The organism is Pseudomonas syringae group sp. J254-4, assembly GCF_032586855.1.
GTDB lineage: Bacteria > Pseudomonadota > Gammaproteobacteria > Pseudomonadales > Pseudomonadaceae > Aquipseudomonas > Aquipseudomonas amygdali.
Genome location: NZ_JAWHOO010000001.1, coordinates 371,819 through 429,489, shown reverse-complemented (window position 1 = coordinate 429,489; position 57,671 = coordinate 371,819). Strand labels below are relative to the sequence as shown.

General features: G+C 58.8%; 38 protein-coding genes (1 of these 38 cut by a window edge). 27 read left to right on the top strand and 11 right to left on the bottom strand.

Features of this window, described 5'->3' with window-relative positions:
* The 3 genes from RYB09_RS02040 to RYB09_RS02030 form a co-directional block, all read left to right on the top strand.
* Positions 1 to 531, top strand: partial view of a hypothetical protein gene (locus tag RYB09_RS02040; protein ID WP_316887284.1) — the end only. 1,524 nt of this gene lie to the left of the window's left edge; 531 of the gene's 2,055 nt are visible here — the last part of the coding sequence; its start codon lies off the left edge, out of view; its stop codon occupies positions 529 to 531.
* 321 nt (positions 532 to 852) lie between these two features.
* Positions 853 to 3,048: an autotransporter outer membrane beta-barrel domain-containing protein gene (locus RYB09_RS02035; protein WP_316887282.1), complete on the top strand. Its 2,196-nt coding sequence runs from the start codon at positions 853 to 855 to the stop codon at positions 3,046 to 3,048.
* Between the two features lie 107 nt (positions 3,049 to 3,155).
* On the top strand, positions 3,156 to 4,694 hold the full coding sequence (locus RYB09_RS02030) for a hypothetical protein (protein WP_122258731.1): 1,539 nt from the start codon (positions 3,156 to 3,158) through the stop codon (positions 4,692 to 4,694).
* Between the two features lie 41 nt (positions 4,695 to 4,735).
* On the opposite strand, the gene RYB09_RS02025 is transcribed toward RYB09_RS02030, so the two are convergent.
* The 5 genes from RYB09_RS02025 to RYB09_RS02005 form a co-directional block, all read right to left on the bottom strand.
* The gene (locus RYB09_RS02025) at positions 4,736 to 5,851 is read right to left on the bottom strand and encodes a fimbrial protein (RefSeq protein ID WP_122258732.1); all 1,116 of its coding nucleotides are present in this window, start codon (positions 5,849 to 5,851) and stop codon (positions 4,736 to 4,738) included.
* A 47-nt stretch (positions 5,852 to 5,898) separates the two neighbouring features.
* Complete coding sequence (locus tag RYB09_RS02020) at positions 5,899 to 8,415, bottom strand: fimbria/pilus outer membrane usher protein (protein WP_122258733.1); 2,517 nt, start codon at positions 8,413 to 8,415, stop codon at positions 5,899 to 5,901.
* Positions 8,416 to 8,451: 36 nt separating this feature from the next.
* The gene (locus RYB09_RS02015; protein ID WP_057403328.1) at positions 8,452 to 9,198 is read right to left on the bottom strand and encodes a molecular chaperone; all 747 of its coding nucleotides are present in this window, start codon (positions 9,196 to 9,198) and stop codon (positions 8,452 to 8,454) included.
* A gap of 107 nt (positions 9,199 to 9,305) precedes the next feature.
* Entirely contained in the window at positions 9,306 to 9,860 is a 555-nt protein-coding gene (locus tag RYB09_RS02010) for a fimbrial protein (protein ID WP_316887279.1), read from the bottom strand.
* 356 nt (positions 9,861 to 10,216) lie between these two features.
* On the bottom strand, positions 10,217 to 15,448 hold the full coding sequence (locus RYB09_RS02005; protein WP_316887277.1) for an RHS repeat-associated core domain-containing protein: 5,232 nt from the start codon (positions 15,446 to 15,448) through the stop codon (positions 10,217 to 10,219).
* A gap of 281 nt (positions 15,449 to 15,729) precedes the next feature.
* Between RYB09_RS02005 and RYB09_RS02000 the strand changes: the two genes are divergently transcribed.
* The 4 genes from RYB09_RS02000 to RYB09_RS01985 all read left to right on the top strand — a co-directional run bounded on the left by RYB09_RS02000 (position 15,730) and on the right by RYB09_RS01985 (position 30,683).
* A complete protein-coding gene (locus RYB09_RS02000; protein WP_316887275.1) occupies positions 15,730 to 20,016 on the top strand; it encodes a hypothetical protein in 4,287 nt (1,428 codons plus the stop codon).
* A gap of 49 nt (positions 20,017 to 20,065) precedes the next feature.
* A complete protein-coding gene (locus RYB09_RS01995) occupies positions 20,066 to 25,258 on the top strand; it encodes an imidazole glycerol phosphate synthase (RefSeq protein WP_316887273.1) in 5,193 nt (1,730 codons plus the stop codon).
* A gap of 51 nt (positions 25,259 to 25,309) precedes the next feature.
* Positions 25,310 to 25,795 (top strand): hypothetical protein, encoded by a 486-nt coding sequence (locus RYB09_RS01990; RefSeq protein WP_316887272.1) that lies wholly within the window; start codon positions 25,310 to 25,312, stop codon positions 25,793 to 25,795.
* A 91-nt stretch (positions 25,796 to 25,886) separates the two neighbouring features.
* Positions 25,887 to 30,683, top strand: a complete 4,797-nt coding sequence (locus RYB09_RS01985) for an RHS repeat-associated core domain-containing protein (protein WP_316887271.1) — start codon at positions 25,887 to 25,889, stop codon at positions 30,681 to 30,683.
* 85 nt (positions 30,684 to 30,768) lie between these two features.
* Here RYB09_RS01985 and RYB09_RS01980 read toward each other — a convergent pair whose 3' ends face one another.
* Entirely contained in the window at positions 30,769 to 31,032 is a 264-nt protein-coding gene (locus RYB09_RS01980) for a helix-turn-helix domain-containing protein (protein WP_122281930.1), read from the bottom strand.
* Between the two features lie 242 nt (positions 31,033 to 31,274).
* Here RYB09_RS01980 and kdpF point away from each other — a divergent pair, with 242 nt between their 5' ends.
* From kdpF to RYB09_RS01920, 12 genes are all read left to right on the top strand, one after another.
* Positions 31,275 to 31,370 carry a K(+)-transporting ATPase subunit F gene (kdpF, locus tag RYB09_RS01975; protein ID WP_003406089.1) on the top strand — a complete coding sequence of 32 codons (96 nt, stop codon included), beginning with the start codon at positions 31,275 to 31,277 and terminating at the stop codon, positions 31,368 to 31,370.
* Positions 31,371 to 31,372: 2 nt separating this feature from the next.
* Positions 31,373 to 33,067, top strand: coding sequence for a potassium-transporting ATPase subunit KdpA (kdpA, locus tag RYB09_RS01970; RefSeq protein ID WP_057403322.1), 1,695 nt, complete (start codon positions 31,373 to 31,375; stop codon positions 33,065 to 33,067).
* Between the two features lie 10 nt (positions 33,068 to 33,077).
* Positions 33,078 to 35,156: a potassium-transporting ATPase subunit KdpB gene (gene kdpB, locus RYB09_RS01965; protein ID WP_230018259.1), complete on the top strand. Its 2,079-nt coding sequence runs from the start codon at positions 33,078 to 33,080 to the stop codon at positions 35,154 to 35,156.
* Positions 35,157 to 35,210: 54 nt separating this feature from the next.
* Entirely contained in the window at positions 35,211 to 35,783 is a 573-nt protein-coding gene (gene kdpC, locus RYB09_RS01960; protein ID WP_122258740.1) for a potassium-transporting ATPase subunit KdpC, read from the top strand.
* Between the two features lie 65 nt (positions 35,784 to 35,848).
* Entirely contained in the window at positions 35,849 to 38,512 is a 2,664-nt protein-coding gene (locus RYB09_RS01955) for a sensor histidine kinase (protein WP_058408854.1), read from the top strand.
* Positions 38,509 to 39,201 carry a response regulator gene (locus tag RYB09_RS01950; protein WP_004664726.1) on the top strand — a complete coding sequence of 231 codons (693 nt, stop codon included), beginning with the start codon at positions 38,509 to 38,511 and terminating at the stop codon, positions 39,199 to 39,201. Before RYB09_RS01955 ends, RYB09_RS01950 begins: the two co-directional genes overlap by 4 nt.
* 96 nt (positions 39,202 to 39,297) lie before the next feature.
* Positions 39,298 to 39,576, top strand: a complete 279-nt coding sequence (locus RYB09_RS01945) for a hypothetical protein (protein WP_002552999.1) — start codon at positions 39,298 to 39,300, stop codon at positions 39,574 to 39,576.
* 382 nt (positions 39,577 to 39,958) lie between these two features.
* Complete coding sequence (locus RYB09_RS01940) at positions 39,959 to 40,876, top strand: AAA family ATPase (RefSeq protein ID WP_002553000.1); 918 nt, start codon at positions 39,959 to 39,961, stop codon at positions 40,874 to 40,876.
* Positions 40,846 to 41,829 carry a DUF58 domain-containing protein gene (locus RYB09_RS01935; protein WP_029240883.1) on the top strand — a complete coding sequence of 328 codons (984 nt, stop codon included), beginning with the start codon at positions 40,846 to 40,848 and terminating at the stop codon, positions 41,827 to 41,829. The genes RYB09_RS01940 and RYB09_RS01935 overlap by 31 nt, the downstream gene beginning before the upstream one ends.
* A complete protein-coding gene (locus RYB09_RS01930) occupies positions 41,826 to 43,835 on the top strand; it encodes a DUF3488 and transglutaminase-like domain-containing protein (RefSeq protein ID WP_316887269.1) in 2,010 nt (669 codons plus the stop codon). Before RYB09_RS01935 ends, RYB09_RS01930 begins: the two co-directional genes overlap by 4 nt.
* Positions 43,836 to 43,859: 24 nt before the next feature.
* Positions 43,860 to 44,621, top strand: coding sequence for a CHAD domain-containing protein (locus RYB09_RS01925; protein ID WP_002553003.1), 762 nt, complete (start codon positions 43,860 to 43,862; stop codon positions 44,619 to 44,621).
* Between the two features lie 121 nt (positions 44,622 to 44,742).
* Positions 44,743 to 45,540 carry an acyl-CoA thioesterase gene (locus RYB09_RS01920; RefSeq protein WP_122258744.1) on the top strand — a complete coding sequence of 266 codons (798 nt, stop codon included), beginning with the start codon at positions 44,743 to 44,745 and terminating at the stop codon, positions 45,538 to 45,540.
* A gap of 13 nt (positions 45,541 to 45,553) precedes the next feature.
* Here RYB09_RS01920 and RYB09_RS01915 read toward each other — a convergent pair whose 3' ends face one another.
* The 3 genes from RYB09_RS01915 to RYB09_RS01905 all read right to left on the bottom strand — a co-directional run bounded on the left by RYB09_RS01915 (position 45,554) and on the right by RYB09_RS01905 (position 48,317).
* Complete coding sequence (locus tag RYB09_RS01915; protein ID WP_058408832.1) at positions 45,554 to 45,796, bottom strand: hypothetical protein; 243 nt, start codon at positions 45,794 to 45,796, stop codon at positions 45,554 to 45,556.
* 124 nt (positions 45,797 to 45,920) lie between these two features.
* A complete protein-coding gene (locus RYB09_RS01910; RefSeq protein WP_058408831.1) occupies positions 45,921 to 47,396 on the bottom strand; it encodes a methyl-accepting chemotaxis protein in 1,476 nt (491 codons plus the stop codon).
* 84 nt (positions 47,397 to 47,480) lie between these two features.
* Entirely contained in the window at positions 47,481 to 48,317 is an 837-nt protein-coding gene (locus RYB09_RS01905) for a TatD family hydrolase (protein WP_316887266.1), read from the bottom strand.
* Between the two features lie 181 nt (positions 48,318 to 48,498).
* Between RYB09_RS01905 and RYB09_RS01900 the strand changes: the two genes are divergently transcribed.
* The 5 genes from RYB09_RS01900 to greB all read left to right on the top strand — a co-directional run bounded on the left by RYB09_RS01900 (position 48,499) and on the right by greB (position 51,967).
* Complete coding sequence (locus tag RYB09_RS01900; RefSeq protein ID WP_058408829.1) at positions 48,499 to 49,920, top strand: transglycosylase SLT domain-containing protein; 1,422 nt, start codon at positions 48,499 to 48,501, stop codon at positions 49,918 to 49,920.
* A 106-nt stretch (positions 49,921 to 50,026) separates the two neighbouring features.
* Positions 50,027 to 50,461: a DoxX family protein gene (locus tag RYB09_RS01895; RefSeq protein ID WP_122258746.1), complete on the top strand. Its 435-nt coding sequence runs from the start codon at positions 50,027 to 50,029 to the stop codon at positions 50,459 to 50,461.
* 242 nt (positions 50,462 to 50,703) lie between these two features.
* Positions 50,704 to 51,012 (top strand): hypothetical protein, encoded by a 309-nt coding sequence (locus tag RYB09_RS01890; protein WP_058400496.1) that lies wholly within the window; start codon positions 50,704 to 50,706, stop codon positions 51,010 to 51,012.
* 104 nt (positions 51,013 to 51,116) lie between these two features.
* Complete coding sequence (locus RYB09_RS01885) at positions 51,117 to 51,446, top strand: hypothetical protein (protein WP_002553011.1); 330 nt, start codon at positions 51,117 to 51,119, stop codon at positions 51,444 to 51,446.
* A gap of 47 nt (positions 51,447 to 51,493) precedes the next feature.
* Positions 51,494 to 51,967, top strand: a complete 474-nt coding sequence (gene greB, locus RYB09_RS01880; RefSeq protein WP_002553012.1) for a transcription elongation factor GreB — start codon at positions 51,494 to 51,496, stop codon at positions 51,965 to 51,967.
* Between the two features lie 37 nt (positions 51,968 to 52,004).
* Here the strand turns inward: greB and RYB09_RS01875 are convergent, their stop codons facing one another.
* Positions 52,005 to 54,521, bottom strand: a complete 2,517-nt coding sequence (locus RYB09_RS01875) for an ABC transporter permease (protein WP_122258747.1) — start codon at positions 54,519 to 54,521, stop codon at positions 52,005 to 52,007.
* Positions 54,521 to 55,204 carry an ABC transporter ATP-binding protein gene (locus RYB09_RS01870; RefSeq protein ID WP_004664748.1) on the bottom strand — a complete coding sequence of 228 codons (684 nt, stop codon included), beginning with the start codon at positions 55,202 to 55,204 and terminating at the stop codon, positions 54,521 to 54,523. Before RYB09_RS01870 ends, RYB09_RS01875 begins: the two co-directional genes overlap by 1 nt.
* A gap of 10 nt (positions 55,205 to 55,214) precedes the next feature.
* Between RYB09_RS01870 and RYB09_RS01865 the strand changes: the two genes are divergently transcribed.
* The 3 genes from RYB09_RS01865 to RYB09_RS01855 all read left to right on the top strand — a co-directional run bounded on the left by RYB09_RS01865 (position 55,215) and on the right by RYB09_RS01855 (position 57,236).
* On the top strand, positions 55,215 to 55,820 hold the full coding sequence (locus RYB09_RS01865; protein ID WP_004664750.1) for an arylesterase: 606 nt from the start codon (positions 55,215 to 55,217) through the stop codon (positions 55,818 to 55,820).
* 56 nt (positions 55,821 to 55,876) lie between these two features.
* Positions 55,877 to 56,158 (top strand): hypothetical protein, encoded by a 282-nt coding sequence (locus RYB09_RS01860; RefSeq protein WP_002553016.1) that lies wholly within the window; start codon positions 55,877 to 55,879, stop codon positions 56,156 to 56,158.
* A 112-nt stretch (positions 56,159 to 56,270) separates the two neighbouring features.
* Complete coding sequence (locus RYB09_RS01855; protein ID WP_002553017.1) at positions 56,271 to 57,236, top strand: L,D-transpeptidase family protein; 966 nt, start codon at positions 56,271 to 56,273, stop codon at positions 57,234 to 57,236.
* The last annotated feature ends 435 nt before the right edge of the window (positions 57,237 to 57,671 follow it).

Genomic DNA, 57,671 nt, shown 5'->3' with positions numbered 1-57,671 from the left:
CATTACAGCATTCGTGCCGCCGACTCAGAGAATACGCAACAATCGCCGGATACGCGGGTCGACGTGAGTGCTGTGGTCATCACTCCCGATGCCCCGGTCTTTGAAGGTACCAGTTCAGGCGGCTGGCTGAATTGCACCTCGCTCTATAAGGATCCTGCCAATCCATCCTCAGGAGAGCCCGGTGTGCGGGTGGCCGTTCCTGATCTTTCGAACTATCTGGCGACAGGCGATACCGTCACTCTGTACTGGAACGCTTTTCCGCCGGATCCAAATGACGATACGCCTATTTCAGGTGCCGAAAAGACCGAAGATATTGTGTTGGGGGACGATTATCCAGTCACGGGCTTTACTTGGCTGGTCACGCCATACGCGACACACCTTCTGCCCACTTATGACCCTGCTGGTCATGGCATAGATGCGCGCGGGAAGATCAAGTATTCGTTCACTCTGAAGGGCTCCACCATTACCTCACTGGAAACCACTGCCAAGGTGGGTATGTACTGGGCAAATGGAGCGTGTCCTATCGTGTAGGGAGCTTTAAAGACGGATCACAGGCAGAAGGTGCCTGCGATCCTCTGCGCGCCGTGTTTTCAGTTATTGCGCCGGTCCAGGTTGCTCCCAAACAGTTTAATGAAGCTGTGCGTATGGGGGCATTTTGCCTACGCTTACCGGTACCTCCCCGTAAATTAACGACTGGCAGAGCCTCAATACCAGAACCTCCCTACATTTACATAGGAAACGTCCTACAGAGCATTCAGTTTGATCCCCGTAACCTTCCGGCCTCTTTCTCGTGGCCGAGTTCGGGCAAGGACCACGGGGTTCAACGCCGTTTCATTCAGGTAATACACCATAATGAATGCTCCATTCGCGCTGCTTCCGCTCTCACGAACACTAAAGATCATGGCGTTTCTCTCCCCCTTCCTGTCCAGCAGTCCTGTCTTTGCGCAAACCTCTGTCAATGGCCCCGCGACCATTGATGCCACGACCCCGCTGGACAGCTATCGGGTGGGCAGCAATGGGGTGCTGACCGCCAATGGCGCGACCACCCTGCAAATATCTACAGTCACCGGCGCGCAGCTGACACTCAATGGCAGTCAGGTCAGCGCGGCTACCGGCACAGCAGTCTCGTTGACCGGGGCAAATGCCTTGATTACCGGAAGCCAGCTGACGGGTGGCGCGGATGGTATGGGGATGGGCAATAACACTGCGCAAATGGTTGGCTCCACGGCAACGGTTATCGGCAGCACGATCACGGCAACCAATCGTGGCGTGAATGCCGGCTCGCTCGCCAATCTGACACTGGAGCACAGCGCAGTAACGGCCACGGGCACCAACGGCAGGGGCGTGGAGATGTTTGACTCCACTGTGAAGGCGTCCGACAGTACCATCACCGGGCAGCAATATGGCATCCGTATGCGTGCCGACCCCGGCGTGCCCTCAAGCAATCTATTGACCCTGGAAGGGACCCGGGTTGAAGGTGTCACGGATTCGGCACTGATTGTCGGAACGCCCACCGGGGCGCCTGCCACTGCCACTATTTTCGTCAAAAATGGCTCCACGCTGACCGGCGGCAACGGCAAGATACTGGAGCTGATCAACGGTTCTACAGCCAATATGACCGTCGACAACAGTCAATTGCTGGGCGACATATCCGCTGACGCAGGCAGTAATGCCGGTCTGGTATTACAAAACAATGCAACCCTGACCGGACGTCTGCAGAACGTCGCCAGTTTTTCGCTCGCCAGCGGGGGGCAGTGGACGATGGTCGAAAACAGCCAGGTGGGTAACGTGTCCATGAATGGCGGGTCGGTCAGGTTTGGTGACGCGGCCTCGTTTTACACCTTGTCACTTGCAAGCCTGTCAGGGAGCGGCACGTTCATGATGGACGTGGATTTCGGCGGCGCGGCCACAGACTTTCTGGATATCACCGGCAATGCAACCGGCAGCCATTCCTTGCTTATCGGCAGCACCGGTACCGATCCTCTCAGTGACACCTCTCTGCACGTAGTACATGCCGCAGCCGGCGATGCCAGTTTTTCCCTGGCAGGCGGCGCCGTGGATCTGGGGGCATGGTCCTATGACCTGATCAAGCATGGCGCAAACGACTGGTATCTGGACACCGCCACCCGAACCATCAGCCCGGGCGCACAGACTGTCATGGCGTTGTTCAATACCGCACCGACTGTCTGGTATGGAGAGTTGAGCACGTTACGTTCGCGCATGGGTGAGTTGCGCATGGACCAGGCCCGTTCCGGTGGCTGGATGCGTACCTACGGCAACAAATTCAATGTCACCGACGCCTCGGGCTTCGGATATCAGCAGGTTCAGAGCGGTGTTGCTCTTGGCGCAGATGGCAAGCTGCCTGTGGGGCCGGGGCAATGGCTGGCGGGTGTCATGATCGGGCAAAGCTCGTCCGACCTTAGTCTGGATCACGGTGCCAGTGGCAAGGTCGACAGCTACTCGCTGGGCGCTTACAGCACCTGGCTGGACAGCGAGAGCGGCTACTACGTCGATGGCGTGATCAAACTCAATCAGTTCAAAAACAAGGCCAGAGTCAATCTCAGCGATGGTTCCCGCACGCGCGGCAACTACGACAATCTGGGGGTTGGCGCGTCACTGGAGCTGGGTCGGCACATCAAACTGAACAACGGTTATTTTCTTGAACCCTACACCCAACTGACGGGCCTGGTCGTTCAGGGCAAGGACTATGCCCTGGATAACGGTATGCATACTGAAGGTGACCGCAGCCGGTCGCTGCTCGGCAAGGTCGGTACGACGGCGGGGCGCAGTTTCGATCTGGGCCAGGGACGTACGCTGCAACCTTACGTGCGGGTTGCCGTGGCCCAGGAATTCGTCAACAGGAACGAGGTCAAGGTCAACGACAACGTCTTCAATAACGACCTCTCTGGTTCCCGTGGCGAATTGGGTGCGGGCGTTTCGGTGTCGCTGTCTGACAACCTGCAGTTGCATGCTGATTTCGATTACAGCAATGGCGATGCCATCGAGCAGCCGTGGGGCGCCAGTGCAGGCTTGCGTTACAGCTGGTAGCGACAGCGAAGCGGGAGGCTGATGCTTGATCGATGGCGCTGATGCGCCAACGGTCCTATCACTTGTGCCAGTATCCGCAGAAAAAAACTGGGTGTTAACTGACGGGCATGGCGGTCGGCAAACGGGTCGGCCACCTCTTTCTCGTGCTGGAGGCCCGGCTAATGTCTGTCATTTCAACGTGGATCGAACGGATCAGAATCCTTTTTCGGCCGGCTTCATGGCGCAAGAGCGTGCTGCTTGCGCCGCCCTTGATCGCCGAACTCCTCCCTGACGTACCCGGCGGTGAGCCCAATCTGCTTCCCAGCAGTGCCTGGCTCGCGCCGTTGCGGGTCGATTTTCCCATGTGGCAAAACTCCGAGCCCACCCCAAGCAACCCTGAGCATCTGCGCGTGTACTGGAATGACGTGCTGCTGGACGAGAAGGTCTGGACCGAACCTGTACAGCCTGTCGATCTGTTCATCATGATCGAGCAGCAACGCCTTGGCGAAGGCCGGCATCAACTCCGTTATAGCGTCGAGACCGCGAACCAGGTGCAGACTGAATCCGAAACACTGGCCTTTGTCATTGATAAAACGGCACCGGTATTCGCAGACGAAGGGGCGCTGATTTTTCCGGAAGAAATCATCAGGGATGGTCTTACCTCGGCCTGGCTGGACTCTCATGGCGACACCGTGCTGGCCGAAGTGCCCGCGTATTTTTTGCCGAACCCCGGGGATCTCGTTATCTGGTACTGGAGCAGTACGCCGACGGGATCGGAGCGCACCGGAACCCTGACGCTTGAAGAGTCCGATATCGGAAGCGCGATTAATATTGCCTTCGACAGGCAACTGGTTCTCGAGAGCGGCGATGGCATTCGTTACGTGTCCTACAGGCTGAAGGATCGCTCGGGGAATAGCGGGCCCCGGGCGCTGGCTGTTTCGCTGCTGGTGTGCGCTCAGCCAGTACAGCGTGTGCTGCCACCCCCGCTGGTTCAGAAGGCCTCAGGCTCGGCATACGCCAGTACCCTCGATCCGGTAGATGCTTATGGGGGCGCAGTGGTATCGATACCCGAGAATGCCGTGATTGCTCCCGGTGACACCGTCCGCGTCCAATGGGCCGAGCCCGGCAGTGTGGGTTCCTTTCTTACGGAGGTAGCAGACTCGAGACTGTTCAACATTCCTTCCACACAGATTGCCCAGCATTTCGGCAAGGCGATCCCGGTGTACTACGAGGTGTTCGAAAATAGCGCCGAACCACCTTATCGTTCGGACCAGCATACTCTGACTCTGCGTATTCCGGGGATGACAGGCTTTCCAGTCGTGCAGTGTGACAAGGTCTCCGGGACGATTCTGAGCCTGCAAGACATTGCCGAGGGAGGCTACGCAAGGTTCACGCTCGACAGTTGGTCATTCATGGGCACTGACCAGTTCGTCACCATTGATGTGCGTGGTGTCAGCGGTGCTGATAATGAGTTGTTGATCGTGAACGTTCTGGATGAATACCCGGTGCCGCGGGTGGACGATAGAATCGACGCCGGTGTTATCAGCAAAACGGATTTGAAGGCATTTAATCTCGGCACTCAGCTGGATGTCCGGGTGCGTGTGAGTTTCGACCAGACGCTCTCCTGGCAGTCTTTCCCTTCGCTCAGACCAACGTTGTACCCCTGAGGAGGTCATGGACCGCCAGGTTGGCAGTCCACGGCGCATTGCTACTTGTAGGTCATCGTGAAGCTGAGGGCCCCTTTGGCCTTGCCCGGCCGGATCGCGCTGCTGGCCTGTGTCTGATAGAAACGGGCGTAAAAGTTCAGCACAACGTTACCGGGTGTGATTACCATCATTGGCACTTCGGTCTGCAGCTCCATGGGCGTGACTCCATCACCTTTGAGAATCTGAATCCCCATGCCCTTGGCGTCCGAGTCGCTGGTCAGGGTGAAAACCCCGCTGCCGACAGGGCCCTCGGGAACCGAGCCTTCGACACCATCGAGCTGGATATGCGCCGTTGCCACGAAGCCTGCGTCCATGTAGGTCTCGCAGTTACTCAACGCAATACTGAAGGGCACTGCCGGTGTGGTGAAGCCGGGACCGGTGAAGTCCGCGCTGTCCCACTCACCCAACTGCACCGGGTCGGCACTGACCGGATCTGCACCAACGCTGCACTGTGCCTGAAGTATCGTGCCGGTTAGCCCGTACTTCATGATCCTGCCAAGCGTTGTCACGCTTCCGGAGAACAGTTCACTGCCATTGAGCACATTGGGTCCGGAGGGGATCGGTCCGGTCTTGACCAGCGTTACATAGTTGTTCAAATGAACGAAAGGCAGGCTCGTGAGCATTTTCTGGTGGTCGTTGAGGCCGATGAACGGAACGGAGGCGCTTCCTCCTACAGGCGTGAAGCAATTGCTGCAGTTCCTGTCATACGGATACCCCAGTCTTATCCGCACTCCGACGCCCGGAATATTGGTTTGCAGTATCTTGCCTGTGAGGTCTTCCCCGTTTATCGGCTCCAGCGTGCCAGGAAATATCGGAACCGTAGCCGTTGCATTGAATTCCAGAAGAGCCGTGCCGTCATTTCTGCAGGCCGCCTCCAGACCTGCCTTGTCTGGCGTGGTGTGAAGCATATCGATGCTGCCGATAAAGGTGCCCACTGCGGCGTCTTTCGGGACGTAGAGCGTGCCGATGTCGCGCCGGTAATCTTTTATTCCCGGTGGGGAAATCCAATAGCAATCGTTGCTCGGTATGTCATCCGGTAGGTCGGAATAAGCCGCAGCACTATAGCTGGTCCCCAACAGGATCAGACTGGGGAGCAGGGCGTTCAATGCAGAGTTCATGGGGGGATTCCTGAAATAACAATGTCGCGGATGGCTCAGACCTGATGTCACTGGGCACACGTCATGTCTTGCATTCGGTAGCCCTTGGCCAGAGGCATGCCGGCGGGGTCTATGTGCAGATGACACTGAGGGTCGCTTTTCTCACCCCAGCGGACATCGAGGGTTTGTGCCTGCATGCCGGTGGACAGCAAAATCTGCCCGCCCTGACCTGCGATGCCCAGAATGTTGCCCTGCGCATCGCTCACCTGGGCACCGAATGGCAACGGTTTGCCACCGTCAGTGGTTGCATTGATGATCAGGCGTGTCACCGTGCGCGCAGCGAAAGTAGTCTTGATCACGGCACCCCTGGCAGGTACTACTTGAGTACTGGCGTTATCGATTTCCACCTCGGGCCCCAGTCGGTCGGTTTGCAAGGTGATCGGGTTATGGCGGTAGGGACGCAGATAGGGCATCAATGCGTAGCCGCGACTATTGGTCCTGACACCGGTAGCGTTCTGTATGCCAACGCCGGGTGTATCGGGTACTTCGATCAGGGCGATGGTGTCGCCCAGATTCGGGCCGAACTCGATGCCATCCGCATGCAGCAACAAGGCACCACTGGCGTTGACTGATGCACTTCGATAATCATTGCCTTGGGTCACACCGGCGCCGAGGCTGGCGAAGGGCGCCTGATAGCCGGCCGCGAGGCCTGCACTTTGCTGCTTGCCGTCATCGTTGCTCAGACTGGCGTGATAGTTGACGCGGTTTTCATAGAGGCTGCCGCTCAGGCTGCCTCGTTGACTGTGGCGATTGGCGCTGCTTTGCAGGTCGAATGTGGCATTGCTCGAATGGCCGGTGTCGAGGGGCATCGAGATGCTCAGGCCGAACTGCCGGTCGTTGCCGCGGCTACTACTGGCTGCGCTCAGTGACTGTGAGGCGTAGAAGTTATAGGTGATCCCGGCACGATGGGTGTTGAAATTGAATTGAAATTGTCGCTGTTCGATATCGCTGCCCCAGTAATCCTGTTGCGACAGCGTCAGACCAACGCTGCTGCGTAAGCCGATTCTCTGATGAACCGAAGCTTCCAGGCGGCTCCGGCGGCTGCCTGTGAACGTAGCGTCGTTGCTGCGCTGACTGACGGCTTCGTCGAAATCCCGATAGCCTTCGGTGGAGTAGCGATAACCTGCGAAGCGCAGATTGGTCTGGGTAGTGAACGCCTTGCCATACTTGATGGCGTAACTCATGCCTTGCACGCTGGACTGACCGGGTTGGTCGATGCTGGCGCGTGACCGGGTCACATCGAACGCCATCGCCCCCAGCGTGCCCATGTCCCGTGACACGCCCAGTGCAGCGGCGTGGTAGAAGTCGCTGGTTATAAGTCCGCCATAAAGTGTCGAGTTCCAGCCTGTTCCAACGGCCAGCGTGCCTTGCCACAGCCACGGATGCTCGGTGGCGTAGGCACCGTTGAAGCGGCCCAGGGCGGCGCTGTATTTCCAGACGCCTTCGCGCAACAGGTTACTCATGGTCGAGTAAGGTTGGGTAAAGCGCCGGACCTGACCATCGGCCTCGGTCAGCACGATCTCCAGTTCGCCGCTGCCCGCCGTGTTCAGGTCATCTATTTCATAGGGGCCGGCACTGACATATGTGGAGTAGATCGGGTATCCGTTGCGCAGCACTTCCAGTTTGGCCCTGCTTTGCGCAACGCCACGAATCACCGGTGCGTAACCCTGCAGGGAATCGGGGAGCATCTCCTGATCGGTTTTGATCAACCCGCCCTTGATCGGCACGCTCCGGAAGACATCGCCGCCGGTGTAGGTTTCACCCAGGGTCAGGTTAGCGTGCGTGCCAGGCAGGTCGCGCTGTGCATAAGCATAGGCTCTGGTCCACTCGCGATGTCCCCGCGCATCCTGACGCACGCTTTGATTGCTGCGCAATCGCCATGATCCCAGGTTGATACCGGTGTTGAGGTACAGGTCTGCGTTGCTGCTGGTGCCTGTCTCCCTGTGGGTCGTCTGTTGCACCGAGGTCTGGTAATTGATGAAGGCGGCGTTGATGCCGTAATCCCAAAGCGCCGGGTCCACTCGCCCGTTGGCATCGCGGCGCATGGCGATCTGCGGTATAGAGATCGACAGTTGCAGTCTGCCGCCGTCCAGTACGACCCTGGCGTCCGGAATCAGTTGCCCCAGCGCGACACAGGCGACTTGCAACAAGGCCGGGTCGGCCAGACTGCCGAGACGTACGCCGATCTGCTCCAGCAACTCCGGTGACAGGCAGGGCAGCAGGCCGTTGCCTTGTGGGTCGGCATCGAAACGGATCTGACGTTGGCCGAAATAGCGCATATTGACGTGGATTTCTACCCAATGCTCGCCTGGCCCGAGGCTCTCGACAGCTGACAACTGGTTCAGCACGCTGGCCGCGGCCGCACTGTCATAGTCCTGGCCCTGACGCAGGAAGCCAGGCTGGAAATTGACGGCGGTTGCCGCTCTGGTCGGCTCCAGCACAACGGTAACGCTGCCGCACACAATCAGCACCTGCATAAAGCGCAGGCGCACTGGTATGAGCCCGGAATCGGGTAATAGGGTCATGTTCAATGTCCTGGGATGAAGCGGGTCTGCGCTGTTTCAGTCAGTCAGCGTGGCCGTAGCTGTCAGCGGCTGGCTGTAGCCGCCGTAATCGTTGATCGCGGCAAACACCACCTGAAGGCCCGGTATCGCTTTCGTTTCGTTGAGCTTGTAATGGCGAGAGCTGAACGGGCCAAGCATGGCGACTTCACTGACCTTTTCAGTCCTGCCATCACCGGAGACGTCGAGGCGAATGAACGACACATGAAAGGGCGTCGGATTCATGGCGGTCAGCTCTGCCTTGCCGGCAATCTGCCGGACCGACCATTGCAGGTCCTTGAGGCGGGCAGTGGGGTTGTCAGTCAGCAGAACCGGGCGATAAAACAGTTTGATACGGGTACGCAGGGCAATATTCAGCACATTGCCTTGCGAAGAGTTGGCCTGAGGTATTTCCTGCACGTTGAAGTAGAACAATGATTCACGATCGGAGGGCAGGTCTTGGGGCAGGCCATTGATCTGTACGTGTTGTTCCTTGCCCGGATTAAGGCGAAAAAGTGGCGGCGAAGGTGCGAATGGAACGACGGTGACAGTGTCGTCTGCCTCCGTATTTACCCAGGTCTGTACCGCGAACGGCCGATCACTTGGATTGGATATGACCACCGACGTACTGCGCTTGTCGCCATCGAATACTATGCGCGTTGCGTTGACGGTCAGTGCTGCCTGGCTGGCAGGTATATAAGCTGCGCACATGAATAATATCGTGCACCCCGCGAGGGCAGGTCTTTTAAAAGACTGTTGGCACATCATGAAAAGTTACCTTGTACGTTCAGATCCGAAACGGACCTGAACGTATTGAAGATGCTTCACGTGAAAAGACTATCGATCCTTACACAGTGAGCGAGTGGGTCGATGTATCAGTTAATCGCGACAACAAACTGGACATCCGCCGAGGCAGCACCGGCTTGAACGGTAGCTGCTGTCGAACGGTAGTAGGCGTTGAACACCATGTCGGTGACACCGCCGTCGAGCAGTGTGTAAGGCGCCGACGTGTCGCCTGGTTTGATCGAGACCCCGGTCTGGTCCTTGATGACAATCGCAACGCCCTTTGCCCCGTCGGCAGTAGAGGTGACGCCGAAGTAGTCGCCGCTGCTGTCCGCGTCACCGATGAAGGTGACTCTGGCCGCATTCAAGCTGCCACCCGACAGGCCGCAGTTGCCGTTGTCATTGACGCGCAGGGCAAAGCTCTTGCCAGACAGTTCGTCACCGATGCCGGTGAAGCGGCTGGCCTCGATAGAGCCCATGTTAACCAGGTTGCCGGTAGAGCCATCGCCCGGATTGACCACTTCGATAGGGCAGGTGGTGGAGGTTATCTTGCCTTCGAAACGGATGGTGCCGGAGTTGGCGGATGCGGCAGTGCCGGTCAGTGTGGTCGCCAGAGCAAGGCCTAGTACGGATAGCATTTTATTCACGATAAAAACCTTATAAGTATTAAAGTCACAAGAATGGAAATGTAACTATTTATGGTGTCTTGATAGACAGTTTGTGTTGTGCGTCATGACGGGACGGGAGTTTACAGTAGGTGCGTTAGTTGCGAAGTCTCTGGCGGGCTTTGGTTAGTGGCGGGAGGTGTAGGATATTTCCTAAATTAGTGTCATACATTTAAAATCTTGAGTTTTTACGTTGTTCCGGATTTTTCATGGGGCTGTGCTTGTCTGTTCGGGCAGAGAATCCGAAGGGCAAATGTAACGGTATGGAAATAGAGGCGTTGACTGAAATGCCGCCGACAGCGATGGGCTTTTTATCGGCGGCGGGAAGTTCGGTTCTCTCACCTGCGAATCATGTATGAAACCAGGTATACGTTCTGTCCTAATTCGCCAAGCCGTTTTGTAAAAGCCGTCCTTTGTGCCAGCCGTGAAGGGCCGCTGGATGATGCTTCATTAGTTACCGATTGCTGGTTGCGCCTGGCGTAAGGGCCTGTCATTGGCCGCGGGTTGGGTCGCGGTGGCACAGGCTTTGACTTTCCGGCCTCTATTGGAATCAACTTATCCTCTGCTAAGTTACCTGCGCCTGAATTCGCTGGATTCGTTGGAGCAGCCCCATCCTCAGACGTGGACTTCGACCTGTTCAAAAACCTGAATAGTCTGCCCGTCGATACCGGCTTAGTTGCATTGTCCCCAACGTGGACCGCAGCATGGACCGCTCTTTTAAGCGTATGTCTCAATATCCCCCCACTGATCTCTACAGCGGCCCCGATATAGGCGAGGTATTGCCCTGCTTGCATGGCTTTGGTGTTTCCCGTCGCCGCACCATAAGTACCGACAGCCGTTGATGCAGCACTGATAAGGGTCCCTGTCGCCAACACTGCGGCCGTAATGTTGGCGCCCGCCCATGAGGTCATCGATAAGCCTAGAAATGCTACAGGGCCCGTGACGGGGGTGGCTATTCCAAACGTGGTAGCTGTCGCGTAGTAACTGAGTAGCGTGAACACTACGCCAGCCGCGAGCGAGACCCAGGTCCATAGGCCCAGGTCCCCCCGCATCTCTGCCGGTATCGCATTCTCATCGGGCCGTCGCAGCCTGCCGCTCTGGGAGCTGGCGTCATGCCCGGTGGGGTCGCGCCAGGCAATGGGGTTGCCCAGGCAATAGGTATAGGGGTTGACCCCGCCTGCACCAAAGGGGCTCAAGGAATCGGGGCTGTGAAAACGCATCATGCCGGGGTTGTAGGCTCTGTAGCCGTTGCCCAGCAGGTACCAGCCCGTGTCTTTTTCGCATACCTCGCCGTTGAACCCAGCGACGCTGAGCAGCGCGTCATCGCTGTGGCGTTCTCCGTAGGCGCTGTAGACAGCTGTTCGCAACGTGTCCTGCTGGAACTCACCAATAACGCTCTGGTTCGCATCCGTCAGCAACAGCAGGGTTTCGGCAGGTTCTCCGATGGTCTGCTGGCCTATGGGTTGCTCGTCAATGTGCAGAAACTGAGTACGTCGGTCCTCCTGCACCGTGCTGCTCAACTGCTGGCCCTGATAAAAACGCAGTATTTCGCTGTCACTGCCATTGCGGGTGGTGGCCAGATGATCATTGCTGTCGTAAGCGTATGTGTTGATCGGCTCACCTGTCGCTTTGTGCACCCGTACAAGGCGGCTTTCACTGTCGTAGTACAACAGGTTGCCATGCTCGTCAGCGGACTGATTGCCGTTGGCGTCATAGCTGAACGTCGGGTCCGGTGTGTCCCGTGGAGGCAGGTAGGTGATGCCGAGTAACTGGCATCGGTCCCTGGAGTCGGGGTCACCCTCTTTGCCATAGCGGAAAATGGCCTTCTCAGTGCTGAAGCCGGCCTCATTGCTGACGTCGTCAAATCTGGTAGCGGTCAGGGTCATGTTGTCCAGCTCGTCGAAGATGAACGTCTGGTTGATGATCGCTTTGCCGGATGCGTGCACTGGCCGGTTACTGCCTGAATAGGTGACGCCGCTCAGACGACCTCGAGCGTCATACTTGAACTCTTCCAGCAGCAGCGGGTTGCCCGCTTCCTGCAAATGACGGCTTTGCATGAGCCCGTCGGGTTGCCATTGCTGTGTCAGCGTACGTACAGGGTGATTGCCGGCATTCTGCGTTCTGAGAACTTCCTGTCCCTGGTCGTCATATTCAATACGGTTTACCAGGCTGGTTCCGGCTACTGTGTCATGGGTCGTCATCTCGCAGGGCTGACCCAGTGTGTCATAACGGGTGGTCACCTCCACGTTGCCCTGAACGGCACTTTCGAGTCGGCCGAAGGTGTCATACCGGTAAATCGTTTCAACGCCTTTGACACTGTTTTTGACGCCGCCTTTGCTCCGGCCTTTGACTACACCTTTAACCGGGTTTTTGACGGCTTTTTGTTCGACATCGGTGCGATACATCGCACGGCCCTGCAAGGATGTCCGATGCAGGGTTTGCCAGGTCCGGCCTTGCAGATCTTCCCAGGTCTCTTTGGTTAGCTGGTTATGCGCGTCATAAGCGTAAGTGCGCTTGCTCTGCTTATTGGTGGCAGAGATCAGGCGGGCACTGACGTTGTCATACTCGAAACGGGAAGCGTCATCCGGTGCAGTACTGGAGACACTGGAGACGATCTGATCGGTGAGTGCCAGGTTGTAGGTGTAGCTAATGTCATCACCCTTGGCCGTTTTGCGGGTTTTGATCTGCCGGTGACCGTCCTCATACTCGTAATGCTCGATACGTTGCCCTGCCTGGGCCAGTGTCAGACGCCCGAGCCCGTCGAACTTCTGTTGGCCTGTCAGGGTTTTGGTAATACCGTCCGGATGAATCACGTTCAGGCTGGTCGGCAGCTCGGTGGTGCTGAACGGTTCATATTCACGATGTGCCTCGCTGCTATCGGGCAAGCGTGTGCTGACCATGCGCGACCAGGCGTCATAACTGAACTGCGTTTTGTGGTCTGACGCGTCGGTCTGTTCCGTGCAGCGTCCCATTCCGTCGTAGAGAAAGGTTTGTGAGCCCAGATCTTTTCCTGCTGCGTTCTGGCTCTTGATCCTGGCTGGCTTGCCGAACATATTCAGCCAGGTCTCGCTACGACCACTGATCAGGGGTTCTGCGTCACCGCTTTGCACCCACGTCTTCTGAACAGGACCGTTATGTTCTTTACTGCCGATGGGGTCGTGGTACTGGTGTGTCTGCATGCCGTGATCCGAGGCAATGACAGATTGCTGGTTCCAGTCGTCGTAGGTGTAGGTGTTTCGCATAGCGAACAGTTGCTGGTTGTCGAACCAGTCGTAATCCGTTTCGTATTGCACATTGTTCCAGGCGTTGTATTGCGCTGTATGGATCATGCACATTGCTTGCGGATCATTGCTGTCGATGTGGTCCCGTTCCTCGAGTATTGCCCGGCCCAGGCCGTCCATGACAGAGCGGGTCTTGACCTTGCGGGCGTCGGTCAGCACTTGTTCTGCCCTCTGTCCCCTGGCGGAACACAGGGTGTACTCGTACTCGCGACTGGCTTCATAGCCAGCACTTGAATTCGGTGCGATCGTTTCTTTGGTCAGCCGGTTGAGCGCGTCATAGACATAGCGGATCTCTACGCCTTCTTCCAGGGTCAGCAGCACCTGGCCGGTCAACAACGACTGCTGTTGCTGCTTGCTTATGCGAGCGTTGTCAAAGCCGATAGTGGTGATCTCTATCAGCTGTACCGGGACCTGCAAGTGTTTGCCCTTGCCCTTGCCCTTGCCCTTGTTGTTGCCTTTGCCCTTGATCTTGATCTTGATCTTGATCCGGTCTTTGCCCTTGCCTTTGATCTTGATCCTGATCTTGCCCTTACCCTTGTTCTTGCGGCTGCTGCTATTGCTGCTGCTATTGCTGCTGTTGCTGTGACTGATGCTGGAGTGGCTGTACTCGTAGACGGTAACGGTGTCCTTTCCATTCAGGGACTCGATATTTCTCCCGGTTCGACCATGCTGGAAAGGCGCGTCCGGCTGGTTGATATGCTCCAGCAGGATCTTTTGCAACTCCACAGAGGTTCCATCGCTTTCAAGCTGCAGCAGTGTTTCGGTTTCCGGCACGATCCAGTCGGGTAACTCGCTGCCGGTCAGTGCAGGCAGCGTGCTGTAGCGATAACGTGTGGACAGGGTAGGCGCCCCGGACTGCGACGATGGCGCGGGTTTGACCACTTTTTCTTTCAGTCGGGAGACAAACCCTTCCGCATCGGCCGGGCAACCGTCGCCACCGCCGGCCGGGTACCAGCTGCTGACTTCTTTGATCCCGTCGGCGCGTGTATGCACCAGCGGATTGCCGTAAAGGTCATAGGTATAGGTGACGGTTTCTGTGCGCGTCCGCTCAGGCTCGTCCAGCCGTTGCCAACGGGTGGTGACTTCGCTGGGTAGCTGACAATTGTTGGGCTGCATGCAGTAACGCTCGCCCGGCCGAATGTTATAGGCGGTCGTGACCGTTTGCTGGTTGTTGTTTTGGGTGGTGACTTCAAGGGTCTGCAAGTGAAAGCGGTTGAAGGTTCGCTCTATGCTGCGCACAGCCTTGTTGTCGACCCACAGGCTTTCGGTACAGACATAGTTGTAGTCCTGCAGGTATTTATAGAGGTTGTCCAGGCCGTTGTCTTCCCAGGCGATGGTCAGCCCTGCACCGAGAAAATTTCGTGAGCGTTGCTGGCCGTCCTTGTAGGTATATCGCACATCGACCTTTGCCTGACCGAGGCCGGGATCGATGACGTGCCTGGTCACTCTGGGTAGGGGCTGGCGACCGGCGCTGTATGGAAACGCATGGCCTTCATCCTGGTAGTAAACATCTTCGCTGCTTCCAGACGGTGTCTCTACATGCTTCACGCACAATTGCTGGTCGTTCTCCAGGCCATATTCAAAGCGCCATGACGCATTATTCTCGGTGGGCAGGGTGATGCGCGATACGCGTTTGTCGCTGCTGGCGAGGGTCATCAAAAAGCGCGCCAGTGGAGCACCGCCAATGCCCGCATACGGATGCAGTTTCAGCTCGACGGATGTGCTGCTGCGTGCAATTTCCAACAGCGTCTGACCCAGGTCGTCAGTGATCGAAGCAAGCCTGTAGGTGCTGCTGTTGAACGGCTTGTGCTTGAGCGTGATGCTGTGCCCGGACGGCGCGATGATTTTCACCGCCCAGGCCATTCTTTTATTGCCGCTGATGTGCAGCTCGAGGATTTCCACCAGACCTGATTTGTGCACCACCCGGTAGGACGTATCGTCCATCTTGTAGAAGTGGAAGGTGTCAATTTTCTTCTCGGTCATCGTCCGTAGGCCGTTGCTGCCGGTGCCGTCGACCAGGAAGGTCTCGCCTGTGCTGAGGGACAGGATCTGAGTGGCAGGGTTGTATTGCGAAACCTGTAGGTTCCAGCCCATGCCATAGCCGCTGTCCAGCGTATTGAGCTGACTGTAGGACAGGTCGAGTCGGAACCCTGGTCCGCGCAGGTCATTGCTTTGCAGTTCGGGCATGCTGATCGATATGTTGTATAGCCCGGTGCGCGGGTCAACGCCGCTTTTCAGACAACTCATGAAATTGAGCGCGTTGGAGTGCACGGAAGTAGAAGCAGCCATGGAGCGGACCTCGCTGATTGATGCGGGACAAGCGCAGCGGTGTCTGACAATTGTGCAGTCCTTGCGCTCTGGTCATTGACGCCCCCCAAGCCTGAACTCCCTGAGGCGTCCGTGTGGCTGGAGGTCTTGCCTAACCCTAACAGTCCGAACCCGGGCAACAACCTAGCAGTAGTACTAGTGGGCAACTGGTGGGCACCGGCGTAAAAAAGTCCTATCCGCATTTGCAGGGGCAACCCTTGCGATACACCCATTCAGGCGGAAACGAGAAAGGAGTCTCACTCATGGCGCTGGATTTTCCCGCCCCCAAGGTGCCCGACCTGCAGCAGCCCGGGAATTACCTCGACCTGGATCAGTTGGGCAGCGACGACCTGCTCACCTGGATCTACTATCCAGGTATCGATGAAGGTGATTGGTTCATGCTCAACTGGCGAGGTTGCAGCGCCCTGGGCGCAGTGGAGGACTATGTCGACGAACTTGTCCAGGTCGTGGGACTGAAGCCTGAAGGCATGCTCGTGAAGATCAATAACCCGTTGCTGACGAAGCTTGACAATGGCTGGGTGTTTTACTCGTACATAGTGTTAGGCAGCATCGAGGAATCCCGGCGACTGTTTTTCTATGTTGGCAAACGTCCACCAACGGCTGCCGGGCTGGGGGTGCCGCAATGCAAGGAGTCTCACGATCTGAAGCTTGATCCCGGCCTGTTGTGGGACCTCAATGAGGTGTCGATCGTGACGCCGCCGTATCTGGCCATGCGCGAGGGCGACAGAGTGACCCTCACACTGGATCGTTATTTCGACGACGGCAGCTCCTTTTACCCTCTGGTCGAGTCCCGGTTATTGACTGGGAACGAGGTGGGCCAGCCTTTGCGGTGGCCGATAACCGCTGGCGAATTTTTGTCAATTCCAGATGGCGTCGCGCTGATGAGCTACCGCATCGAGTATGCCGATTCCACATTGATAACGGATTCAGTCCCCCAGTCACTGGCCATCGTCGAACCGTTAGCGAAGTTATTGCCGCCATTGAGGATCAAGGATTTCAACGGTGGCTCACTGGACCCGGAAGCCTTCCCTGGCGGCATCACCCTGTTGATCGATCCTTTCGGCATGCAGATTGATGACGATGTCGTGGTTTACATCTCCAGCGGCAATCTGCTGGTGCAGACCCTGAGGGCCGACATATCCAATCTCGACAGTGGCGTACTGCAGTTCTCGCTGGCGAAGACCTGGCTTTGTGCCAATAACGGCAAGGAAATCGAGCTGGTGTATCAGTACGCGCGACCAGGCCATGCCGCCAGCTCGTTGCCGCGCAAGGTCATGCTGAGTCTACCGCTCGATCTTCCTGTGCCCGTTATCGACGACGCCAAGATCGAGAGCTCTGAAGAATGGGGAGTAGAGGGCTATATCTATGCCTCATCGCTGCAGAACGGGGTGAAAATTCGCATACCGGACGATGCTTTCATCGGTGACGATTCCACGGTACAGATGCACTGGGATGGCAATACAAGCACGGGCAGCTTTATCGCTGACCCTTCACCAGACGATCCGCGCCTGTTCATCATCCCGTCCACGGCGGTTCCGGCCAATATGGGCAAGTGGGTAGAGGTGTATTACAAGGTCGTTTCGCTGTCGCAGTCAGGCACTTCGCCGGTATGCAAACTGGAAGTCAGAGGCCTTGTCGGCGTTTGGCCGATTATCCAGATCATGCGACCACGCATTACCGATACCCTGCTTTGCCTCGACCGTGTGCCGTCAGAAGGTGCGGGTCTGGACCTCGCATCCTGGGCCTACATGGCACCCGGGCAACGGGTACGAATCAAGGTTACTGGCTTGTCCCAGTCGGGTTCGCCACAAGCGCTCGGGCTACGTACCGGCGCAGCCGAACCGCTCAGTGAGGCGGAATACCAATCCAGGCAGGTGTCGGTGATCATCCCGAAGGACTTTCTGGAGAGTCTGCAGAGAGACTATCTGACCAACACCGTGGCGGTTGAAGTCAGCTTTGATGACGGGGCGACTTACACACTGTTTCCGTCTATTAATTTCATCGTACTGGACGGTCATTCTTTACAGGCCGGCGGGGTGGCGCAGGACGCAACAGCCACTGGCATGATCCCACACATGCAAGGACGCAACCCTATGGCCAATAACACGCTGAACCACCTGACCGAGTGGATGAAAGACCCCGCTAACAATGTAATGTGGGGTTGGGACTCCATCGCTGCAATGGCCCGAGGCGAGGTGAATAACCTGTTGCTTCAGGAGTATGTCGCGCGTTTTTCGTCGGACACCTGTCTAAAGCCTGTCAGCGGAGAGGTGATACTGAGCGACGGGTTTAAAGAATGTATTCACAATTTTATTCTGGATGCGCCCAGGCTGGCCTTCTCGAACGATAACCTTGGTCAGTCTCATGCGACATTGACCTGTTCGATTCTGGGCGGAACCCAATTGACGATGAAGAATAACGTCGATAATTGGGAAGCCTACAGGGTTATCCATATCGATGCGCTGCAAGGTCCGAAGCTGACACTGGATCTCGCGCTGGAAAGGGTCCCAGGCAATATCGAGAGCGATGGCCGGGTGCGGCTCGACCTCAAGGACAGTGACAATTTCATTCTTACCTTCGCGGCTGACAGGGCTGACCGGGCACTCGGCGGAGATTTTTTCAAAGCCCTGTTCAATGATTTGCCGGACGATGAGCGCATATGGACGCTTGGCGTGATCAAGCGTGGCAGCAATGATCTGATGCACCCTCAGTCTTTCAAACTGCGCACCCAGACCAATCCTGCTGCACCTCTCGACCCGCATGCCGCCAACTATGGCGACGGGGCCGTGCTGGTGTTCATTCGCCTGGAGGGCAGTCAGGAAGACGGCGACATCCCGGTAGAGTACCAATACCTGATACCGGATGATGTCGGGAAAGATTACTCAGCAACAGTTTTGTTCAGTGCTGAGCGTACGTTCAAGGCGGCACTGTTCATCGGCGAGGTGACCAAGACCATTGCTTCGGTTATTGCAGGCGTGGATTTCGAACCTGTTCATGATGGCTCCGGCCGACTGGTCAAGGCGACGGCCAAGTCGGGCAGATTGAAGACGTCCGAGTCGAGCAGCCGGGATGTCGAGGTTCAAATCGATGGCGTGTCAGTCATGGCAAATGTTTACAAAGACGAGACCTGGCTTGAGGCGTTGGAGAGCACGCCTTTGTCTGTGGAACTCATTTGCGATGGCACGGTGGCATTGACCTGGAAGCCCAAAGCTACACCCAGCGTTTTGCTTACGTTGCCATGCCAGACGGTACTGGTCATGACCAAGGTCATCACGGTCGATGTACGGTGCATTTATACCTTCGCCGAAGAAAACAACGACCTCGTTCTGACCCCCAGCCTCACGATAAATACCACCAGCGGTGAACCGGCTGTCGGAGATTTGGATCCACCACCATTGAGCGTGTCATTAGCGTTGTTGATAGGGGCAGTAAAGACGAATTTCGAGACCCTGGACACTCATCCGTTCGAGTCCGGGATCAGGGCCGTACTAAAGGGCAAACTGGCTACACGTGTGCCGATCAGTTCGTTCATCCGGGACAGTATCAATCTCAATTTCAACGAAGCCATTGTGCCTGATGTACTGCGTGCGCCCAGAGACATAGCCGCCTTCGGGCGCATCAATAGTTCCGGGGCAGACTTTGTCGTCAGCCCGGCGGAGCATCTGATGGTAGTCGACAGTTCCACCACCTTCACCACTCAACCGCTGGGGTTGAGTGTGACGTGGGGTGTCGAACGTCTGGATGGTCATACGCAGAACTACGGTGCCATCAATGGTGCCGGCCGGTATTACGCGCCAGAAAGCTCGGCAACCGAGTTTCCGTTCACACGTGTTCGGGTGACGGCCACTGACATGAACTCCAACTATCAGAGTTCGGCGCTGGTCACGATCGTGACCAACCCGATCACCCTCAATCCGTTGATTCAGGTGTGTGACGCCGGGCAGATTGTGGAGCTCGAGGCAGGCTCGCTCGGCACAGAAGAAATGCACTGGTCGCTCAAGGATCCGGTTCCCGGCGAAAGCGGTGTCCTGGAGCCCAGCCCACTGGCTGATGGTGATCACCGTTACGTCGCGGCGAAGCAGGTGTCCGGCAAAACCTACCTATTGGATCAGATAGTCGTGACCAGTGGGCAGGCGAGTGTTTCGTCGTGGGTACTGGTAAAGCATCAAACCCCACTGTTAACCGTAAAAGTCGTAAGAACCGTGGAGGTTTCGGAAGTTCTGGAGGTTGCGAAGGTCGGCAAGCCCGTGGACGTTGTGACCATTCGTGCCGATCAGGTTCAACTGCAAGCGTTTGCCGATGGCGTTACGCCGGACGGCGTCCAATGGAGAATAGGCGCCGGGAGCGGGAGCATCAGTGACGGCTTGTACACCCCCGACATATCGTCGACTGACCGGTTTGTGCTTATTTTTGCCGAAGCCGATCATCCACTCTTCTTCGTTGAGGGGCATATCATATTGCCGCTACCGGTGGACGGGTTTGCCACGGAGCTGGAATTGATGAAGGGCAAAGAAGTACCGGCGTCCTGACCCAAGGCACATCGGTCTTATCTATATCAACATCACAGGAGGTGATGTCATGGCTGGTTATTCAGCGGAAAGTCTGTTGGCATGGATGAAAGATAACACGCGTCTCAGAGGCTGGGACGCGATCATTGCTCTGGATGGCGACAAGGTCAACGAGCTCCTCGACCATGTTTACCAACAGAGTCTGGCTCAGGGAATGTCGCGTCCGGTGCCGGACGGAAGTATCACGATTCCCGATACGTTTGATTCCCATTTTTTCTCGGGCTGTGTTCTCGGGGCACCAACCTTGTCGTTCAAGCACAGCGTTCTGGAGAATTCACTGCTGGCCTGGCGCATTCCGGTTATCGCCGGTTTGCATACCGTGGTAGAGAACGCTCAAGGGCAGCACAATGTTCACAGAATCGCAGCCTACGACCCACTGAATGCGCCGGGCCTGGATTTCGATCTGGAAATGAGCAGTCAAAGCGCGGATCTGGTGGTGGACCTTGGTCTGGCTAAAAACCTTTCACTGGATTTTCCGGGCCGTTCTACCGAACGAGAGAAGATCGGCGACTTTTTTAAGGATTGGTTCAGCAACCCGGAAAATCAGGAGCAGCAGTTCAGGCTGGGTATTTTCAACGAGCAGAGCAACGAATTGCTCAATGTACGTAGAATTGATGTGCGATCACAGCTTGAAAGCCCCAATGCTGTATCGGTCCATAAAAAAGGCGCGTTGCTGCTGTTCACGACCATGCAATACGGCGTGACGGGCGGGATTCCGGGTGGCGACTCCGACTTCCGTTACCTGATTCCCAACGATGCTCAGCAGTCGTATTCGGCGACCGCCGTGTTTTCCTCTCACGCACTGCACCGTGCTGCCTTTGGCCATGCGGCGATACGGATGCTGCAAGCGCCTGAATTCAGCTTCGACGTTCCGGACGATAAACCACTGCAGCAGATGGTCGCTCAGGCCGGCACGTTTGCAGTTCCGGCTGGAGAATATCGCAGCGCGGAATTCGTCTTTGAATCAGAACCCTTCAGCGTTCAGGCCTTCAACGCCGAGCATCCCCTGACCATTGACTTCGAGTACGGCCAGACCACGCAGACCTGGGAATTTCCCTGCACGCTGGGTTTTCGCTACAGAGCGCTGGACAGCGATGAATGGCAATCGCACAACGCTACCTTCAACATCAGCCTCAAGCATGAGTTTCATCTGCTGGAAGGTGAGTCAGATGATCAAGCAGTGGAAGGGCATCTTTATACACCTTACCTGTTCGACCATGAGGTCAGCGCCGTTCCAGGAACGCTGGACAACCTGAGTGCCAGGGAGCTGGAGCAGGTCAATGGCTTCGTGGCCTACACCGTCAAACACGCTGTGCTTCAAGGGTTGAGCAAAACTCTGGATGCTACCGGCGCCGAGCGTTTTCTGGGCGGCTGGTTATTGCCTGACGAGCAAGTTTTGCAACCCGTACTCAAGCGTCTGCCTTATGACCTGGCCGTGTTCGGTCGTATCGATCCCGGTGCGTCCACGTTCAGTATCGCCGGGCACCAGGCACTGATCGGTACAGGCGAAGAGCTGCAATTGACCACCCAGCCTGCGCGGGCGGGCATCGTCTGGTCTCTGGAAGATCCTTTGGGTGGCGATGCTGAAGGACTGGGAAAAATCGATATGCAGGGCCGGTATACGGCTCCCGCAACGCTGCCCGCAAGGCAGGGTTTTCAGCGTGTACTGATCAAGGCGATGGACCCGGTGTCGGGGCATGACAGTACCGCGGTGTTGACGGTGCTCACCAGCAGCGTCAGCGTCAGCCCGTTGATTCAGGTGTGTAATTACGGTGAACGGGTAGCGCTTTCAGCACGCAGTTCGCGCGCAACCAGCCTGAAATGGACGGTGGTCAATCCGGTAGCCGGAGAAAGCGGGACGCTTGAGGACGGCGTCGATGCACCGCATGAGAAGTTTTACGTCGCCGGTGCAGGGGGGGCAGGGAATACCTATGTCCTCGACACAATAACGGTCAGCGACGATCAGCACACCCAGTCAATTCAGGTTCTGGTTCTTCGCCACTCGCCGATGCTGTTCATCACGCTTGTCAGCGTCAATGATCAGCGTGCCGAGCTGAAAGTTGTCGTCAATGGTCATGACCTTCAAGTCACCTGGAGTCTTGGTGGGCCGGGTTCTATAGACGCGACGGGTGTGTACAGCTGTGATGCCGAAGCACCCGAACGCTACGTTGTCGTGTTTGCAGAATTTGAAGACGAAGCTTTGGGCAAAATGGCCGGGCACTTGATTCTGCCGTTGCCATTGAGTGGTTCCTCCGGAGTGTTGCAGGCACTGAACGGGACAGCGGGGGGCACGGCGGCTAATGCAATGCCCCGTTCATTGAGCGGTATTGTGCAGCGAGCGGGTGCAGGTACCTTGACCCAAGGCTGGGGAGCCGTCGCGGCGGTCAGTCGCAGCGAGCTCAACCTGCATATAGAGCAACAATACATCGAGCGCTATCAGGATCTGGCCTTCTTGCCATTGTTCACCGGCGACATCGTGGTGGATGAGCGACAAGGCGACACTGTTCGTCTGAAACAGGTCGAGCTGGGCGTGCCGGTCCTGTCGTTTCTGCCTGACTCGCCGGGCTCCAGCAGTGTCCTCGTCACGATGAACATCGTGTCTGGCCGTTACAGCGGCTTGCATCAGCCGGAGGGGAGTGTAACTACCGTGTCCGGCAGCTTCATCATCAGCGAGCCCATGGGCTTCTGGCTGGCGATGACTGTCGACCTCTTCGTGGATGAGGAGGGGCATGTGCTGCTCGATCTGGCTGGCGGGGCTGGTGTTGCCTGTAGTCTGGGGGGCGTCGATGATGCGATCAACCAGCGACTGGCGGATTTCTTTGCTGAGGAGTTCAAGGAAATTGCGCTTCATCGCCGGGTTTTCTCAGTGCTGCAGGCACAGCTCAATCGCTATCATGTTCAGACTCCAGGCAGCTTGCGGCTTGTTACCCGCGCTGCGCCGCGTTCAAGCGATGCGCGTATGGACACTACTACCGGTGATGGCGCGCTTGTGCTGTTCATGGGCGCGCAGGATGGCGACGCTGAAGGCGTGTTTGCGCCGACAGATGATTTCGTTTATCCGATACCTGATGATCGTGGGGCAGATGGTCAGCCAATCTACGGCACGGTGCTGATGCTCTCGCAAGAGACTCAGTCGATGATCGAACGTGAACGTCTGCACGTGGCGGACTGCCTGAAGTTCACCGGTGGACGCGTATTCGAACCAATTGAGCAATACCGTCCACATGACCTGCTGTTGTTTGGCAGCCTTCGTTCGACACAGGCCAGCATTACGCCCCTGTTTTCGACCCTGAAGGCAGGTCAGACTCAGCTATTTGTCCTGCACAACCCGCAAGGCGAAGAAATACCGGCCACCAGCTGGAGTGCGTTAAGCATTAAAAGCCACCTGGCTGCGGGAAGCGGCAGCATCTCTTCCAGCGGTGTTTACACGGCGCCGGTGCTTGAGGCGATTGGCCATGATGCGCTGCGCGTGGTCATCACAGCCACGTATGAAGAGTCAGGCGCTGTCGTCAAGGTCTCGGCTCTGGTGGGAGTGGTATCACGCAGCATGGAGTTGGCGCCATGTGTAACGGTAGTGCCAGGGGGTGCTGTGCTGCAACCGGTCTCGCTGGCGGCTTCGACGCTTGACGGCAGCCCGCTGAGCTGGGCGTTGCTGGGCCCCGAGCTTGGCAGGTTGAGTGAGGTCGGCAAGGGCGCGCTCTTCAGTCCGGATGCCAGGTCCGGAAAAAGAGCATTGGCGGTGCAACAGATAGAGGCGTTGGGTAATGACCGTGGTATCGCTACGGTGCTTATTGCCAACGGGCAGCAAACGCTGCGTATCGAGCCGGCTTTCGTACCCAGAGCACGGCCCGAGGTAGCGGTGCAGTTACAGGATGACAGCGCACTGCTGCCTGGGCTTGAGCGACGCTGGGAAGTGGCGGGTGGGCTAGGCACTGTTGATCAGCAGGGGCTTTTCATGCCGCCCGATGAGGCGCTTGTCGCCAGTAGCGTGGTGAGCTGTGAAGTGCTGAGCAATGGGGTGGTTATGGCGTGCGGCTATAGCGTCATCGAGTTGTCCGAAGTCATCGATGAAGAAAGTTGGCAAGAGATTACGGTGTTTATCGTCACGGTTCCTGGCTCGTCATCGCCTTACGGTAATAAAGGCAATCTGTACCGCAACGGTTATCAACAACTCAGGCTGCAGATCAAGACCCAGATAACGCCGCACAACGACATCGAGTACGAGCTGAGTCCCACTGAAAGGGCCTCTATGCGTCTGGTAGACGATGAAACCGGCCAAAATATCGAGTCAGTACTCTCCCATCTCGAAGGCATGCCCGAGGGGGATGTCCAAACGTGGCGCGTGCGCAGTCAATATAACCGTTTCGAGCTGTCCGGGGCCGGCGTCTTCGCTGCTGAATCGGGCCTGGATGCGCCACGGACAATCACGCAGAACTTCTTCCTGCACAGCCGGGCGAGATCGGGTTTCGTCGGCGTCTTCCACGCGAAATTTCAGGATGACAACGGCGATTGGTGGACCTCTTTGGTTACTGAAGAGATGAACAGCAAGGTTGAAATCACCCCGCTAAACTTGCCCAGGTTCGATGCCCGCAATTACACCTTCATTCCGCGGCGTGCACAGGGGGATGGCGGAGATCCTCCGGTTGATCCGCCGTTGAGTGAGGCTCCGGGCTTTGGGGAGGATGTGCATTTCGATTACCAGTTCGAGACCACTGATTACTGGACGCTGGCTGTCATTAACCCCGATACCCAGCAATGGGTGAGTTTCGAGACGCTGAAGTTTCTGCCCTCCAAGCCTGACGGTGACGTGATCAATACGTCGATCATTCTCTGGGAGAGCGAGCAGGACGAAGAAAAAATGTTCAGCTGGACGGGGTTTGTTTTCGACGACCCTGCGGTTATCGGTGATGTAAGCAAGGTGAACTTTGACGAAGCGCTCCAGGACGTGATGGGGGATGTTCACACGTTGGACATTGACGTCAAGATGTCCTTATTCGAGACCGGCAAACTGGTCATCAGCCTGCACCGCCTCCGGGGCCTTAAATATATCCCGGCAGGTGACCCCGCACGCGACAAATTGATGGGGGAAATAGTCGTCCTGTTGCTCGATAAGCAGGGCAATGCCCATAAACGGCGAATCGGTTTTCTGGCCACCGGCGTCGGCAGGCGCAACCGTCTCATGCATACCCTCTATTCGGCATAGAAGCCCGAATGAGGCATTGATGCCACACACCGACAGGGAGTCATCATTATTATGAATGCGCTAAGTAAAACCTTTGCCTGTGTAGTGCTTGCGGGTTTGACAGGCTGTACGCTCGTTCCGTCCCACAGCCCGGTGCCAAAGCCCCCGGCACAGGCGGTTCGACTGATCATGCTCGCAGCAAACGCTGATGGCGGAGGCAAGAACTGCAACTTTCCCGCCAAGGACGAAACGGTTTATCTCAACAACAAAGATCATGATTGCACGAACGATGAGATGAGTTTTATCAAGCTGGATAATGTGCGCTCAGCCATGAAGATATACCTGGAATCCAGAGATTGTGATGATTCGGGAGGCTGGGTATTTGGGCTCGAGACTTATATCGACCCCCTTACAACACCCTGGATATCCATCGACCAGCTCAGAAGCAAGCCGGTCGGCACCATGATCAGTCGCGGCGTTGTTGTGATCAGGGAGTATAACGGCGGTGAAAACATAAAAGGCAAGTTGTCCTGCGTCCGTGTCGATGTATCGAGTTAGTCGTTAGTACAACTGGACTTGTCAGGCCTGCTTAACCGTCGCCCCGTCGGCGGCGGTTATCTTAATACATAAAGTTCGAGGTTCATGTAACATGACAGCATCGACTTCCGTACACTCCAACGCGTTCAACTTCCTCAGTTATGTACAGAGCGGCGTTGACCCCCGCACCGGGCAATACACGGTGGCGATCACCCTGCCCGATGTCAAAACCAACGGGTTGCGTGGCCCAGGCATGCCACTGGCACTCAACTATAATCCTCTCAACCGTCAGGACAGCGGCTTTGGTCTTGGCTGGAACCTGCAATTGTCGCAGTACGATCCGGGTAAGCAGATCGTATCGCTGAGCAGCGGCGAGACATTCAAGGTCGATGGCACCAGCGACGGCCAGATGCTGATGTCGGAAAAGAAAATCGACAGCTTCCACTTGTACAAGGAGGGCGATAATAACTACCGGGTGATGCACAAGTCCGGTCTGGTGGAGCACCTCGAAATGCGCGGCAGCGGGACCAACAGAGTTGCGCTGCCGGTGCGCGTATTTGCCCCTGAAGGTCACAGTATCACGCTGGATTACGCTTCTTTCGGCGGGCATCAAATGCTCAGCGAAATCAAGGATGACTCGGATCAGATCCTGCTCGGCATCAGCCGCGACGCAACGTCGGTGAAGCTGCGCATGACCACTGGCGATGGCCCGGATGCGACATTCGTGATGGTGCTGGGTGCAACGGATCACCGTGTCAACCGTATAGAATTGCCGACCGACAATGCTGCCTCCTGGCGTTTTGTATACAACACGATCTTTGAACATTTATGCATGACGGCGGTGGAAACACCCGCTGGCGGCCGGGAAGAGATCTTTTATACCGACAGCGGCCATCAGTTTCCTGAGAGGGCGAAACGCGCGCCTCTCCCCAGAGTCACGCGCCATCGCACGACGCCCGGCGCGGGGCAGGCGCAAATGGATGTTTATTACACTTACAAGGACAGCTCAGGGCGCGCGCGCAATTTTCTGGGCGCAGGGCTGGATATCGCCTGGGAAGACAATGGTCTGGACAATCTGTATCTGTACCGCGGGGCGGAGCTGTACGAGTATTCGTCGACCGAAACATTGCGTGTCGAGGTCGCGGGCAAGGCTGATGCCGAGCGCAGCATCGAACGAACCTTCAACCAGTTTCACCTGCTCACTCGAGAAACCACGCGCAAGAACCTTACCGTCATGCAGGTGGACACTCGTTACTACATCGAGCCGGGAGAACCCTTTGAGGCTCAGCTTGCCTACTGTCAGCTGCCCAAAGAGGTCCAGACCACCTGGCGTCTGTCGTCAGACGGCAGTGTGCCGCGCAGTGAGACTGTCAGCAGCACGTATGACAAGCACGGTAATCTGCTGACTCAGACTCAGGCCAACGGTGTGGTCGAGGCCAGTGAATGGTATCTGGCCGACGGCGAGGACGGATGCCCGAAGGACCCTGAAGGCTTCGTCCGCTGGATGAAAAGCAGCAAGGTCACCCCGTCGGTATCCGGCTACGGCAAGGCGCCGATCCTGATCACCCGCTATCGCTACCTTGCGTTGCCAGCAGTGGGTGGCGGCCAGCTACAGAAATGGCTTGCACCGCAAAGCGAGACGTTACTGATGCAGGCCCCTGACGGTGAGCAGGAACAGCAACGCACGACCTACGAATACTTCGATGAGCCGAACAATGCAGTCCTGCACGGTCGGCTCAAATTGCAGCAAGTGATCATGGGTGGGAAGGTGACCAGCACAGCGTACGCCTACAGCATTCCTGTGCGCCTCCCCAGGAACACCACTGAAAGTGCTCCCGAGAACACTCCCGAAAGCTTCCCTGAGAGCAGCCGTTATGCCGCGACAGTGATGCAAACCGTACAGACCGTCACCGGCTTCGATGGCGCGAAGAAGGTCATTACGCTGGAGGATTCTCTGCTCGATGGCGAACCCTTGCTCAGTCGCGACGACAACAACGTGGAAATTCGTTATGTCTACGACAGCCTGCGACGTGTGCTGAGTGAAACCGTGGCGCCAAATGATGAAACCTACAACGCGACCAGAAGTTACGAGTATCAGCTATGTGCCAGGGCGACTGATCAGGCCATGCAGACGCTCATCGACGTCAAAGGGGTAAAAACCTGCAGCTACTTCGATGGCCTCAACCGAGTCGTCTGTGAGGAACGGGATGACGCAGATAATCCTGCGCGCGCCGACAAGCCTCGCCAGACCTACGCGGCTGTTTACGATGCGTGGGGGCTTATGGTCAGTGAGACCGAGTTTGACTGGTTGGGCCAGCAGGATCTGGCGCTCAAGAGCGTCTTCGAATACGACGATTGGGGCAAGCAGCGCTGCGTCACCGGGCCGGATGGCGTCAAGACGTTCGAAGAGACCGACCCTATTGGTACGGCGCAATCGCAGGGCCCGATTCAACGTAGCTGGATCGAAGGCAACGCTGGCGGTAAAAGCGAGTTCACCGAGACCTGGATGAACCTGTTCGAACAGCCGACCCGCAGCGAGCGAAAGGATCAGGCTGAAAACTCGGTCAGTCTGAGCCAGTACCATTACGACGGCCTTGGCCGCCGTGTCGAGGAAATTATCGGGGAAGCGGGCGGCGAGCGGCGCACCACCTCTGTTTACGACGTCTTTGATCGGGTGATCGAGTCCACATTGCCAAGCAGGGCCATCGTGCGTCGCAGCTATGCTGGCTACAGCAGCGAAAACTTGCCCGTCAGTATCGGCATCGAGCACAACGGCGAAAGCATTGTATTGGGAGAGCAGGAGTTCGATGGGCTGGATCGTCTGGTCAGCTCTGTCACCGGGGGGCGTAAACGTACGCTTGTTTACGACCCCGGTCTGCTGCAACCCAAATCGATAACCCTGCCCAGCAAGCGGAAAATCGACTACGAATACAAGCCCCAGGTGGGCGATGAGCCGTGGCGCAGGGTGCAGTCCGAAGCTGTGCCTGAACCTGAAACCACCTGCGAAGTTGATCCGCTGAAAGAGTCCGGGCCTGTCCGGACTGCGGAGCCGGGTGTGGCTGCCGATTACAGTTACGATAAGCAGAATGCTCGTCTGCTTCATTCCTCGGAGCAGGGCGAGATACTGGATCGCGAATATTACAGCACCGGCTCGCTGAAAAGCGAGAAGCGCACCTCGGCAGGCAAGACCTACGACATGTTCTACAGCTACAGCCGATTGGGCCTGCTGCTGTCTTACACCGACGTATTGGGACAGGAGCAGGTCAATCGCTATGACAGCTGCGGTCGTCTTTACGAAACCTCGCTGGGTGAGGTCTATTCAACGTTCGACTACGACACTGTCTTTGGTCGCCTCGCAAAAATCACCACCACCGACAAGACCGACGGCAGCCGCGAGAGAACCGTCGCGATCAGCCTTGAATATGATGATCTGGGTCGGGAAGTAAAGCGTACGTTTGACCTCGATGGAGTCGAGCAACAGATGGTTCAGGTCTACGATGATGTGGATGACATGGTCCAGCGTACCCTGCGCCAGGGCACGGAAACACTCCGTGACGAAACCTACCGTTACGATACGTCCGGTCGCCTGGGTCAATACCAATGCACGGGAACTCAGCGGCCAGTGGACCCCTATGGCAGGACCCTCCGCGCGCAGATTTTCATTTTCGATGGCGCGAACAACCTGACGCTCGTCACGACTCGCTTCAATGACGGCAGCGACGACAGCAACAATGACGATACCAACAATGCCAGGTATTTTTACGAAGCTGACGACCCGGTGCAGTTGAGCCGGGTGACGAACACTAACGATAAATACTACCCGTCTGAAATCAAACTTGAGTACGACCTGGACGGCAACCTCAAAACCGACGAAGCCGGACGCACGCTCAAATACGACCCCCTCGGCCGCCTGATCGAAGTAGGCACGCCCTCGGCCGGCATTCATTACCAGTATGACCCCCAGGACCAACTGACCGGGGAGACCCGTGGCGACGACAGGGACCTGCGCTTCTATAGCGACGCAGGGCTGGCCAATCAACTTGGCAGCCATGCCCAGAGCACCTTCATGCGTGGCGACGACTACCTGCTGGCCGAACAGCAGAGTGATCACACGCTGCTGCTTGCCACCGACGGCAGCGATAGCGTGCTGGGCGAGGTAGGTGGCGACGGGGTCAACCGGAGGAGGTATACGGCCTACGGCCACGCCAGCAGTGAAGACCCCCCACTTGGCAAACTGGGGTTCAACGGCGAACTGGCCGAGGCGGATAGCGGCTGGCAGATGCTGGGGAATGGTTATCGGGCCTACAGCCCGGTGTTGATGCGCTTCAACAGTCCCGATAGTTGGAGTCCGTTTGGCGAGGGTGGGGTGAATGGGTATGCGTATGTCGAGGGGGACCCGGTGAACAGGGTGGATCCGACGGGGCACTTTAGGTTATTTACCCCATTCAAGCTGTTGTACCGAGCCTTAAAGCAGACTCCTACTCTGACCACAAAATCTCCAAGCGTCGAAAAAATTCCTGCGCTACTTACCACTCGTGGGAGTAAAAACGTAACAAAGTTATCGAGAATCAAGCTAACAGACTGGGATAGCTTGAATGAAGTGGTTGATAGTTATCCCAAGCGCATTGCAGATGCCCGTAACAACTTCATGCCGAAGTTGGCGGATTCTCTTGCGCTCAAACAGGTTAACGGTCGAAAATCATTAAACTACATGGTTGAAAATTTCGAAGAGCCCGGAATTACTGCTCATGCGCGCCGTACGATTGCAAAAGAATTATCACTTGCCAGAAAAGAGCTTAAAAAAATTCCCACTGTAGAGAACATAAGGCGTCCAAATCCGGCTCCTGGAAAAGTAGGATTGGACCGGTACCTGCCTGGAAAACCTAAGGATAGATATAGCTTCGACTAAGACTAATAAATATAAGTGCTGATCCGCAATCCAAGTGCACAACGCAGGGGGTTACCTCCTGTGGGGTGCACCGGTTTTAAATACTTCACTCCACCAAAATAACCCCCTGCCTGATCGCCATCACCAGCGCCGCCTTCAATGACGTCACCCCGAACTTGCGGCGGATATTGCTGGTATGAAAGTGCACGGTCGCTTCCGTGCACCCTTGAATACGGGATATCTCCCACGCGGATTTGCCGATCGCCACCCATTCCAGGACTTGTCGTTCCTTGACAGTCAACTGGACAGTGGCGGTTGTGGTGTTGGAGGGCGGCGTGGTGCCGGGTGGTTTTCCGTTGTCGCGAAGCATGGTGAAGTCCTTTTCCTGAAGATCGCCGCACCACGATACCCCCGCCACCCCCAACGCGAACCTGACATAAATGACAGCGCTGGAGGTCCGCGAAGGCCTTGCGCCGTCAAGGCTGTAGCGCTTTTTTACAGCTTCTTTACGCCCCGACCGGCCTGTCGATCTCGCGCCTTTACACCCTGCCTGCGGACAATCTCCCCACGCGGCCTGTGCCGTACCGGTGTTGCCTGATGGGGGAAATTTCAATGAGCGTTATGGATGGTATCTCGCTGCTGATGGGAGTCGGGCTGTTCATCTATCTGCTGGTGGCGCTGTTGCGCGCCGATCAGAGTCAGGAGTGATCATGCACAGTTACGATTATCTGTTGATCCTGGCCTTTCTGGTCCTGCTGCTGGCACCCGCGCCTTGGTTGGGGCGTTTCTATTATCGGGTCATGGAAGGCGAGCGCACCTGGCTGAGCCCGGTGCTGGGGCCGGTCGAGCGGGCCTGCTACCGGATCTCCGGCATCGACCCGAAAACCGAGCAATCCTGGCAGCAATACATGTGGGCCTTGCTGGCGTTCAACCTGGCAGGCTTTGTCGTGCTGTTCGCGATGCTGATGCTGCAAGGCGTGCTGCCGCTCAACCCGCAGCAGTTGCCGGGCATGGAGTGGTCGCTGGCCTTCAACACGGCGATGAGCTTTATCACCAACACCAACTGGCAGGCCTACAGCGGCGAAGCGTCGCTCAGCTACCTCAGCCAGATGGTCGGCCTGACCGTGCAGAACTTCGTCAGCGCCGCCACCGGTCTCGCCGTGCTGGTCGCGCTATGTCGCGGTATCAGTCGTCGCTCGTCGCAGAGCCTGGGTAACTTCTGGGCCGACATGACCCGCGCCACGCTCTATGGGCTGTTGCCGATCAGTATCGTGCTGGCCGTGTTTCTGGTCTGGCAGGGCGTGCCGCAGAACTTCGGCCATTACATTGATGCGCTGACCCTGCAAGGCGCGGATCAAAGCCTGCCGATGGGCCCTGCGGCCAGTCAGATATCGATCAAGCAACTGGGCACCAATGGCGGCGGTTTCTTCGGCGTCAACTCGGCGCACCCGTTCGAGAACCCGACGGCGTGGAGCAACCTGTTCGAACTGGTGTCGATCCTGCTGATCCCGGCAGCGCTGGTGTTCACCTTTGGCCACTATGTCAAGGACATGCGCCAGAGCCGCGCGATTCTTGGCTGCATGCTGGCACTGCTGTTGATCGGCGGCGCGGTGTCGCTGTGGGCCGAGTACCAGCCCAACCCGGCACTGAACATCGCCGGTGTCGAGCAGACCGCACCGCTGGAAGGCAAGGAAACCCGCTTCGGCACCACCGGCACGGTGCTGTGGTCAGTCGCTACCACTGCGGCCTCCAACGGTTCGGTCAACGGTATGCACGACAGCCTCAACCCGCTGACCGGCATGGTTGCGCTGGTCAACATGATGGTCGGTGAAGTGATTTTCGGCGGCGTGGGTGTGGGCCTCAACGGCATGCTGCTGAACGTACTGATTGCGGTATTTCTCTCCGGCCTGATGATTGGCCGCACGCCGGAATACCTCGGCAAGAAGCTGCAAGCGCAGGAAGTCCGGCTGCTGGTCGCCACCTTGCTGGTGATGCCGGTCGGCGTGCTGGTGCTGGGCGCGATTGCTGCCAGCCTGCCTGGCCCGGCCGGTGCGGTCAGCAACCCCGGCCCGCATGGTTTCAGCCAGTTGCTGTACGCCTACACCTCGGCCACGGCCAACAACGGCTCGGCGTTCGGCGGTTTCAGTGCCAACACCGTGTTCCACAACCTGATGCTTAGCCTGGCGATCTTCATTGGCCGCTTTGGTTACATCCTGCCGGTGCTGGCACTGGCTGGCAGCCTGGCCATGAAGAAAACCGCACCACAGGGTCAGAACAGCTTCCCGACCCACGGCCTGCTGTTTGTCACTCTGCTGACCGTCACCATTTTGCTGGTGGGTGGTTTGACCTTCCTGCCGACCCTGGCACTGGGGCCGATTGCCGAACACCTGAGCCTGGGTTTCTGAGGAACCGATCATGAGCACTACTGATTTTTCAAGACGTGATGCTGTAAAAGCTGCCGAGCCTCAGGCCGCCAGCGAGACAGCCAAGACCGGCATCGCTGCCCTGTGGCGTCCGGCGCTGGTGCAGGCGTTCGTCAAGCTCGACCCGCGCCAGCTCAAGCGTTCGCCGGTGATGCTGGTGGTGGAACTGACTGCCATTCTGACCACCGTGCTGTGCGTGATCCCCAACCCGCAGGTGCCCACTTCGGTCTGCGTGCAGATCGCCCTGTGGCTGTGGTTCACCGTGTTGTTCGCCAACTTCGCCGAAGCGCTGGCCGAAGGTCGTGGCAAGGCCCGCGCCGACAGCCTCAAGGCCGGCAGCGAAGGGCTCAAGGCGCGCATTCGCGATGAGAACGGCAGCCTGCGCATCATCAATGCCAGCGAGTTGCGCAAGGGCGATGTGGTGCGCGTCGAGATCGGCGAAATGATTCCCGGCGACGGCGAAGTCATCGAGGGCATCGCGGCGGTCAACGAGGCGGCGATTACCGGCGAATCCGCGCCAGTGATTCGCGAATCCGGTGGTGACCGCTCGGCCGTGACCGGCAACACCCGGCTGGTGTCCGACTGGCTGCTGATACGCATCAGCGCCAACCCCGGCGAATCGACGCTGGACCGCATGATTGCACTGGTGGAAGGTGCCAAGCGGCAGAAGACCCCTAACGAAGTCGCGCTGGATATTCTGCTGATCGGCCTGACCCTGATCTTTCTGCTGGTGGTCATCACCTTGCAGCCGTTCGCCCACTTTGCCGGGGGCAGCCTGCCGCTGGTGTTTCTGGTGGCACTCCTGGTCACCCTGATCCCGACCACCATTGGCGGCCTGCTGTCGGCCATCGGCATTGCCGGCATGGACCGGCTGGTGCGCCTCAACGTGATCGCCAAGTCCGGTCGCGCCGTGGAAGCTGCGGGCGATGTGCATGTGCTGTTGCTGGACAAGACCGGCACCATCACCTTCGGCAATCGCCGCTGCGCTGCCGTTTACGCAGCACCCGGCGTGACCCCGAAGGAACTGGGCGAGGGCGCCTTGCTGGCGTCGCTGGCCGACGATACGGCGGAAGGCAAATCCATCGTCGAGTTCCTGCGCAACCTGCACCCGATGAACGAGCCCACCCTGAGTTCGGTAACCGCTGTACCGTTCAGCGCCGATACACGTCTGTCCGGTGTGGATTATCAGGGCCATGTGTACCGCAAGGGCGCGGTGGATTCGCTGCTGGCTTTCATCAACATGCAGCGTAGCGACCTGCCGCCTGCACTGGCGCGGGAAGTCGACAAGATTGCCAAGACCGGCGGCACGCCGCTGCTGGTCTGCGCCAACGGTCGTTTGTTGGGTGCGATTCATCTCAAGGACGTGGTCAAGCCGGGTATTCGCGAGCGCTTCGAAGAGTTGCGCAAGCTGGGGATTCGCACGGTAATGGTGACTGGCGACAACCCATTGACTGCCGCAGCCATCGCCGCTGAAGCGGGTGTCGATGATGTGCTGGCCGAAGCCACACCAGAGAAAAAGCTGGAACGGATTCGTCAGGAGCAGGGCGAAGGCCGACTGGTGGCGATGTGTGGCGACGGTGCCAACGATGCGCCTGCACTGGCGCAGGCGGACGTCGGTATGGCGATGAACGATGGCACCCAGGCCGCGCGTGAAGCGGCCAACATGGTTGACCTCGACAGCGACCCTACCAAGCTGCTGGACGTGGTGCAGATCGGCAAGGAATTGCTGGTCACACGCGGTGCGCTGACGACGTTTTCGATTGCCAATGATGTGGCCAAGTACTTCGCCGTGCTGCCTGCGCTGTTTGCCTCGATTTATCCGCAACTGGGCGTGCTCAACGTCATGCAACTGGCCAGCCCGCAAAGTGCGATTGTCTCGGCCATCGTCTTCAACGCGCTGATCATCGTTGTGCTCATCCCGCTGGCCCTGCGGGGCGTGCGGGTTCAGGCCGCCAGCGCGGCGCATCTGTTGCGTCGCAACCTGCTGATCTATGGCCTGGGCGGCATCGTTGTACCGTTTCTCGGCATCAAGTTGATCGACATGCTGCTGGTCGCACTCGGCCTTGTTTGAAGCCTGTGCTGCACGCCGGTCGGCGTGCAGCCTCACCTGATTGAGGATGTGCAGATGTCCAATGTATTGCGTCCGGCCTTGAGCCTGATCGTGTTGATGAGCCTGATCACCGGCGTGGCCTATCCACTGGTGGTCACCGGGGTTGCGCAAGTGGCGTTTCCGGCGCAGGCCAATGGCAGCCTGGTATACGACGCGGCGGGCAAGGTGCGCGGCTCGGCACTCATCGCCCAGTCGTTTACCGGTGATGGGTGGTTTCAGTCGCGTCCTTCGGCAGGCGCGTTTGCGACGGTAGCCAGTGGCGCGAGCAACTTTGCGCCGAGCAACCCGGCACTGGTGGCACGCGTGAAAGAGGACGTTGCGAAACTGGCCAATGCCTCGCAGGAACCGGTGCCACTTGCCTTGCTGACCACGTCCGGCAGCGGTCTGGACCCGCATCTCTCGCCTGAAGCGGTTGCCTGGCAGGCCGGTCGCGTTGCTGCGGCGCGCCAGTTGCCGTTGGACAAAGTACAGGCGCTGATCGACGCCAATACTCAGCGTCCGCTGATCGGCCCGCCCGTGGTCAACGTATTGGCCTTGAATATGAGCCTGAATCAGTTACCGTCTGCACCGCGCAACGCGCAGTTGTAACAAAGTGCGCCGTGTTCGCAGCAGATTCACTAAGCTGTAGATGATTAGAGAGGGTGGTAACCAAGGTGAGTGATTCCGGTCGAGCTGATGCACTGCTGGCCCAGCTGCCCCGCGAAGGGCGCGGGCGGCTGAAGGTTTTTCTTGGTGCCGCGCCGGGCGTGGGCAAAACCTACGCCATGCTTCAGGCGGCCCATGCGCAGTTGCGTCAGGGCGTCAGGGTCTTGGCGGGCGTGGTGGAGACCCACGGCCGTGCGGAAACCGAAGCGCTGCTCAACGGCGTACCGCAACAGCCCTTGTTGCGCACCGAATACCGAGGCATGACCCTCGAAGAAATGGACCTTGATGCCTTGCTCAAGGCGGCACCGGCATTGGTGCTGGTCGACGAACTGGCGCACACCAATGCGCCCGGCAGTCGGCATACCAAGCGTTGGCAGGACATTCAGGAACTGCTCGCTGCCGGCATCGATGTCTACACCACCGTCAACGTCCAGCATCTGGAAAGCCTTAATGATCAGGTGCGCGGTATCACCGGGGTGCAGGTGCGCGAAACGCTGCCGGACTGGGTGTTGCAGGAAGCTTTCGACCTGGTGCTGATCGACCTGCCGCCGCGCGAACTGCTGGAGCGCCTGCGCGACGGCAAGGTGTACGTGCCGGAGCAGGCGCGCGCGGCCATCGACGCCTTCTTCACGCAAACCAATCTCACTGCGCTGCGCGAAATGGCCATGCAGACCGCTGCGGCGCAGGTCGATAACGATCTGGCGCAGGGCTACCGGCAATTGGGCCAGTCGGCTCCGGCAGTTCGTGGGCGGATGCTGGTGGGCATCGACGGTGATGCCCATGCCGAGCGCCTGGTGCGTCACGCCAGTCGGGTTGCTCAGCGTCGCCACCTGCCGTGGAGCGCCGTGCATGTGGACGACGGGCAAACCCTCGACGAGCAGTCCCGCGCGCGCCTGCAAAGCGCTCAGCAACTGGCCGAGCGGCTGGGTGGCGAGGCGGTGTCATTGCGTGCCGGGGAGGTTGCCAGAACACTGGTGCAGCATGCCATCGAACGGCGAGCCAGCGTGGTACTGGTCGGTCAGTCGCGTCGGCACTGGCGTCGCCGGGTGTTTGGCGGCGGTGTTGCCGCACGTTTGTTGCGTGAAGGGCACGGGTTGGAAATTTCAGTGCTCGACGACAGTGAAGAGCTACCCGATCAACCGCCGCGCGCACGCCCGGCGCGCGAAGTGGTGTGGTTCGATTACGGCCTGGCCTTTGTGGCCACGCTGCTTGCCAGTCTGGTCGCCTGGGGTGTGTCGGGCGTGCTGGCGCTGCCCAACATTTCCCTGATCTTTCTCGCGGCGGTGTTACTGGTTGCGGTGCGCAGCAGCATGGGACCGGCGCTGGCGTGTGCCGGGCTGTCATTTCTGGCCTATGACTTTCTGTTCATTCCACCGAGTTTTTCCCTGAACATCCAGCGCGAAGAAGACGTGCTGACGCTGCTGTTCTTCCTGCTGATGTCGGCCCTGACCGGCAAGCTTGCGGCGCGCCAGCGCAGGCAGTTGCAGGCGTTGCGTGATACTCAGGAACAGACCAGCGAACTGCTCGACCTGTCGCGCAAGATGACCGCTGCCACGGATCGAAAAGCAGTACTCAATGCCGCCGAACAGCATTTTTCCGGCTGGAAGGAATTGTATCTGTGCCTGGTTGATCGTGACGGGCAGGGCGGTTTGGTTGTTGAGACTGGTGGGCCGCTGACCTTCTCGGAAGCCGAACGTGCCGCCGCCGACTGGGCCTGGCAGCACGATCAACCGGCTGGCAGCGGCACCGGCACGCTACCGTCCGGGCGCTGGTGGTGGTGGCCGATTACCGCGGAAGAAGGGCCATTGGCCCTGCTGGGTGTCAGTGCGCGTGAAGGCCAGTCGTTCACCGCGCAACACCGGCGTCTGCTGGCGGCGCTGACCCAGCCGCTGGCGCAGGCGCTGGCTCGCGCACAACTGGCGCAAGAGCTTGAAGCCGCGCGCCTGCATGGGGAAACCGAGCAATTGCGCAGCGCCTTGCTGGCCTCTGTGTCCCACGACCTGCGTACGCCACTGACCTCCATGCGCGGCAGCATCGACAGCCTGCTTGCGCTGGGCGAAGCCATCCCGCTGGAGGATCGCCGCGAGCTGCTGGAAGGTACACGCGACGAAGCCGAACGTCTGGATCGCTATATCCAGAACCTGCTGGACATGACGCGCCTGGGACATGGCGCGCTGAAACTTGCACGAGACTGGGTGTCGCCTGCCGATATCGTCGGCAGTGCGCTCAACCGGCTGCGCGCCGTGCTGGCACCCTTGCAGGTCAGCACCCAGGTGACCGGCGAGCTGCCATTGCTGTACGTGCATGCGGCGCTGATCGAGCAGGCGCTGGTCAATGTGCTGGAAAACGCTGCGCGCTTTTCACCTGTTGACGGGCGCTTGCAGGTGGCGGCGGGTGTGGTCGACAGTGAGCTGTTCTTCTCGGTCAGTGACGAAGGGCCGGGCATTCCCGAGGATGAGCGAGCGAAGATTTTCGACATGTTCTACACCGCGGCACGCGGTGATCGGGGCGGGCAGGGCACGGGCCTGGGGCTGGCGATCTGTCAGGGCATGATTGGCGCGCATGGTGGACGTCTCAGCGTCGAGGAAGGCATTGACGGGCAGGGTACGCGCATCACCTTGTTCCTGCCGTTGCAGGCGCAGCCCGATGTGGAAATGGAGGAGTCAGCTTGAGCCAGGCGGCAACCATTCTGGTCATCGATGACGAGCCGCAGATTCGCAAATTTTTGCGCATCAGTCTGGTGTCGCAGGGCTACAAGGTGCTGGAAGCGGCCACTGGCGGGGATGGCCTGACCCAGGCGGCACTGAACAAGCCGGATTTGCTGGTGCTTGATCTTGGCCTGCCGGACATGGACGGTCAGCAAGTGCTCAGCGAGTTTCGCGAGTGGTCGGCGGTGCCGGTACTGGTGCTTTCGGTGCGCGCCAGCGAAGCACAGAAAGTTCAGGCGCTGGACGCCGGGGCCAACGACTACGTGACCAAACCGTTCGGCATTCAGGAGTTTCTGGCCAGAATCAGGGCGCTGCTCAGGCAGGTTTCCGGTAGCGACAAGCCGGAGTCGGCCCTTCAATTCGGTCCGCTGACCGTCGACCTGGCCTATCGCCGGGTGCTGCTCGATGGTCAGGAAGTGGCGCTGACGCGCAAGGAATACGCGGTGCTGGCGCAGTTGGCACGCCACCCTGGGCGGGTCATTACCCAGCAGCAGTTGCTCAAGGATATCTGGGGGCCTACCCACACCGATGACAGCCACTACCTGCGCATTGTGGTCGGGCATTTGCGCCAGAAACTGGCAGACGATCCGACCGCCCCGAGGTTCATCCTCACCGAGCCTGGAATAGGGTATCGTCTTCTGGCCGACCACTAGATGAAAAAAGCGACCATACCCCCGTGGCACGGCACTTTTACTGCATCGAATCGTCAAAGCCGCACACTCCATATTCACTCCTGAGGTAACACCCCCATGAAAGCCTTTATCTGTCTGCCATTGCTTGTCTTGGTTCTTGCAGGTTGCGCTGGCAAGACCGGGTATCGAGACAGCTGCGCCACCCAGATAGACGCTGCCTGGCACGAGCTTGATCTGGCCAAGGCCGAAGGCTTCGCCGGCACCGTCAGTTACTCCAAGGCCCTGTCGCTGCTGACCGGTGCCAAGACCCAGCAACAGTTCGAAGCATTTGAAGGCTGCACCGAAAAAGCCGAAAAAGCCCGCTTCTACATCCGCGAGTCCCGCGCTGGCCGCTGATAGCTGACGATACACAGCTCCTGTGGGAGAGCGCTTGCTCGCGATGCAGTGCTTCAGGCGCAGAGCTCTCGGGGCTGTACCGGCCTCCTCGCGAGCAAGCTCGCTCCCACAGAGTTTGCGGTTTGCATAGCGACGAGCGCGGAGCGTCGCACGATAGTTGAGATTATCGTTCCGCACGCTCCAGCGTCGGAATGCCTTGCGTGACGCTCCGCGTCACAACTCTGCGCTGCGCCGCAGTCTCACGAGCGGACGCAGAGCTTCCAGCATCACATCAAATCCCTACCGACTCTAGCGAAACGGCCTACGCTCATCTTAAAGTGTTCGGACACTAGCATCGCTTGCAGTCCCACAGTCATTAAGCAGTTGCCGGAAGGGGCTTTCGATGGGTAGAAAACTCGATGCATGCCTGAGCGCCATCAATGAAGTGGTACTGGGCAAGGAAGTGCAGGTGCGGCTGGCAATGACCTGCCTGATCGGCGGCGGGCATTTGCTGATCGAAGATTTACCGGGGATGGGCAAGACCACGCTCAGCCATGCGCTGGCGAAAATTCTGGGCCTCAGTTATCAGCGCATTCAGTTCACGTCCGACCTGCTGCCGGGTGACATCCTGGGCACCTCGGTATTTGATCGGGACAGCGGGCAGTTCACCTTTCATCCGGGGCCGATCTTCGCCGAACTGGTGCTGGCCGACGAAATCAACCGCGCCACCCCCAAGAGCCAGAGCGCGTTGCTGGAAGCCATGGAAGAAGGGCAGGTCTCCATTGAGGGCGCGACACGTCTGTTGCCCGATCCATTCTTCGTGATTGCGACTCAGAACCCGTTCAGTTCCGGTGGCACCTTTGCCTTGCCCGAGTCTCAGCTGGACAGGTTCCTGATGCGCATCTCCATGGGCTATCCGGCGAGAGCGGCGGAGAAAGCGTTGCTGCTTGGCGAGTCACGCCGCGAACTTTTACCGCGCCTGCAGCCGATTCTGGACCACGCCATGCTTGGCCAGTTGCAAGCGCATGCGCGGCAGTTGCGGGCCAGCGATGCACTGGTCGACTATGTGCTGCGACTGGTCGAGGCAACCCGCAGCCAGCCGCAATTCGCCTATGGACTGTCGCCCAGGGCGAGCCTGGCGATTCTGGCCGCAGCGCGGGCCTGGGCGATGTTGCTGGGGCGTGATTACGTCATTCCCGAGGATGTGCAGGCGGTATTGCCGTCGGTGGTCGGCCATCGGCTGCGCGAGCGCAGCGACCCGACCGGGCATGGCGGCGGGGCGCTGGTGCAGTGGTTATTGCGCGAGGTGCCGGTGCTTTGATCGAGCCGCTCAAACCGTTTTGGCAACGCTGGCTGGCAAGACGAATTCCTCCGGCGTCACGCATCACGCTCGACCATCGGCGCATCTTCATCATGCCGACGCGCACCGGCATGACCTTTGCGGTCGTGATCGTGCTCATGCTGCTGGTGGCGATCAATTATCAGAACAGCCTGGCCTACGGGCTGACCTTTCTGTTGTTGTCGATTGGCGTGCTGGCCATTTTGCACACGTATCGCAACCTCAGCGGCTTGATTCTCAGTGCGGGTGTGGCGCGTTCAGTGTTTGTCGGCGAACCGGTGCAATTGCGCCTGCGCCTGGAAAGTGCCAGCCAGGCCCACCACGCCTTGGGCGTGGGTTGGACTGCGACAGCTCTGCAATCCGGCGATGTACTGCCTCGCGGGCTGACCGATGTGGAACTGACCCTGCCTGCCGAAAAGCGCGGCTGGCTGCATGCGCCAAGGCTGCGGGTCGAGAGTGTATTTCCGCTGGGCATTTTCCGCGCCTGGAGCTGGCTGGATCTGGAGCAGAGCGCCTTGATCTATCCGCGGCCACTGTCGGGTGCCATGCCGCTGCTAAAAGGCGTGCAGCCCCACGCCGAGGACGACGGTCAGGCCACTCAGGGTGCCGGTGTCGATGATTATCAGGGGCTGCGCAGCTACCAGCCGGGCGATAACCTCAGTCGTCTGCACTGGAAAGCCTATTCCCGAGGTCAGGGGTTGCTGGTCAAGGACTTCACTGATTTGAGCGGCCACGATCTGTGCCTGGACTTCATGGCGCTGGGCGGCGATATCGAGGAGCGTTTGTCGCGCCTGTGTTATTGGGTACTGGAGCTGTCCCAGCGTCGTCAGCCGTTTGCCTTGCGCCTGCCAGGTTTTCTGTCCACGGTCGACAGCGGTGATGCGCACCGTGAAGCCTGCCTGCGCGCTTTGGCGCTTTATGGTCATCGATCATGAGTGACAAGAATAAGGCGCTCGCAGCCGCACCCATTCCGCGTGTCAGCCTTACCTGGCTGCTATTGGCGCAGGCATTGGTCGTGTTGCCGTTCGCGCTGCACGTGCCGGTATCGATCACGCTTCTGTGGCTGGGCTGCACATGCTGGCGGGTTCAGGTGTTCCGGATGCGCGCGCGGCTGCCCGGCACATGGATCAAGTCAGGGTTGCTGGTGGGCACTGCCGGTGGCGTGTATCTGGCGCGTGGCAGCCTTGTCGGGCTGGACGCCGGTGCGGCTTTACTGGTTGCGGCATTCGTTCTGAAAATGCTGGAAATGAACAACCATCGCGACGCTTGGGTGCTGATCTTCCTCGGTTTCTTTTGCGTGGCGGTCGGCTATCTGTTTGAAGACAACCTGCTGTGGGCGCTTTTCAGCCTGCTGCCGATCGGCGCGCTGCTGGCCGCGTTGATTGGTCTGCAGCACGCGGATCTGGCTGGCAGATCAACCGATACGCTCAAGCTGGCGTTCAAGCTGATGGCGCAGGCTGTGCCGTTGATGCTTGTGCTGTTTCTGTTTTTTCCACGTCTGGACCCGCTTTGGTCGTTGCCGCAACCGAGCAACAAGGGCGTCACTGGGCTGTCCGACAACATGGCACCGGGCGACATGGCCGAGCTGAGCAAGTCCCCGGCACTGGTATTTCGGGCCAGTTTTGAAGGACCGCTACCGGCGCGCAATCAGTTGTACTGGCGCGGTCTGACCCTTGAGCAGTTCGATGGGCGGCGCTGGTCACAGTCGGCACGTGCCCAGACCGTGCAGATCCCACAGTGGGAAAAGCGCGGCGATCCACTGGCCTACAGCATTGTGATTGAAGCCAGCGGTCGGCCTTGGTTGCCGAGCCTCGACGTGGCCGAAACCACGTTGCCGGACGTTCGGCAGATGAGCGACTTCCGCCTGCAACGCCGACGTCCCGTCGAGCAATCGCTGTTATATGCCGTCAACTCCTGGCCGCTGAGCATTCGCGACCCGCAACCCAGCGAACAGGTCCAGCGCCAGAACCTGCAATTGCCCGCCAGGGGTAATGATCAGGCCCGGCAGTGGGCCGCTGAGCTGCGCCGTCGCTACACTACGGCGGATGCAATGGTTGCCGCGATGCTCGGTTATTTCAGCGACCAGCCGTTTCACTACACCCTCAAGCCGACACTGTTGGGCAACGACAGCATTGATGAATTTCTGTTTGCCAGTCGTCAGGGTTTTTGCGCCCACTACGCCGGTGCAATGACTTTTGTACTGCGCGCTGCGGGTATTCCGGCGCGGGTCGTGGCCGGGTATCAAGGCGGCGAACTGAACCCTGACGGGCACTACCTGACGGTGCGCCAGTTCGACGCGCATGCGTGGGTCGAATACTGGCAGCCGGGTATCGGCTGGCGCAGTGTCGACCCGACCGCAGCAGTTGCACCGCAGCGTATCGAACAGGGCTTGGAGCAGGCGTTGGCGGCAGACGAGGCCTTTCTGCAGGACTCGCCCTATTCAGCGTTACGCTATCGCAATGTGCCTTGGGTCAACGCCATACGCCTGAGCTGGGATAACCTCAACTATGGCTGGCAGCGCTGGGTGCTGGGCTATCAGGGACAACAGCAGTTACAAATTCTCGGCCGTTGGTTTTCAGGGTTCCAGGCACCGGTTTTCGTCCTGGGGACCTTGCTTTCACTGGGCCTGGTTGCATTATGGCTGTTCAAACCGTGGCAGCGCGAAAGCGACTCGCAACTGCGGGTTTTCAACGCATTTGAACGCTTGCTCGCCCGTCATGGTCTGCGTCGTATGCCGGGTGAAGGCGCTGAAGCATTCTGTCGCAGAGCGGTGCTGTATTTTCCACAGCATGCCGAGGCCATCGAAGCTTTCATCCGCGAATTTCAGGCGCAGCGCTATGCCGGGCGGCTTGCTTCGGCCAGCCGCTTGAGGCATGCATTGAGCACGTTGCGTCGTCGTCTGCCATGGAGGTTGTCAGCCGTCAGGGACAGGCATTCATGAATGAGTGTTTCGAAGGGGAATTGCATGTCTTCAATGGTGGATCATCTGGTGGCCGAGGTGTTGGCGCTGGATGTCAAATTGCTTGCGTGCCAGGCACGCCTTGCAGTTTCGACGGACAGCGAAGCGCTGCATGATTTGCGTACCACCGTGCGTCGTCTGCGTAGCGTACTGCGGCCCCTGCGGGAAAACCCGGCTGCCGCAGAACTGGAAGAGGCCGCAAAAGCGGTAGGGCAACTGACCACGCCTTTGCGTGACATGCAGGTGCTCGCCGCGTTTCTCGAAGAGCAGGGCCTCAACGAGGCCGCTTTCAAGCGCAACCAGTACTTGGGAAATGCCTGCCCCAGGGTTGCGACGTCGCCTGAACTGAGCCGTTTGCTCAAGCTGATAGATCTATTCCCGGAGCTGCTGCGTTTGCAACAGCGTCAGGGAATGTTGCGTGGCCTGCGCAAGACCATCGAAAAGCGTATGGACAAACAGTGGAGCAAGCTACGTGTGGCCATCGCCGAGCCTGGGCATGATCGGCATGACCTGCGCCTGTTGATCAAACGCGTGCGTTACGCCGCCGAAGCGTACCCGGAACTCAGCCACCAGCCGAAAAACATGCAGGCCCGGCTCAAGGCCGCACAAGGCGAGCTGGGCGACTGGCATGATCATTTGCAATGGCTGGCGCAGGCTGCCGAGCAGCCGGATCTGGCGCCGTGCATTGCGGGTTGGCAGATCGGCATCGTGCGTGCAGAGCGCAAGGCCGAGGCGTCGCTCAAGCGGCTGGCCAAGGCCTGTTTCTAAGGCAGTGGCGTTTTTATGGAATAGGTCATTCAGGCCGCAATAATGGCCAATATGCGGCATGTCGTTGACTAGGAGGATGGTTATTATCCATCCACTTGTGTGTCGACTTGCTGGAGTAAGCATGACCTTTTCCGAACTGATCGATGCAGTGCGTCGCGACCCGCGTGCTGTCACGATCCCTGCCGAATGGTCCCAGGGGCGCGCCTGCTTTGGCGGGTTGATGGCGGCGTTGACCTATGAAGCGATGCGTGCCGAGGTGCCGGAAGGGCGCCCGGTTCGCTCGCTGGCGATTACCTTTGTCGGGCCTGCCGAGCCTGGCGTGCCAATTGCCTTTGACGTCGAAATTCTGCGTCACGGTAAGGCTGTCAGTCAGGTGTCGGGGCGCGCCATGCAGAACGGTCAGGTGATGACCCTGATACAAGGCAGCTTCGGCGCGCCCCGTGAGTCGATGATTGCGGTTGCCGCAGAGGCCGCGCCAGTGCTCAAGCCGGTAGAACAATGCCCGGAACTGCCTTTTGCCAAGGGCGTGATGCCCGACTACCTGCGCTTCATGGACATTCGCTGGGCACTGGGCGGCATGCCGTTCAGCAATACACCGTCACCGGCAATTGGTGGTCATGTGCGTTTTCGTGATGAGGCGCATGCCAGACCCATGAGCGAGGCCCATATTCTGGCGCTGGTCGACACCTGGCCGCCTGCGGTATTGCCGCACCTCAACAAGCCTGCACCGGGCAGTTCGCTGACCTGGACCATCGAATTCGTCCAGCCACAGCCGGTGCTCGATACGCTGCAATGGTGCAGTTATCGCGCAGTCATCGAACATGCCCGGGATGGCTACGGTCACACCGCAGCAGCGTTGTGGAGCCCCGACGGCGAACTGATCGCAATCAGCCGCCAGACGGTGACAGTGTTTGGCTGACTGACAAGGCAGGTCAATATTTCCGGGCGGAGCGGGCGGCGTCCTTGCGCTGAAAACCCAGCGCAGCCAGCAGCCCGATCACGCCGATGGCGATCGATGGCAGGCTCTCGGAGAACAGACCGTTGAGTATCAGCAGGGTCGCCAGAATGAAGAGGGGTACGGCAATCAGGTACATGGCCAGGCTGGCCGAGTGCTCCTGATTGTCGTTGCTGTCACGCCATTGATTGAGCTGCAGATCGGAAAGTGGCTTGTTCATGCGGCGGTCCTCTTAAGGTTGGCGCTTGTTCAGGACAACGCGTAAAGCGCCGTTCAATGCCTGAAGCATAGGCCCGCCTGCCGATCGCTGACGATTCAAGCGTGTCTATCGCCGCGATAGCCTGTTACAACTTGAGCTGGCCGATCGCAGCATTCAGCTCGCCCGCCAGCGTGGCGAGTTCGTCACTGGTGCTGGCCGAGTCCACGGTCTGCACCACCGTGCGTTCGGTGACATCGCGGATACTCACCACCGCACGGTTCATTTCCTCGGCCACTTGACTTTGCTGCTGCGCGGCGACGGCAATCTGCGTATTGCTTTCGCGCATCTGTGCCACGGCACCGGCAATGGCCGCCAGCGCTTCGCCCGCTTCCTTGGCCTGCTGCACGCATTCGTCGGCCTTGTACGAGCTTTCCTGCATGAAATCCACCGCATCGCGGGTGCCGCTTTGCAGGGTCGAAACCATCGTGGTGATTTCATCGGTCGAGGTCTGCACCCGTTTGGCCAGGTTGCGCACTTCGTCGGCGACCACGGCAAAGCCGCGACCCATTTCCCCGGCGCGTGCGGCTTCGATGGCGGCATTCAGGGCCAGCAGGTTGGTCTGTTCGGCAATGCTGTGGATCACGTTGACCACGCCGTTGATCTTCTGGCTGTCCTGGGCCATGCGCTGGATCATTTCGGCAGTCTGTTGCACGCCGCTGGAGAGCCCGGCGATGGATACTTGCACGCGGTCGACCACGACCTTGCCGCTGCCCGCCAACGCGTCGGCGGTCTGCGACTGGTCGCGTGTGGCCGTGGCGTGTTGGGCAATGTGATGGACCGTGGCGGTCATCTCGTTGATTGCCGTGGCCACCTGATCGGTTTCGCTTTGCTGGCCGAGCATGCCCTGGCGTACATCTTTCATGCCCGCAGCCAGATGCGCTGCACCCTGATCGAGGCGGCCAGCGGTTTGCGAAACCGTATTGACCACCCGCTGATACCCGGCCTGCATGGCATTGAACGCCTTGGCCATCTGCCCGACCTCATCGTCACTGCGGTTAGGCACGCGGGCCGCCAGATCGCCGCTTTTTTCGACGTGCAGCATCACATCCTTGAGCGCGTTGAGCTGGCTGAGGAGAAAACGAATCAGCAGTTGCGAGGCGCAGAGCATCAACAGCATCAGCACGAAAACGGCGGCTGCGTAATGGCTGAAGCGATCCTGAAATACTTGCAGAAAGGTTGGAGCAAAGGCCAGCACCGCGATCTGCTGGCCAGTGCTGCGGGTGACGATCTGCGCGCCGCTCAACAGTCTGTCGCTGGCTGGTTTGTTCAGCGCAACCCAGTCGCGGGCGTCGACCAGCTCTGGCAGCGCGAGGGTATTGAAGGCCGGTGTCTGACCTTTGCTGTAAGCCAGCAACGTATCACTGGCGGGCAGCACTGCGTCGGCAGGCCACGCGGCCAGCAAGCGAGCCTGAGCTTGCGCTGCCTGACGTGACGTATCTGCTCGTGCCTGCTGCTCTGCTTGCATGGCGTAAAGCACCAGCAGCAGGGTTGTGACGAAAGCGACCGCGTTAACGGCCCAGAATTTATATTTCAGTGACAGGTTGCCAAGCCATGAGCCCATGAGCGGTCTTCTTTGATGGTCGTGTGAGGTAGCAGCAAGATGCCATCACGATGCCTCAGCCATCAAAGAGACCCTTGATGCGGGTCAAGGAAGCTGCAGATTTTCGCCGGTTATCTGTTCCAGGGTGGGTAAATCGAAAAACTCACGCGCGCAGGCCGTGCTGTGACGGGCGAGATCTTCCTGGCTTTCGCCCCGGTGCAAAGCCACTTCGCGCAAGACTTCCGGCAGGTAAGCAGGTTCGTTACGGCCATTTTTCGGCTTGGGGCGCAGGCTGCGTGGCAGAAGATAAGGCGCGTCGCTTTCCAGCATCAGCCGGCCGCGAGGGATATTGCCCACCAGCGGGTGCAGGTGCGTGCCGCGTCGCTCATCGCAGATCCAGCCTGTTATGCCAATGTGCAGGTCAAGATCCAGATAACTGAACAGCGCGGCGCGTTCGCCAGTAAAGCAGTGCACCACCGCAGCCGGCAGACGGTCGCGGTAGTCGCGCAGAATCTCCAGCAGGCGCTGGTTGGCGTCACGTTCGTGCAGGAACACCGGCAATTGCAGTTCCACCGCCATGCCCAGGTGCGCTTCAAGAACCTTTTCCTGCTGCGGGCGAGGCGAGAAGTCGCGATTGAAATCCAGGCCGCATTCACCCACGGCGCGAACGCGATTTTCCTTGAGCAGGGCATGCAACTGTTTCTCGGTGTCACCGGTCCAATCGCTCGCCGAGTGCGGGTGGATGCCTGCCGTGCAGAACAGGCGTTGCGCGCTTTCATCCAGCTCGTGACACAGCTGCAAGGCGTGTTCGCTGCCCTCGACGCTGGTGCCGGTCACCACCAGTTGCTCGACGCCTGCGGCATAGGCGCGATCGAGTACCGCCTGTCGTTGCGAGGCGAAGCTTGCGTTGGTCAGATTGACGCCGATGTCGATGAGTTGCATGGTGCTACCTCCAGCTGAAGGCTGTCGAGCATACCAGAGCTCTGGCCACAATAAGAAAACGCTGGGTATTCAAGCGATTGAGCCGGATGGTTCAACGATTTCCTTCGCTGTTCGATGCTGCTGCGTGACCTCAAGATTTCCTTTTTCCTGTTTTTTTTCCGGCGTTGCCCTGGGGAAGTGAATGATCCGATCCGCGCTTGTGTCTTTTATGTGTCTGTTGGCGCTGCTGCCGCTGCAGGTTTCTGCTCGTCAGACCGGCCCACAGGCCGTGCAGCACAAAGCGCAGGTGCGCGATCTGCCTGCCATTCGCAGCAGCAAGGTGCTGCGCGTGCTGGTCAATCAAAGCCGCAACAGCTCCGGTGACGTCAAGGGCCAGGAAATCGGCATCGAATATCATCGCCTGCAAGCCTTCGAACAGTACCTCAACAGCCATTCGCGCGGCGCTCAGAAGGTCACGCTCAAAGTCATACCCAAGGCCAAGAACCAGCTACTGACCGCGTTGCAGCGCGGCGAAGGCGATATGATCGCGCCTGGCGAACTGCTTGATGTCAGCGAAGCCAAAGGTGTTCAGGCCAGCGCGCCGATCATTCATGACGTGCCTCTGGTGCTGGTCGGCGCGCGTGGCCAGCGCAACGTAAGGCGTGTGGAGCAACTGTCGGGACATACACTGAGCCTGCCCACCGGCAGCGCGGCCGACGAGGCCCTCCATCAGGTCAATCGGCAACTGGAGCTGCGCAAGCTGCCGCTGGCCAAGATCGAATGGGTAGACCCAAGTCTTGCAGTCGAAGATGTGCTGGAGATGGTCCAGGCCGGTATTTACCCGATGACACTGGTCGAGCAGCCTATTGCCGAGCGTTGGGCGAAGATCATGCCCAAACTGCGTATCGAGCGCGGCCTGACCTTGCAGACCCACGGCGACATCAGCTGGTTTGTACGCGACAACGCAACCCAGCTGCGGGCCAGTGTCGATGATTTCCTCAAAGGCTATAAACCTTCGGCTCAGCAGGATCAGGTGCTCGCCAAGGCTTACAAAAACACCTACAAGGTCAACAACCCGCTGGTACGCAACAACCTGCAACGTCTTGAGCAACTGCGTCCGATGCTGCAACGCCATGCCGATGCGCAGGGTATGGACTGGCTGGACCTGGCGGCCCTGGCGTTCAAGGAGTCGAAGCTCGACCCGGCGGCCAAGGGCAGTGGCGGCGCGACAGGGCTGTTGCAGATCACTCCGTCGGCGGCAAAAAGCGTCGGAGTGCCGAGCATTCAGAGCGCTGACGACAATATCCGTGCAGGTTCGCGTTACATGGCGCTTATCCAGCGCAAGTATTTCTCCAGCAGCCGAGTCAACGAGCGCGAGCGCATGGCGTTCGTAATGGCGGCCTACAACCTGGGGCCGGAGCGTGTGCAAGGCATGCGCGAGGAAGCGCGGCGGCGCGGGCTCAATCCAGATCAGTGGTTTTTCCAGACCGAGCGCGTGGCAATGGAGCAGGGCGGTGCCAACGTCGTCGCGTTCGTCAACAGCGTGAACAAGTATTACCTGGCATTTGATCGCGAGCGAGACTCGCTGGAAAAGAGTGGACCGAAAACTGCCGTAAAGCGCTAATCATCGATTTATTGGATTGTTATGTGCCGTTATTTGCGGTTTTCACATAAGTAAATTTGATTATTATGGCGCCACGTTCACTTAATCAATCCCGGAAATCACCCACATGAACACAATGATCAAATCGGTTCTCAGCACTCGCGCCGGTTACGGCCTTACCCTGTTGCGCGTTATTGTCGGTATTGCGTTTATCGCTCACGGCAGTCAGAAACTGTTCGGGGCCTTCGGCGGTTATGGCCTGGAAGGCACTGCGCAGTACATGGAAAGCCTGGGCCTGACACCGGGTTACCTGATGGCGCTGATGTCTGGCAGCGCCGAGTTTTTTGGCGGTCTGGGCCTGCTGTTGGGGCTGCTGGCTCGTCCGGCTGCGGTAGTGGTGATCCTGCTGTTGCTGGTAGCGATCTTTACCGTGCATATCCATAACGGTTTCTTCATGGCCAATAACGGTTATGAGTATGCGCTGGCGTTGCTCGGCGGCGCTCTGGCAGTGCTTATCGAAGGTGCAGGCAAATTATCACTGGACCGTGTCATCGCCCGATAACCCACTACACTTGTCCTGCAAGGCCCGCTTCCGGCGGGCCTTGTGCGTTTGCGGGCTCGCGCCACGGATGACAATTGACAATGAATGGGGCGTTTCTCTAGGATGCGTGCTCAAGCGCCGATTTAACAACTACTTGCGGGGCGCCTGGCAAGGCTCAAGTCTTGTCGAAATACCGCTAAAACGTTGGTTCGGTGTTGCCTCTCACCGCTGCCCAGCGGATCTTGCGAGGCAGAGATATAACCATGAACAACCTGCGCCCCCTCATTCGTCTTTCCCCGATCAGCACGGTCTTGTCACGCAAGAACCCGAAAATCCTTCTGAGCGGCTCTCATCAGCCTACGCTGTTGCGCTATCTCGATGGCTGGCCTCGACGGGGCGGTGGTAACTGTGCGTTTCTAATTCAGTTTGTCGATACGAACTCGTCGTTGAGCCACTTTGGCAACGACGAGTTTGACCTGGCGGTGGTGCAATCGCCTCAGGCTGACGACGTCGAGCAGCTCATTCGTGATCTGACGCGTATTGCCCGCCAGGGCCTGATTACGCTGGGTTGAAACAGCGGACGTATTCAATTGGCATAGAAGGCATATTGCTGGCCCCCAGCCTGTGAGCTGACAGGCAAAATCGCCGCCTTATCAAAGGATTAGGTGGTTTTCGCATGCGTTTGGTCTATTGTGCTCTGGCGTGCCTGACGCTTTCCGGGCTGGCTTTTTCCGTTCAGGCCAGAAACGCGACGGAGAACGAGCGTTATCTTTGTCGCTGGGGCTCGACCATTGCCGGTGGTGCGCAGGCTTCCAAGCTGTCAGGCGTTACCCGTTACGGGGCGCGGCAAAAGCTGCAGGCGCGCAAGTTCGCCAAACAGTGGATGCGACCCATGGCATTGCGTATCACCGAGCAGACCTACGACAGCGAGTCGCGTTTGAAGCCTGATGCTGTCAGCAAGGTGTATTACGACGGCTGCATCCAGCATGAGGTGGCGCGTCGCTGACTTTTTATCGCCTGTCGAACTGATTTTTGCAGGGCTGGAGAAACGTCTTGAGTACAAAGATCATCACCAGGGGCGGGCATGAAGCCCTGAAGAAAGAACTCGATTACCTGTGGCGAGAGCACCGGCCCGACATTACTCAAAAGGTCGCCTGGGCAGCGTCGTTGGGTGATCGCAGCGAGAACGCGGATTACCAGTACAACAAGAAACTGCTGCGCGAGATCGACCGGCGCGTGCGCTACCTGCGCAAGCGCCTCGAAGACATGCGCGTCGTCCAGTATTCGCCGGAGCAGGAAGGGCGAGTGTTCTTCGGTGCCTGGGTCGAGATCGAGAACGAAGCGGGCGACCTCAAGAAATTTCGCATTGTCGGGTATGACGAGATCTACGGGCGCAACGATTACATTTCCATCGACTCGCCCATGGCGCGCGCCTTGTTGAAGAAGGAAGAGGGCGATGAGGTGCTGGTCAACACGCCGGAAGGCGAGAAACTGTGGTTTGTGAATTCGATTGATTACGAGAAGTGAGGCCGGACGCACAGCGTCGTGGTCCGGCCAGTCGCGCTCAACCCTCGCGCAGTACGGTCAACGGGCTGACGTTCAGTGCGCGGCGTGTGCCGAATACGCCAGCGCCACCCACCAGCAGGGCACCGATCACTGGCAGCAGCAATAGCCACGGATGCGGCTGCCATTCCAGTGAGAAGGCGTAGCGGTACAGCACGAAGCTCACGAGCTCACAGCCCAGCGCCGCCAGCACGCCGCTGGCAGCCCCCAGCAAACCGAATTCGATGCGCCGTGACTTGATCAGCAGTGCTCGCTCTGCGCCGAGTGCACGCAGCAGCGCGCCCTGACGGATGCGTTCGTCCAGGGTCGCCTGCAACCCGGAGAACAGCACGGCAATACCGGCCGCCAGCACAAACAGCAGCACGAATTGCACGGCCAGCGTGACCTGATCAAGAATACTGCGCACCTGCGCCAGCAAGGCTTCCACCCCCAGAATGCTGATAGACGGGTAGGCCCGCGACAGCTCGACGATCTGTTTGTCCTGGCCAGGCGGCAAGTAGAAGCTGGTCAGGTAAGTGGTGGGCAAATCAGCCAGGGTGCCAGGCTGGAAGATCATGAAGAAGTTGGGCTGGAAGGTATCCCAGTTCACGTCCCTCAGACTGGTGACTACGGCTTCACGCGTAAGGCCACCGACAATGAAGCTCAGGCGGTCGCCCAGTTTGATCTTCAGGCTCTCGGCCAGCTTGTTCTCGATCGATACCCCGGGCGTCGCGTCGCTCTGGCCTGAGGCCGGCAGCGCCTTCCACCAGTTACCGGCAGTCAGGGTATTGCCTTCGGGCAAATCGGCGGCCCAGGTCAGACTCAGGTCGCGGCGAGTGGCGTTTTCACCACGCGAGTCCTTGGTCACGAAGTTGCCCACCGGTTCACCGTTGATGCTGGTCAGACGTCCCGGCACTACTGGGTAGAGCGGAGCCGAGTGGGTGGACAGCTTGCTCAGGGTCTGGGCGAAGTTTTCTTTCTCTGATGGCAACACATTGAGCACGAAATAGTTTGGTGCGTCCTTGGGCAGCTGGTTTTGCCAGGTGTCGAGCAGTTCACCGCGCAGCAGCGCGATCAAACCCATCGACAGCAGGATCAGGCCGAAGGCCAGAGATTGACCGGCAGCGGCCAGCGGGTAACGCAGCAGTTGCCCCAGGCCCAGCCGCCAGGGCAGCGACGCACCGGCCAGCAGGCGGCGCAGGCTGTTAAGCGCCAGCAGCAACAGGCTGCCCAGTATCAGCGCGGCGACGACGCCACCGCCCAACAGGGCAAAGGTCAGCACCAGGTCCAGGCTCAGGCGCCACATGATCAGGCCCAGCGCGAACAGCGCCGCGCCATACACCAGCCATGAGCTGGCGGGAATCGGCAGCATGTCACGGCGCAGCACGCGCAGCGGCGGCACGCGACCCAGTGCTGCCAGTGGCGGCAGGGCGAAACCGGCCAACGCCACCAGCCCGGTGCCCATGCCTGCCAGCGCAGGCAAAAGGCCGCCCGGAGGTACGGCGGCCGGCAATAGATTTTGCAGCAGTGCAAATAACCCCAATTGCGCCAGCCAGCCCAGCAGCGCGCCACTCAGGCTGGCCAGCAGGCCGATGATCGCCAGTTGCAGGCTGAACAGGGTCATGGTCTCGCCGCGTGACAGGCCCAGACAGCGCAGCAGGGCGCTGGCATCGAAGCGCCGTGCGGCAAACCTGGATGCCGAAAGCGCCACGGCAACGCCTGCCAGCAGTACGGCCACCAGGCTCGCCATATTCAGATAACGTTCAGCCTTGCCCAGCGCGCCACCAATCTGCTGACTGCCATCGCGGGCGTCCTTGATTTCCTGATGCGGTTCCAGAGTCGGCTCGATGGCTTTACGGTAGGCGGCCAGCGCTTCGGGCGGGCCGCTCCACATTTCCCGGTAGCTGACTCGGCTGCCCGGTTGCACTACGCCGGTAGCGGCGAGATCCTGGAGATTGATCATCACCCTCGGGGTCAGGCTGTAGAAGTTGCCCGCACGGTCTGGCTCGTACGTCAGTACCCGAGTCAGTTTCAGGGTTTTCGAGCCGACGTCGATATCATCACCGACCTTCAGATCAACGGCTGGAAACAGTCGCGCTTCGGCCCAGGCTTCACCGGGCCTGGGGCCGCTGCCAGCCTGCTCGGTCTGATACAGGTCCGCAGCGCTTTTAAGCTCGCCGCGCAGTGGGTAAGCGTCATCCACTGCTTTGATGCTGGACAGTTGGATACCGGCATCGGTGGCGATCACGCTGGAAAAGATCACGATCTGCGCATGCTTGAGTTGCAGGCGCTTGCCTTCCTCGACCTGCTCGGCGCGCGCCGGGCTGGAACCCTCCAGAATCAGATCAGCGCCAAGAAACTCGGTTGCCCGCAACAGCATTGCGCCGTTCAGGCGCGCGCCGAAATAACCGATGGCGGTGCTGGCAGCCACGGCTACCAGAAGGGCAAAGAACAACACCCGCAACTCTCCGGCGCGTGCATCGCGCAGCAGTTGGCGGGCGGCGAGGCTTAGCAGACGGGCAAAAGGCAAACGTGCCATCAAGGCTCCAGCGGGGCGACCAGTCGGCCCCCTTCAAGGCGGATCAGGCGGCGGCAGCGATGCGCCAGACGCTCATCGTGAGTCACCAGCACCAGCGTGGTGTTGCGCTCCTTGTTCAGTTCGAACAGCAGGTCGCTGATACGCTCGCCGGTGTGGCTGTCCAGATTGCCGGTGGGTTCGTCGGCAAACAGCACGTCCGGGTCGGCGGCAAACGCGCGGGCGATGGCCACCCGTTGCTGTTCGCCTCCGGACAACTGACGCGGTGTGTGGGTCAGGCGCTGGCCAAGGCCTACGCGCTCCAGCAGGTCGCGAGCCTTTTCGCGGGCGTCCTTGCGGCCTTCAAGCTCCATCGGCAGCATGACGTTTTCCAGCGCATTGAGGCTGTCGAGCAACTGGAATGACTGAAATACAAAACCGACGTGCTCGGCGCGTACCCTGGCGCGCTGGTCTTCATCCAGTTCACTCAGGTTGCGGCCCGAGAGGATAACCGAACCGGAGCTGGGCAGGTCCAGCCCGGCAAGCAAGCCGAGCAGGGTGGATTTGCCCGAACCGGAGGCACCGACGATGGCCAGTGTGTCGCCCTTGTTTAGTTCCAGGGAGAGTTCGTGCAGGATGGTCAGGTCACCTTCGGTGCTGGGGACTACTTTGCTGAGGCTTTGGGCACTGAGAATACTTTCACTCATGGAGAATCCGATGCGTGCGTTGTTTTTAAGTGCTGGCCTGGGGTTACTGCTGCTGTCACAGGGCGCGTTGGCGGGCACGGTATTGATCGTCGGGGATAGTATCAGTGCGGCTTTCGGACTGGATACCCGCGTGGGGTGGGTCAGCCTGCTGGAGCAGCGTCTGAGCAAGGAGGGATTCGACGACAAGGTGGTCAATGCGTCGATCAGTGGCGACACCAGTGCCGGGGGCCAGGCGCGTTTGCCTGCGCTGCTTGCAGAGCATAAGCCGGAACTGGTTATTCTCGAATTGGGTGGCAACGACGGATTGCGTGGCCAGCAGCCCGCTCAATTGCAACAAAACCTTTCATCGATGATCGACAGCTCTCGGGCAGCCGGTGCGAAAGTGTTGCTGCTGGGTATGCAGATACCGCCCAACTACGGGCCGCGTTACACCAACGCGTTCAAAGAGGTTTACAGCAACCTGGCCGAGCAGAAAAAAGTCCCGTTTGTGCCCTTCTTTCTGGAAGGTGTGGGCGGAGTGCCCGAACTGATGCAGGCTGATGGTCTGCATCCGGCGGCGGCTGCTCAGGGCAAGTTGCTGGAAAATGTCTGGCCGAGCCTGAAACCGCTGCTTTGAGGCTTTCCCGGACGGGGGCTTTCGGCTAATGTGGCGCCCCCGATCTGGAGCCCCCCATGCCGCGTCCCGCCTGGTCCCTGTATGCCTATCAAATGCTTGAGCCCCATGAGCAGCTGGATCTGTTCGCCTGTCAGGAAGTGCGCGTCCATCTGATTGCTCGCCAATTGGAGCTGGGCGGCTCGATCGACCGGACGTTGTGCGGCACGTTGTTGCCTGCCCAGCCGCAGATGCGCGCCGTCGAACTGCAAGCCATGCGCGATGAGCGTCTGTGCCCGCTGTGCAAGGCCATCATGGATGCACAGCGCAGGGGCATGAATCCGATCTGGCCTGAACTCTAGCTGTCGCCGAAATGCGCCGGTCAGGCGCAGATATCCCCGATCCGGCAAGTGCCGGTGTACACTTCAATTGTTGTTTCCATCTCTATAGTCGTTACCCGAAGGATCTTCCCGGATGTTGTCGCGCATTCCAGCCGTTACCCGCTGTCTGTCGCTTGCTGCTCTGTGCGCGGCGAGCTCTGTCCATGCTCTGGAGTTTCCGTTGCCGCCGCCCGGCGAGGACATCGTGGGCCAGGTGCAGGTCATCAAGGCCAAATACGAGGACACCTTTGCCGATCTGGGCACAAAATACGATCTGGGTTATCTGGAAATGATCGCGGCCAACCCTGGTGTTGACCCCTGGTTGCCGGGTGCAGGCAAGGACATCGTGCTGCCGACCCGCTTCATTCTGCCGCCGGGCCCGCGCGAAGGGATTGTCATCAACCTTGCCGAGTACCGCATGTACTACTACCCCAAAGGGCAGAATGTCGTGCACACCTATCCGCTGGGTGTCGGTCGTGAAGGCTGGGGTTCGCCCATCGGGGTGACCAAGGTAACCGCCAAGACGCCAAACCCGACCTGGACGCCACCTGCCTCGATCAAGGCCGAACACGCCGCCGACGGTGATCCGCTGCCTGACGTGGTGCCGGCCGGTCCGGATAACCCGCTGGGGCCGTTCAAATTCGGTCTTGGGCTTTCCGGCTACCTGATCCACGGTTCGAACAAGAAGTTCGGTATTGGCATGCGCACCAGTCATGGCTGTTTCCGCATGTACAACAACAACGTGCTGGAACTGGCCGATATGGCTCCGGTCGGTACGACCGTGCGAATCATCAGCGAGCCCTACAAATTCGGCATCAGCGGCGGCAAGGTTTACCTTGAAGCACACACACCGGTCGATGATCTGGGCAACCCCTCGGTGGTCGACAAGCACACTGCGGTCATCAATGCGCTGCTCAAACGTGACGACCTGGCCAACAACCTGCGCATGAACTGGGACGTAGTACGTGATGTGGTCGCGGCCGAAGACGGCATGCCGGTGGAAATCGCAGAACCAGGCAAAGCGCCTGCGAGTGCTGAAGAGCCTGTGATTTTTCAGTAGTCCAACCTGTTCGCGCGCCGATACTATGCCTTACACAACGGTTCTGCGAAATCAGGCGAATGACCATCGTGCCTACGCTCCGCGTAGACACGCAACTCGTGACGCTCCGCGTCACATCTGTGCTGCCGCACAACATCCACGCCTTACGCGCAGCCGCTGCCAGAGCAGTGCTTTTCAACCGCGATGGCACTGACGACGCAGAGTGCGACCTTAGTGACAGGGCGAAGGAACCCGACGAAGTCGGGCCGGAAACAGGAGCGAGGGGTTTTGCTTACTTTGGCCCCATCAAAGTAAGTCGCCGAGGGGCGAAAAGGTGACCTGAGTCGAACCCTAATCTACCTGAAACCACAGAACCGCCGTGTGACGCGGAGCGTCACGAACTGCATTCCCACGCGGAGCGTGAGGAACGAGAGGCGTCTGGGATAACAAAGGTGA

What these genes read in the sequence shown, in the direction of transcription:
- RYB09_RS01915 (WP_058408832.1), bottom strand. Translation starts at nt 45,796, where the DNA reads ATGAACAAGCCACTTTCCGATCTGCAGCTCAATCAATGGCGTGACAGC.
- RYB09_RS01990 (WP_316887272.1), top strand. Translation starts at nt 25,310, where the DNA reads ATGAATGCGCTAAGTAAAACCTTTGCCTGTGTAGTGCTTGCGGGTTTG.
- RYB09_RS01885 (WP_002553011.1), top strand. Translation starts at nt 51,117, where the DNA reads ATGCGTTTGGTCTATTGTGCTCTGGCGTGCCTGACGCTTTCCGGGCTG.
- RYB09_RS02000 (WP_316887275.1), top strand. Translation starts at nt 15,730, where the DNA reads ATGGCGCTGGATTTTCCCGCCCCCAAGGTGCCCGACCTGCAGCAGCCC.
- RYB09_RS01890 (WP_058400496.1), top strand. Translation starts at nt 50,704, where the DNA reads ATGAACAACCTGCGCCCCCTCATTCGTCTTTCCCCGATCAGCACGGTC.
- RYB09_RS01945 (WP_002552999.1), top strand. Translation starts at nt 39,298, where the DNA reads ATGAAAGCCTTTATCTGTCTGCCATTGCTTGTCTTGGTTCTTGCAGGT.
- RYB09_RS01900 (WP_058408829.1), top strand. Translation starts at nt 48,499, where the DNA reads ATGATCCGATCCGCGCTTGTGTCTTTTATGTGTCTGTTGGCGCTGCTG.
- RYB09_RS02025 (WP_122258732.1), bottom strand. Translation starts at nt 5,851, where the DNA reads ATGAACTCTGCATTGAACGCCCTGCTCCCCAGTCTGATCCTGTTGGGG.
- RYB09_RS01925 (WP_002553003.1), top strand. Translation starts at nt 43,860, where the DNA reads ATGTCTTCAATGGTGGATCATCTGGTGGCCGAGGTGTTGGCGCTGGAT.
- RYB09_RS01995 (WP_316887273.1), top strand. Translation starts at nt 20,066, where the DNA reads ATGGCTGGTTATTCAGCGGAAAGTCTGTTGGCATGGATGAAAGATAAC.
- RYB09_RS01940 (WP_002553000.1), top strand. Translation starts at nt 39,959, where the DNA reads ATGGGTAGAAAACTCGATGCATGCCTGAGCGCCATCAATGAAGTGGTA.
- RYB09_RS01905 (WP_316887266.1), bottom strand. Translation starts at nt 48,317, where the DNA reads ATGCAACTCATCGACATCGGCGTCAATCTGACCAACGCAAGCTTCGCC.
- kdpF (WP_003406089.1), top strand. Translation starts at nt 31,275, where the DNA reads ATGAGCGTTATGGATGGTATCTCGCTGCTGATGGGAGTCGGGCTGTTC.
- RYB09_RS01910 (WP_058408831.1), bottom strand. Translation starts at nt 47,396, where the DNA reads ATGGGCTCATGGCTTGGCAACCTGTCACTGAAATATAAATTCTGGGCC.
- RYB09_RS01855 (WP_002553017.1), top strand. Translation starts at nt 56,271, where the DNA reads ATGTTGTCGCGCATTCCAGCCGTTACCCGCTGTCTGTCGCTTGCTGCT.
- RYB09_RS01980 (WP_122281930.1), bottom strand. Translation starts at nt 31,032, where the DNA reads ATGCTTCGCGACAACGGAAAACCACCCGGCACCACGCCGCCCTCCAAC.
- RYB09_RS01870 (WP_004664748.1), bottom strand. Translation starts at nt 55,204, where the DNA reads ATGAGTGAAAGTATTCTCAGTGCCCAAAGCCTCAGCAAAGTAGTCCCC.
- RYB09_RS02020 (WP_122258733.1), bottom strand. Translation starts at nt 8,415, where the DNA reads ATGACCCTATTACCCGATTCCGGGCTCATACCAGTGCGCCTGCGCTTT.
- kdpA (WP_057403322.1), top strand. Translation starts at nt 31,373, where the DNA reads ATGCACAGTTACGATTATCTGTTGATCCTGGCCTTTCTGGTCCTGCTG.
- RYB09_RS01985 (WP_316887271.1), top strand. Translation starts at nt 25,887, where the DNA reads ATGACAGCATCGACTTCCGTACACTCCAACGCGTTCAACTTCCTCAGT.
- kdpB (WP_230018259.1), top strand. Translation starts at nt 33,078, where the DNA reads ATGAGCACTACTGATTTTTCAAGACGTGATGCTGTAAAAGCTGCCGAG.
- RYB09_RS01930 (WP_316887269.1), top strand. Translation starts at nt 41,826, where the DNA reads ATGAGTGACAAGAATAAGGCGCTCGCAGCCGCACCCATTCCGCGTGTC.
- RYB09_RS02035 (WP_316887282.1), top strand. Translation starts at nt 853, where the DNA reads ATGAATGCTCCATTCGCGCTGCTTCCGCTCTCACGAACACTAAAGATC.
- kdpC (WP_122258740.1), top strand. Translation starts at nt 35,211, where the DNA reads ATGTCCAATGTATTGCGTCCGGCCTTGAGCCTGATCGTGTTGATGAGC.
- RYB09_RS02005 (WP_316887277.1), bottom strand. Translation starts at nt 15,448, where the DNA reads ATGGCTGCTTCTACTTCCGTGCACTCCAACGCGCTCAATTTCATGAGT.
- RYB09_RS01875 (WP_122258747.1), bottom strand. Translation starts at nt 54,521, where the DNA reads ATGGCACGTTTGCCTTTTGCCCGTCTGCTAAGCCTCGCCGCCCGCCAA.
- RYB09_RS02030 (WP_122258731.1), top strand. Translation starts at nt 3,156, where the DNA reads ATGGCGGTCGGCAAACGGGTCGGCCACCTCTTTCTCGTGCTGGAGGCC.
- RYB09_RS02015 (WP_057403328.1), bottom strand. Translation starts at nt 9,198, where the DNA reads ATGATGTGCCAACAGTCTTTTAAAAGACCTGCCCTCGCGGGGTGCACG.
- RYB09_RS01860 (WP_002553016.1), top strand. Translation starts at nt 55,877, where the DNA reads ATGCCGCGTCCCGCCTGGTCCCTGTATGCCTATCAAATGCTTGAGCCC.
- RYB09_RS01895 (WP_122258746.1), top strand. Translation starts at nt 50,027, where the DNA reads ATGAACACAATGATCAAATCGGTTCTCAGCACTCGCGCCGGTTACGGC.
- RYB09_RS01920 (WP_122258744.1), top strand. Translation starts at nt 44,743, where the DNA reads ATGACCTTTTCCGAACTGATCGATGCAGTGCGTCGCGACCCGCGTGCT.
- RYB09_RS01865 (WP_004664750.1), top strand. Translation starts at nt 55,215, where the DNA reads ATGCGTGCGTTGTTTTTAAGTGCTGGCCTGGGGTTACTGCTGCTGTCA.